The sequence below is a fragment of the Paenibacillus chitinolyticus genome, assembly GCF_045038035.1.
Taxonomy (GTDB): Bacteria; Bacillota; Bacilli; order Paenibacillales; family NBRC-103111; genus Paenibacillus_F; species Paenibacillus_F chitinolyticus_A.
The window spans coordinates 1,609,165-1,666,835 of the sequence record NZ_CP173427.1; the positions used below are offsets into that span (position 1 = coordinate 1,609,165).

At 54.8% G+C, this 57,671-nt stretch carries 44 protein-coding genes (2 of these 44 only partly in view); 41 read left to right on the plus strand and 3 right to left on the minus strand.

What is annotated here, in order from left to right; all coding sequences use genetic code 11:
* From ACI48J_RS07375 to ACI48J_RS07480, 22 genes are all read left to right on the plus strand, one after another.
* Nucleotides 1–1,357, plus strand: partial view of a dynamin family protein gene (locus ACI48J_RS07375; RefSeq protein ID WP_405082310.1) — the 3' portion only. The gene continues 296 nt to the left of window position 1, outside the view; the window shows 1,357 of its 1,653 coding nt (coding positions 297–1,653); its start codon lies off the left edge, out of view; the stop codon is at nt 1,355–1,357.
* On the plus strand, nt 1,335–2,453 hold the full coding sequence (locus ACI48J_RS07380; protein ID WP_379276745.1) for a hypothetical protein: 1,119 nt from the start codon (nt 1,335–1,337) through the stop codon (nt 2,451–2,453). Before ACI48J_RS07375 ends, ACI48J_RS07380 begins: the two co-directional genes overlap by 23 nt.
* Complete coding sequence (locus ACI48J_RS07385; RefSeq protein ID WP_379276747.1) at nt 2,437–4,572, plus strand: dynamin family protein; 2,136 nt, start codon at nt 2,437–2,439, stop codon at nt 4,570–4,572. The genes ACI48J_RS07380 and ACI48J_RS07385 overlap by 17 nt, the downstream gene beginning before the upstream one ends.
* On the plus strand, nt 4,562–5,458 hold the full coding sequence (locus ACI48J_RS07390) for a hypothetical protein (RefSeq protein ID WP_379276750.1): 897 nt from the start codon (nt 4,562–4,564) through the stop codon (nt 5,456–5,458). Before ACI48J_RS07385 ends, ACI48J_RS07390 begins: the two co-directional genes overlap by 11 nt.
* 9 nt (nt 5,459–5,467) lie before the next feature.
* Complete coding sequence (locus ACI48J_RS07395; RefSeq protein WP_405082311.1) at nt 5,468–8,608, plus strand: ATP-binding protein; 3,141 nt, start codon at nt 5,468–5,470, stop codon at nt 8,606–8,608.
* Nucleotides 8,609–8,612: 4 nt separating this feature from the next.
* Nucleotides 8,613–9,206: an HNH/ENDO VII family nuclease gene (locus ACI48J_RS07400; RefSeq protein WP_405082312.1), complete on the plus strand. Its 594-nt coding sequence runs from the start codon at nt 8,613–8,615 to the stop codon at nt 9,204–9,206.
* Nucleotides 9,207–9,659, plus strand: coding sequence for an SMI1/KNR4 family protein (locus ACI48J_RS07405; RefSeq protein ID WP_379276757.1), 453 nt, complete (start codon nt 9,207–9,209; stop codon nt 9,657–9,659).
* 95 nt (nt 9,660–9,754) lie between these two features.
* On the plus strand, nt 9,755–10,453 hold the full coding sequence (locus ACI48J_RS07410) for a hypothetical protein (protein ID WP_405082313.1): 699 nt from the start codon (nt 9,755–9,757) through the stop codon (nt 10,451–10,453).
* A gap of 12 nt (nt 10,454–10,465) precedes the next feature.
* Nucleotides 10,466–12,508, plus strand: a complete 2,043-nt coding sequence (locus ACI48J_RS07415) for a dynamin family protein (protein WP_405082314.1) — start codon at nt 10,466–10,468, stop codon at nt 12,506–12,508.
* Nucleotides 12,505–14,223: a dynamin family protein gene (locus ACI48J_RS07420; protein WP_405082315.1), complete on the plus strand. Its 1,719-nt coding sequence runs from the start codon at nt 12,505–12,507 to the stop codon at nt 14,221–14,223. Before ACI48J_RS07415 ends, ACI48J_RS07420 begins: the two co-directional genes overlap by 4 nt.
* A gap of 30 nt (nt 14,224–14,253) precedes the next feature.
* Nucleotides 14,254–14,706, plus strand: coding sequence for a hypothetical protein (locus ACI48J_RS07425; RefSeq protein WP_379276767.1), 453 nt, complete (start codon nt 14,254–14,256; stop codon nt 14,704–14,706).
* 210 nt (nt 14,707–14,916) lie between these two features.
* The gene (locus tag ACI48J_RS07430) at nt 14,917–15,456 is read left to right on the plus strand and encodes a hypothetical protein (protein WP_379276769.1); all 540 of its coding nucleotides are present in this window, start codon (nt 14,917–14,919) and stop codon (nt 15,454–15,456) included.
* 72 nt (nt 15,457–15,528) lie between these two features.
* Complete coding sequence (locus tag ACI48J_RS07435) at nt 15,529–15,801, plus strand: hypothetical protein (protein WP_379276772.1); 273 nt, start codon at nt 15,529–15,531, stop codon at nt 15,799–15,801.
* 460 nt (nt 15,802–16,261) lie between these two features.
* On the plus strand, nt 16,262–17,278 hold the full coding sequence (locus ACI48J_RS07440; RefSeq protein ID WP_379276774.1) for a hypothetical protein: 1,017 nt from the start codon (nt 16,262–16,264) through the stop codon (nt 17,276–17,278).
* Nucleotides 17,279–17,476: 198 nt separating this feature from the next.
* A complete protein-coding gene (locus ACI48J_RS07445; RefSeq protein ID WP_405082316.1) occupies nt 17,477–18,286 on the plus strand; it encodes a hypothetical protein in 810 nt (269 codons plus the stop codon).
* A complete protein-coding gene (locus ACI48J_RS07450) occupies nt 18,286–19,068 on the plus strand; it encodes a M20/M25/M40 family metallo-hydrolase (protein ID WP_405082317.1) in 783 nt (260 codons plus the stop codon). Before ACI48J_RS07445 ends, ACI48J_RS07450 begins: the two co-directional genes overlap by 1 nt.
* A 123-nt stretch (nt 19,069–19,191) precedes the next feature.
* A complete protein-coding gene (locus ACI48J_RS07455) occupies nt 19,192–21,372 on the plus strand; it encodes a HelD family protein (protein WP_405082318.1) in 2,181 nt (726 codons plus the stop codon).
* A 14-nt stretch (nt 21,373–21,386) separates the two neighbouring features.
* Entirely contained in the window at nt 21,387–22,199 is an 813-nt protein-coding gene (locus tag ACI48J_RS07460) for a hypothetical protein (protein ID WP_141334514.1), read from the plus strand.
* 26 nt (nt 22,200–22,225) lie between these two features.
* Complete coding sequence (locus ACI48J_RS07465) at nt 22,226–23,389, plus strand: BREX system ATP-binding domain-containing protein (protein ID WP_181410088.1); 1,164 nt, start codon at nt 22,226–22,228, stop codon at nt 23,387–23,389.
* Nucleotides 23,386–24,606: a BREX system ATP-binding domain-containing protein gene (locus ACI48J_RS07470; RefSeq protein WP_379276784.1), complete on the plus strand. Its 1,221-nt coding sequence runs from the start codon at nt 23,386–23,388 to the stop codon at nt 24,604–24,606. The genes ACI48J_RS07465 and ACI48J_RS07470 overlap by 4 nt, the downstream gene beginning before the upstream one ends.
* Before the next feature lie 462 nt (nt 24,607–25,068).
* The gene (locus ACI48J_RS07475) at nt 25,069–26,214 is read left to right on the plus strand and encodes a BREX system ATP-binding domain-containing protein (RefSeq protein ID WP_405082319.1); all 1,146 of its coding nucleotides are present in this window, start codon (nt 25,069–25,071) and stop codon (nt 26,212–26,214) included.
* A 1-nt stretch (nt 26,215) separates the two neighbouring features.
* Nucleotides 26,216–28,300 carry a DEAD/DEAH box helicase gene (locus ACI48J_RS07480; RefSeq protein WP_405082320.1) on the plus strand — a complete coding sequence of 695 codons (2,085 nt, stop codon included), beginning with the start codon at nt 26,216–26,218 and terminating at the stop codon, nt 28,298–28,300.
* A 438-nt stretch (nt 28,301–28,738) separates the two neighbouring features.
* On the opposite strand, the gene ACI48J_RS07485 is transcribed toward ACI48J_RS07480, so the two are convergent.
* From ACI48J_RS07485 to ACI48J_RS07495, 3 genes are read right to left on the minus strand one after another with little or no spacing between them, the layout of a single operon-like run.
* Complete coding sequence (locus ACI48J_RS07485; RefSeq protein ID WP_379270127.1) at nt 28,739–29,680, minus strand: tyrosine-type recombinase/integrase; 942 nt, start codon at nt 29,678–29,680, stop codon at nt 28,739–28,741.
* Nucleotides 29,677–30,804, minus strand: coding sequence for a site-specific integrase (locus ACI48J_RS07490; protein ID WP_174350202.1), 1,128 nt, complete (start codon nt 30,802–30,804; stop codon nt 29,677–29,679). Before ACI48J_RS07490 ends, ACI48J_RS07485 begins: the two co-directional genes overlap by 4 nt.
* A gap of 14 nt (nt 30,805–30,818) precedes the next feature.
* Complete coding sequence (locus ACI48J_RS07495; RefSeq protein WP_405082321.1) at nt 30,819–32,327, minus strand: tyrosine-type recombinase/integrase; 1,509 nt, start codon at nt 32,325–32,327, stop codon at nt 30,819–30,821.
* 275 nt (nt 32,328–32,602) lie between these two features.
* Here ACI48J_RS07495 and ACI48J_RS07500 point away from each other — a divergent pair, with 275 nt between their 5' ends.
* From ACI48J_RS07500 to ACI48J_RS07590, 19 genes are all read left to right on the plus strand, one after another.
* Nucleotides 32,603–33,364, plus strand: a complete 762-nt coding sequence (locus ACI48J_RS07500) for a hypothetical protein (protein ID WP_405082322.1) — start codon at nt 32,603–32,605, stop codon at nt 33,362–33,364.
* A gap of 270 nt (nt 33,365–33,634) precedes the next feature.
* Nucleotides 33,635–35,275, plus strand: a complete 1,641-nt coding sequence (locus ACI48J_RS07505) for a recombinase family protein (RefSeq protein WP_405082323.1) — start codon at nt 33,635–33,637, stop codon at nt 35,273–35,275.
* Complete coding sequence (gene sigK / locus ACI48J_RS07510) at nt 35,232–35,768, plus strand: RNA polymerase sporulation sigma factor SigK (protein WP_405082324.1); 537 nt, start codon at nt 35,232–35,234, stop codon at nt 35,766–35,768. Before ACI48J_RS07505 ends, sigK begins: the two co-directional genes overlap by 44 nt.
* Before the next feature lie 118 nt (nt 35,769–35,886).
* Nucleotides 35,887–36,306 carry a helix-turn-helix domain-containing protein gene (locus ACI48J_RS07515; RefSeq protein ID WP_405082325.1) on the plus strand — a complete coding sequence of 140 codons (420 nt, stop codon included), beginning with the start codon at nt 35,887–35,889 and terminating at the stop codon, nt 36,304–36,306.
* A gap of 275 nt (nt 36,307–36,581) precedes the next feature.
* Complete coding sequence (locus ACI48J_RS07520; RefSeq protein ID WP_405082326.1) at nt 36,582–36,998, plus strand: DUF2569 family protein; 417 nt, start codon at nt 36,582–36,584, stop codon at nt 36,996–36,998.
* 243 nt (nt 36,999–37,241) lie between these two features.
* Nucleotides 37,242–38,678: a hypothetical protein gene (locus ACI48J_RS07525; RefSeq protein WP_405082327.1), complete on the plus strand. Its 1,437-nt coding sequence runs from the start codon at nt 37,242–37,244 to the stop codon at nt 38,676–38,678.
* Nucleotides 38,679–38,750: 72 nt separating this feature from the next.
* Nucleotides 38,751–43,625, plus strand: coding sequence for a DUF6603 domain-containing protein (locus tag ACI48J_RS07530; RefSeq protein WP_405082328.1), 4,875 nt, complete (start codon nt 38,751–38,753; stop codon nt 43,623–43,625).
* A 14-nt stretch (nt 43,626–43,639) separates the two neighbouring features.
* Nucleotides 43,640–45,988, plus strand: coding sequence for a hypothetical protein (locus ACI48J_RS07535; RefSeq protein WP_405082329.1), 2,349 nt, complete (start codon nt 43,640–43,642; stop codon nt 45,986–45,988).
* Between the two features lie 14 nt (nt 45,989–46,002).
* Complete coding sequence (locus ACI48J_RS07540; RefSeq protein WP_405082330.1) at nt 46,003–49,935, plus strand: hypothetical protein; 3,933 nt, start codon at nt 46,003–46,005, stop codon at nt 49,933–49,935.
* Between the two features lie 62 nt (nt 49,936–49,997).
* Complete coding sequence (locus ACI48J_RS07545; protein WP_405082331.1) at nt 49,998–51,629, plus strand: hypothetical protein; 1,632 nt, start codon at nt 49,998–50,000, stop codon at nt 51,627–51,629.
* A gap of 269 nt (nt 51,630–51,898) precedes the next feature.
* A complete protein-coding gene (locus ACI48J_RS07550) occupies nt 51,899–53,992 on the plus strand; it encodes a methyl-accepting chemotaxis protein (RefSeq protein WP_405082332.1) in 2,094 nt (697 codons plus the stop codon).
* A 64-nt stretch (nt 53,993–54,056) separates the two neighbouring features.
* A complete protein-coding gene (locus tag ACI48J_RS07555) occupies nt 54,057–54,239 on the plus strand; it encodes a hypothetical protein (RefSeq protein WP_405082333.1) in 183 nt (60 codons plus the stop codon).
* Between the two features lie 99 nt (nt 54,240–54,338).
* A complete protein-coding gene (locus ACI48J_RS07560; protein ID WP_405082334.1) occupies nt 54,339–54,689 on the plus strand; it encodes a YhcH/YjgK/YiaL family protein in 351 nt (116 codons plus the stop codon).
* Nucleotides 54,650–54,823 carry a YhcH/YjgK/YiaL family protein gene (locus ACI48J_RS07565; protein WP_405082335.1) on the plus strand — a complete coding sequence of 58 codons (174 nt, stop codon included), beginning with the start codon at nt 54,650–54,652 and terminating at the stop codon, nt 54,821–54,823. Before ACI48J_RS07560 ends, ACI48J_RS07565 begins: the two co-directional genes overlap by 40 nt.
* 171 nt (nt 54,824–54,994) lie before the next feature.
* Entirely contained in the window at nt 54,995–55,726 is a 732-nt protein-coding gene (locus tag ACI48J_RS07570; RefSeq protein ID WP_405082336.1) for a metallophosphoesterase family protein, read from the plus strand.
* Between the two features lie 23 nt (nt 55,727–55,749).
* Entirely contained in the window at nt 55,750–56,274 is a 525-nt protein-coding gene (locus ACI48J_RS07575; RefSeq protein ID WP_231392014.1) for an HXXEE domain-containing protein, read from the plus strand.
* Between the two features lie 110 nt (nt 56,275–56,384).
* Nucleotides 56,385–57,125: a YdcF family protein gene (locus ACI48J_RS07580; protein WP_405082337.1), complete on the plus strand. Its 741-nt coding sequence runs from the start codon at nt 56,385–56,387 to the stop codon at nt 57,123–57,125.
* A 25-nt stretch (nt 57,126–57,150) separates the two neighbouring features.
* The gene (locus tag ACI48J_RS07585; protein WP_405082338.1) at nt 57,151–57,507 is read left to right on the plus strand and encodes a glyoxalase superfamily protein; all 357 of its coding nucleotides are present in this window, start codon (nt 57,151–57,153) and stop codon (nt 57,505–57,507) included.
* Nucleotides 57,508–57,619: 112 nt separating this feature from the next.
* On the plus strand, nt 57,620–57,671 hold the 5' end (the start) of the coding sequence (locus tag ACI48J_RS07590) for a DUF418 domain-containing protein (RefSeq protein WP_405082339.1). It continues 1,025 nt past the right edge of the window; only the first 52 of its 1,077 coding nucleotides appear in the window; it begins with the start codon at nt 57,620–57,622; its stop codon lies off the right edge, out of view.

The following is a 57,671-nucleotide window of genomic DNA, read 5'->3' on the forward strand; positions in this document are numbered from 1 at the left end:
TATATTTGTCTCTCACGGGGAGGAAGGACGTCTCACTCCTATGAAGGCTTTGTTCTCGCCGTATGTGAAGCATTCAGGACTGTTCGCCCGCATTCTGGAGATGCTTGCGGAGAGGCTGCCGCAGGGGACAAGCAGCGTGAAGCTGCTCAAAGTATGGTCCAATCGAAGCTGGGACGAAGCGCTGTCACGATTTAAGGCGGAGGTGACAAGCTTTAAGGCTCTGACGGCGGAGCGTCTGAACCGCTTGAAGGGAAAACTGCCGGAGGAGCGCCTCGATACGCTCTTTCGCCGGCATGATTTATTTGCTCAAGAGTCGGCGGAGCGTCTGAGCGCTCGGCTGCCGGAGGGGCACCCGCTGGCATCTTTGGTTTATGAAACGATTCGAGCTTATGACACGTTATCGTTCGAGCAGAGGGAGTTTCTTATCATAGGGCTGCAGCAAGCCGTCGCGAATGCCGCTGAAATCGACGAAAGCTATCGGCAAGGCTTGATGAAGATTTTTTTGCAGAAAAAGGGTGGGAAGCTGAAGGTAGGGGTGGTTAGTCCATTCTCCTACGGCAAGTCCACGCTATTAAATGCTTTCTTGGGATTTTCGCTGCTGAAGGACGATATTCGGGCTGAGACCGCCAATATTACTCACATCACACGGGGTCATCGCTACACCTTAATGCTGGAGCAAAACCAGTCATCTGTCGCGCGGGTATTCGATTCATTGGAACCGATGAGGCAGTTTTTGCATGAGCATACCAGCGTTCGCGAGCATGGCGACGGTATCGACCGGGTTCATGCCGCTCTCCCGATGAGCGAGCTGAATGAGCATATCGAGTGGGTGGATACACCGGGCCTGTTCGGGAGACACGCACATCATGACAAAATCACGGATCAGGTGATCCCTGAGCTCGACCTGATTCTGTTCCTGATCGATCCGAAAAAAGTTGGACACTCCCATTACGGCGAGAAGATCTATAAGTACAGCCAAGGCAGGGAGAGTCGGTGCCTCTTTGTGATCGGAAAGATGGATTTGTACCCGGATGATGCGGAGAAGCTGACCGAAGATTTGCGAGCATCACTTCCCGACAGGCTGCAGAGTGTGCCGATATTTACCGTATCCGGTTATTTGGCGCTGATGGCGAGACTGGCTCAGAAGGGCGTTGTCCCGCTGGAGCAGCTGCAAAAGGATCAATACATATATGCACAAATAGGAGAGCAGATCTACTCCGGCCGTACGTTAACGAAGGAGCATCTGCCCGCAATGCTGGATTTCAGCGGTCTGACCAGGCTGGAACGATACATACGCAGCAAGACAAAACATATGCTGGAACGGAGAAGGCAGGATGAACTTAATCATATTCTATGATACCGTACGTTATCGGGATGAAATACAGCACGTAATCAATGCGCATATGCAGCTGTGGGGGCAATTCTCCTCGGTTCGTATATGCGGGCTGGAGGACGAAGTCAATCACTCCGAGGAGTTCGCCTCCATATATCTCCTGAACGCCTCACGAACGCCTAGCGCTCATCTGCTGCGTCACGTTAAGAGGCAGCATGAGGCCGGGGCCAATCCGGAAAGCATGCTCTTTGTGCTGAACGATTCCGATCGGCTATCGCCCGATGATGCGGAGTCGGTGCAAAGAGAGCTCTCCGCGGAGCTGGGCAAGCTGTACAACCAGCCGCAATGGATGTGGGCGTCCCTACGGGCGTTTGCGGTATATCGGGACGCACTTCAAGCTGGGACCCAGCTCGCGGATACCGGCTTTGCTTTATGGGACGAAGCGCAGCAGGCATTTCTCTCGGCTAGTCAGCTCGTGGAAAGCGGCCAAAAGGAACGGCTTCTCGGCTATTCCCAGGTTGTCAAGCTGCTCGAGCGGGTGACGCAGCAGTTCCTGCAGGCTCCGGAGGTTACCGCTCGAAGAGCCCCCGGCAAGCACCATGTGTACGTATGCCGGACGGATACGGGGTGGATTGAACGCATGAACCGCCACTCATCGGACATCGTGTTTCACGAGGTGCGAGAGCCAGACAAGCTTAGCCGGTACGTCACCAAGGAAGATCATATTCTTATCTACACGAGATATGATGAATGGGATTCCGCCCTGGATGGGTTCACGACGGACTGCCCAAGTCCGGTCTTATTAATAGACGGAGGAAACGAGCGCAATGTATGGGAAATGGCGGAGCTCGTACAGGATGCGGCCAAGCGTTTTCCCCAAATTCGAGTGTTTCCGGTAAGCAGCAGCTATTTGGAATGGATGGACTCGCTGGCGGCGGGGGCCAAAACGGCGGCCGAACTTGCCCGAGACCCCTTTATTGTGATCACGGACAGCTACGGGTTTCCGCGAAATAAAGCTTACGTCGCCGATTGGAACAAAGCGCTCTTCAGGGAAAGCGGTATCGACGAACTCATTTCTTATATTACGAACGGGAGGCTTGCTCATGCTGCAGCAATTTAAAATCAGAAAAGAACAATCGCTTAAATTGGCGCGGGAGACCATGGAAGACGTTAAGCTGGGACGAGAGGCGCTTGAGGAGTCCGGACTTCTCGAAAGCATGTCCAAGCTGGAGGAGGAAACGTTCCGGATAGCTCTCGTGGCGCCCTTCTCCGCAGGCAAATCGACCTTTATTAACGGATTGATCGGTACGGACCTATTGTCCATGGACGTTCGCGCCGAAACGGCTACTATCACGACGCTGAAGTATGCCGAGAATCCCCGTATTGAAATTCATTATATGGATGGGCACGTAGAGGTACTGCCTTCCGAGGGGGAGACTCTCGCCCCCGAAGAGCTGCGTATGCTGCTGAAGAGGAAGACGGCCGTAAACCGTGGGGAGGACGGGGAAGAAATTATCGAACGGGTGGAGGATACGATTCAAAACGTCGATGTATATTGGAATCTTCCTTTATGCAAAGGCGGGGTCGAGATCGTGGACACTCCGGGATTGTTCGCGCGTCACGAGGAGCATGAAGCGATCACGCAGAGAATTTTGCCTACGGTGAATGCCGTATTGTTTCTGATTGAGCCGGACAGTGTGGGGGAGAAGCACTTTCAGGAGGTCATCAACCAGCGGGTGGAGGATGCAAAGAACAGCAATCTGGAGAAAGATGGCCGGCATATCTTTTTTATTCTCAATAAGATCGACCAGTTTAGTCCAAAGCAACTGGAGGATGCGAAGTCGGACCTGCTCGAGGTGCTCCAGCCTCTGCTGCCCCATCCGCAAATTTATGAGGTCTCCTCGTATTTTGCACTGGTGTCCCGAATGTACTTCCAAAATGAAATTGAGCTTTCTACGTTGCAGCGCGATCAAAATATCCGGTACCGCGACGAGGAAGGCTTCCTGATATCCGGGCGTCAGCTCGGGGCGGAGCAAATCCAAACGATCTTTGAATTGAGCCGCTTTTCGGAGGTGGAGGCGGCGCTGGCGGAATATTTGGAGCAGAAGAACAATTTTTTAATCGAGGACGTCATTCAGTGCATTCAGGGTATATACGAAAGACAAATTTCCGACCGGATGGAAGAAATCCAGCTCGTCGAAAATGTGCTTAAGCAGGACCGGGAGATTTATATCCAAAGGCTGGAGGAGCTTAAAAAGTTTATCGGGGATCTGAACGCGGAGCTGTCGAAAAATGTGGAGCGGACCATACGCGAGGAGCTGATCGGCGGCACCGCCGGCGGCGGCGGTTTGGAGGCGGTCACGCGAGAGGTGCGCGACACGTTCGTGCCGAGGCTGATCGACGAGCTCAGCTACGATATCGGCAGGTTCTGGGACGGCCGCAAAGGATATTTGACGGAACATAACGCCAAAACCATCGTCGGGGAAGTCGCGGACCGCATGAACGATCGAATCGCTGTCGCCAAAAAGCAGCTGATCAAAAGCTCGTTCGATGCCATCAGCGGAAAAATCGCCCAGACCGGAATGAAGCTAGGCAATTACTTCGAATATTTCGAAAACGCCGTTCAGCAGGGCTATCAGCAGAAGCTGGACCTGAAGGACAATCAGCTGGACACGAATTCGTTTTTTAACGTCGAGCTCCTCATCAAGCAGCTTGAGAAAAACCTAGAAAACGAGTTTTCCCGAACCTTGGTGAGTTTGTCGGACAAGCTTAAGAAGGACATCGATAAGACGGCGTCAAGGCACGTGGACTACGTAGACAAGCCCGGGCTGTGGAACTGGATCAAGTCTTGGGTCGGAGCCCAGGAGCAGGAGCGCGTTTTCGACGATTCGGCGTTCCGCAGGGACATTACGGAAATGGTGAGAAAGCTCACTAATGAAGCGGCGGAGGAGTTCCGCAAGGAAGCGAATCTGATCGCGAAAACCGTATCCGATAATTTGCGGAAGGTAATCAATGCATTCCAGCAGAAGGTTCAGGAGCGTATTCAATCTTATCAGGCTTGGCGCACCCGGATGATCGAGTCTATGAACCATGAGCTTTTGGGCAAGGAAACCTCGTTGGAGCAGGTGATGGAAGGCAATCGCCGACGCATTAAAGAGTGCGAGGATAAGCTTGCGGCAATCGCGAGCCAGATGGAGAGTCTGGAAGCCGAAGAGGAGGTACTGGAGCATGCAGTTTGACGCGTATAAAAGCAATATCCGTGCCTACCTGGCGGACTTTTACCGTTATTTCGAAGGACAGTTCAAAGATCGGCCGGTCTCGTCTTATTCGGTCATTTTCGAGGATGAGGCGGCGGATGTGAACCGATACATTCAGGGTGTGGTCGACGAGATCAGCTATGAGGTCAGAGAGCAGCTGGAGCAGCAATTTGGCCGCGAAGAGGGCGGCGCGTTGTACGAACGCTTCCGGAGAATGCTGCCGAAGCAGGAAGTGAACACCTGCGTATGTCAGCCGCCGCGTGCGGCGGAGCCTGAGCGCGCAACGGAGCCGCCGCGGAGCGGTCCCGTTTATACCGGCGCCTCGGCACAGAGGGGGCATTTTGAATATAAAAATGCGCCGCAATATCGCCCCAGGGTGAGCGGAGGGCCGGGCCGAATGGCGGCCCAAAGAATTCGCATTGTCTCGGCAGGGACGGGTGTTCTGCTGGGTGGTCTTACGGGCTACTCCATCGGCAAAGCCGCGTTTGCGACCGCCGCCGGCTTCGCCATCGGCAAAACCGCATTAGCGGCCGCTGCCGGCATGGTGATTGGTGGCGTTGCATTATTGACCGCCGCCGAGCTGATGATGGGCCAGAAGCCGAAGCAGCGAACTTATGTGACTTTATCGGGAGCCCCTAACGCAAGGCCGCAGCAGGCGCCGCCAAGGACATCTGCTGCGGCGAGGCCGGCGGGTACTCCAACTCCGTCCGCTTCGTCAGGCGCCGCCGCTTCCGCGTCTTCCGGCGTTACCGGGGCAGATATAAAGCAAGTGCTGGCGCAGCGGCATCAGGAGGTCGCCCGCTTTATTATCGCGTTGGTGGACCAGATGGAGAGCAACTACCGCCATATCAGCAAAACTGCAATTTAGGAGCTGGCCATGATACTTTCTACTAACGAGAAACTTACGCTGCAAGAGCAAGCCAACTATTATGCGTTACCGAACCGGCAGCCTGCGATTCGCACCGGCCATTCCAAACTGCAGCGTCCGCCGCTTCGCTGGGTCACGCTGCGCGAGATCCGACTCAGCGAGCTGGACCGCGAGAAGCAGGCGAAGGAGATCAGAGAGGCATCACTCCAGTTGATCCGATCATTTGCCGGTATTCGGGAATTTACATTTTATCGTATAAAAGGGGATGTTTCCGGGAGTATCTCGGTGTCTATCGGTCTTGGGGGAGCATCCCGTTCCAATGATGACACGGGCCGCATGGTCCGCTCTGTATTTCCCTCGGCCGAGCTTCAGTCTGAGGCTCACACGGAAGGGGAACCGGGCAAATACTGCGCTTACGCTGTCGGTATTCCCCGGGCGCTGGATACGGATCGGGCGTCTTGGATGAACGCCCTGCTGCGCGGCTGCCAAGGCGAGGCCTACACGGTGATCATTGCCGCCGCTCCGTTATCTCCTGAGGAGATCCAGGGACGCCGGGTCAAGCTGTACGAGGAGAGAGACCGGGTATACCCTTATAAGTCCGGTTCGATCTCGGAGAGCATGGCTGAAAATACGCAGCTATCCGATAACACCAACGTTAACAGCTCCAGCAGCATGCTTGAAAACGTGTTTAGGGGCGGGGGCACGAGCAGCGGCAAGACGAGCTCCGAGGGGCATACCGTGACAAAAGATCAATCGCGGGAAGTCGAGCATGCCGATGCGGCGGCCCTCGTACGGATTCTTGATTATCAAATAGAACGATACGACCGAGGGTTAGCGGAAGGCATGTGGCAGACGGCCGTTTATTTCAGCGCAGGCTCAGCCAAAACGCTTGAGGTGATGAAGGCGGTGTATTCCGGGGGTGTCGCCGGCGAGGAAAACCAGACCTGCCCGGTTTCCTTTGGAGACGATACGGCTGTCGTCGGCACGCTTATGAAGAAGCTGTATTTACCGGAGGATGAAGCGAGCGAGGATGTGCTGAACGGCAGGCTCAGCAGGGCGACCTCGGTGCACACCAGCTCGGAGCTGGCGTGCATCGCCTCGCTGCCGGAATTCGAATGGAGCGGCTACAGCGTAACGGCGGCACCGGATTACGGAGTCAATCCGGGAAGCGGCTCAGGGACGATTGCGCTCGGCCATATTCTGCACCGTGGCGCTGCAATTGGGCAGGAACTGTCCCTGGAGCCGGAGCAGCTGACCAAGCATGCTTTAGTCACCGGCTTAACGGGCAGCGGCAAAACGAACACGATCTTCCGCTTGCTTGAGGGGCTGCGGCTGCCCTTTCTGGTCATCGAGCCCGTCAAGAGCGAGTACAGGCATTTGACGAGTACGGTTCCTGAGCTTCGAGTGTATACGCTCGGCAGCGAGCAACTGTCGCCCTTTCGGCTGAATCCGTTTCATTTCCCGGAAGGCTGCTCCTTGCAGCAGCACATCGATTCGTTAAAAGCAATATTTATGGCGTCGTTCTCGATGTATGCGTCGATGCCCAATATACTGGAGCAGTGCTTGCAGACCATTTACTTAAAGCGGGGATGGAGCCTTCACCATTCCACCAACATATATGTGGACACTTCACACGACCGAAGCCGCTATTTTCCGACGCTGAGGGATTTGTACCATGAGGTGGACGATTATTTGAGCGGCTCCGGCTATGCGGAAGAGCAGAAGTCCAACATTAGAGCGGCTCTTTTGACCCGTTTGAAAAGCTTGATGGTAGGGAGTAAGGGGCTTTTGCTGAATACCAGGGAATGCTTCGATTTCGGCGAGCTGCTGCGTTATCCGACGGTACTGGAGCTCGAAGGCGTCGCGGACGAGGACGACAAAGCACTGGTTATGGGGATATTGTTCGTTAGGCTGGCAGAGCAGCTTAAAGTGGAAAAGCCGGCGGGCAGGATTGACATTCAGCTGCGCCACGTGACGGTGGTTGAGGAAGCTCATCGCGTGTTCAGCAACCATACCTCTCACGGGAATCCGGAGATTGCCAACATTAAAGGGAAATCCGTCGAATATTTCAGCAATCTGCTTAGCGAAATCCGCTCGATGGGCGAAGGGATGCTGATCGTCGATCAGATTCCGAACAAACTCGCGCCGGATGCCGTCAAGAATACGAACCTGAAAATCGTGCATCGTCTCGTGGCCCGGGATGACGGAGAAAGCATGTGTAATGCGCTTGGCCTGGAGCAGACTCATGCGATGCATATTTCGGTGCTGAAAAAGGGCGAGGCCCTCGTCTTTCAGGAGGGAATGAACCGCCCTGTGCATCTGCAGGTTTATCCGGCCAAAGAGAATATAAAGTACTTAGAGGAACGGCAGCTCGCCGAGGCGGCGCGAACATACAACCCGTTTATGGAGAGCCGCGGGTACGTGCACCCTTTTGCAGAGGTCATGATTCAGGACGAATACGCCGCCAAAAAGATTATGCAGATCGGGCAAAAGCTTTATAACAGCTTATTGTTTGGCGAGCTGGACGAGTCCGCTGCGGCGGTCAAGGAGGCTCAGGGCCTTCTGTTAAATCTGGCGTACCGATTAGGACTGGACGTATTGCCCGGCAGCGCCCCGCAGTTTCTGCAGACGCTGACTGAGCTGATGCTCGAGAAGGTGCTGGACGAGAGTCCTTACTTCGCAAAAATTACAAGAATCCGCGATCTTGTCGCCCACTATATCGGACTGCTTGTCCAAGGGGTCGCGGCGCCTTGGTCCGATAGGGAACGACGGCTGCTGGAGCTTCGCCGCCGGGAGATAATTTATCCGCTGCTCATGGAGTCGTACGACCGTGTGCTGGGCGATGTTCAAACCGCGGCATGTCTGTTCGAAGAGCCCTCCGCCGCAGATGGAGCCGCATATTTGGCGGCTAATGAGCTGCTTCAGGCCGGCATACTGCAGCAAGTGGCCTGGACCGACGATAAGATTGCAAACGTAAGGCGGTTTGTAGCCGTGGTAAGAGACAAGCTGAGCATGCAAAGGATGTCGGAAACCAGGACGGAAACCGAGGCAACCCTTGAATGGTTATATAAAACGATTCTGCTCCTGACTCAAAAGGTGGGCAGTCAAGTTACAAAACAATTCGTCAAGCAGCTGGTAATGGAGGGATGACAAGATGGCAGTTCAAGCGTTAGGAGCCGCCGCCCTGGAGGGCGGCAAGCAGGCCACCATCGAAATAAGCCGGCGCAGTGTGGAGTTCGTTCACTACAGCATGGAGCAAATTTTTTCCTCGCCGGATGCGCAGCCTGCCCTTGAGGCACTGAATATCACGGGGCAGCCGGAAGGCATGCAGCCTCAGGTCGGTCTGTTCAATGAGCAAGGAGTGAAGGTAGCTGAGGTCCCTCTCGAGGAAAAGCAGCTTTACGATCAAGCCGGTCTGGAAATGAAAGAGGTGAACGGGCGAGATGTTCTGGTCCGCAGCGACATCGACCCTAATTTGACCGATGCGCGGGGCCGTACGAATATGGAGCGGATGGAGCAGGGGCTTGCGCCGATTGACGAATCCGGCCAGGGCATCGAGCTGCACCATATCCGGCAAAACCCGGACGGCCCCTTGGCTGAGCTGACCAGCGCGGAGCATGAGGGCAACTTTAAGCTGCTTCATCCGGATCTGGAGAACCCGAGCGAGATCGACCGCGGCGAGTTTGCCAAGGTGAGATCTGAGCATTGGAAGGAAAGAGCGCAAATGATGAAGGCAGGTGCCGCATAGATGAGCTTGCAGAAAGTGCGCGACATTATTGGAGAGCTGCCGGATGCGGCGGATTTTGTCGGCGGTGTGTCCGAAGGTGAGATCGCTGCTGCCGAGCAAGCGCTGGGACTGACTTTTCCGGGGGAGTACCGTGAGTTTTTACGGGAATATGGCTGCGGCAACTTCGGTTATATCGAGATATTCGGATTGGGCGTAGCTAGGACCGGGCTTCCCAACGTGGAATGGGTAACCGGAAAGCTGCGCGCTAACGCGCAGTTCCCTTCCCATCTGCTGCCGGTAGAGCAACTCGGAGACGGTGCGTATGCCTGTGTAACAACGGTCCAATCGGAAGCCAAAGGGTATCAGACCGGCATCGTGGTGGAGTGGTCCCACAGCGTGCAGGTGGCGAAAATCGCAGCGGACTTCGCTTCGTATTTATCGGAACGCTTCGAAGCGGTTCGCGCCGCAAGGTGAACTGTACGAGGTTTACCGCATAGTGAAATTCATATGAAGGGGCCGTCCGCCGGCTGGCGGACGCCTCTTCTTGTTTCGGGGAGGGGTGTTCGGCTATGAGCGACGACAAGCTGTACGAGGATTTCAAGCAATTGGTGGCGGAGACGTCCAAAGAGGTATTGGAGCTTTCGGTTTTTGAACGGATGCACGAGCTGCAGGAGCGGATGGAGGAAGCGACGGTCCGCTTGACCGGGCAGGTCGGTGCGTTGTCCGCATCCCTCGCGGATGTTGAAAAGCTTCCGGAGAATGTGTTTAATCAAACCGCGGACACCGTACGGGGAGAGCTGCGGCAGGAGATGGAAGCTCTGCGGATGGAGGCGGTGAGGCTGGAGAAGCTGTTGTCAGAAATGGGCACCGTCTCGCAGGCGTTGGAGAAGCGAATCTCCCAGCTGGCGACGCGGGACACGGTAGAGCGGGAGGTGCTCCGCTTAAACGAGAAGCTGAATGTATTCCAGGAAGCGCAGGCTCAGCTCATCGTGTCGCAGCAGGAGACGGCGGCCTTGCGGGAAGCCGAGTTGGACAAGCGGCTTTTGCAAAAGCAGCAGAGCGACGAGAAGCGTTGGAGCGAACTGGATCGAAGGCAGGAGCAGTTTGGCCGGCTGATGGAGCAATCGAAAACGGAGTTTAAAAACGGCTGGTCTGAACACGGCATGGTGATGTCCGAACGGTTTGCATCCGTTTCCTCCATGCAGGTTGCCATGCTTATTTTGTTAATTATCAATCTGGTTGTCGTCGTAGTGAATCTGTTTGTTTAGGAGAGGGAGACTATGAAATCTGCGGAGCTCGCTTCCCGGCTGCTGCCTAAGCTCAGGTCGCAGCAAGCGAAGCTGGCTAAGGCCAAATGCAAAGAGCAGCTGCTGCAGAAAGCCACCGAGCTGGAGCAATGGGTGCGGGGTGCCAGAATTCGCGTAAAGGATTGCCCGGCTGTGCTGCTGGACGATTTCTGCCGTTACGCGGAAGAGCAGGCGAACGGAATCCGGCTGCAGGCGGAAGGGCTGGATAAGCCGTTTTTATTGTTTATAGTCGGCATGGGCAAGTACGGGAAATCGACGCTCATCAATGCGCTCATCGGCCAAGCGGCTGCCGATACCGACGCTTTGCCCAAGACCTGGAAGGTGGACGTTTACGAAGGCGGGGATGAGCAGGCTCCCGTCACTGTGATCTATAAAGACGGCCGTACCGAGCGGCTCGGCAGAGAACAGGCCCGGGCATTCTTGTTCGAGGAAGAGCGAAAGCAGGAGGAATCCGAGCTAAAGGCCTATGAGGAGTTTACCCAGGCCGCGGGACAGCTGGAAACCATCGAAGAGAAGGAGGAGCTGCGCGCCTTATTGATTCGCAGGTTCATCTATCACTCACCGCTTGCTGAGGTGCACTGGCCGATAAACGGCTCTCCGTTTCTAAAAAAGTTCCGGGTGGTCGATACGCCGGGGCTGTTTCAGAAGCTGGTCGGGGAGCTCAAGATGAGCGCGGTAGATTATTATCATAAGGCCGACGGCATCCTTTGGCTGCTCGACGCCACGCAAATATCCGCCCAGGGCTCAAAGAGCATGCTGGAGGAAATCGAGAGGCTTCGTACGGAAATCGGTGTATCCCCGGACAACACGATTGCGGTGCTGAACCAAATGGATAAGGTTCGCAGTGTCGGGGGAGAAGAGGCGGTTCAAGCGGTGGAAGAGGAAGCCCGCCGTCTGTTCGGCGCTTATTTCTCCAGATTCGTGTCCTTATCCGCGAAGCAATCGTGGGAAGGTGTACGGGATCAGGACGAGCAGAAGCTGCATCAGGGCCAATTAAGCCGGCTTCTTCGGATGATTGACGAGCTGTTCTGGCGAAACCAAACGGACATTCGGCTTCAGAGCAAGCTGCAGGGCTATAATTATACGATGCACGAGCTCGAGCACAGACGTAACGAATATGTGAGACAGTTTGCGCTCGACGCTAAACGTTACGCCGAAGTCAGGGCGGAGCTAAGCGAAGGGACGGCGAAGCTGTCGGGCATTTTGCAGGGACATGCGGACGAATATATTGTCAAATACCGAAAAGAGCTGCAGCAAAATATTGATCTCTACGGACAAACCGCTTATGACATGGACAAGAGCCAAAGTTATATCGATCAGCATATTTTTGGCTCGCCGTCCCTAAAGCCGTTGTCCGACGAGTATGAGAGGAAGAGCAACGAAAGCATCGCTCAGTACCGGTTATACTTCACGGAAAAATCATTGTTCACCGAAATCTCCAAGTTGAAAATAGCGAACTTGCCCGAAACGTTAAAAAATTTGCTGCTGCAAAGCGACGCCTTCCTTAATCTGGATCGTTTCTTTAAAATGAATGGTCTTTCGATGGGGGCATTAGCCGCCTGGGCGATGGTGGATATGATCAGTGTGATGGGACCGGGGATTTTTATCCTGGGGCCGCTCGTATTAATCGGAGGGTTAATCGCCTTGTTGTGGGAGGGGCTCGCCGCGGCCTGGAACGGCTTTATCGGCCTCTTCGAAAGCTATGAAACCAAAGTCAATAAATTCAAGGCGGATTTACGGAGGCAAGCCGATGAAATGGCGAAGAAGCTTAAGGAAACCTTGATGAAACAGAACAAGGAGGCTGTAACGAAAGCGAGCGACGAAATCGAGAAGCTGCGGGACCTGTCGTTTGCGGCCCTGCATTGTCCGGTTGGCGAGATGCGCGGCCTGCTGAACCATTTGCAGTCGCTCCGTACAGACAAGCTTAGCTCCTTTCCCGTACCCGCCGCCAAGGAAATCATTTTATCGGCCGCGCCGGACCGAATATCCTCCGCCGAACGGGAGAATGCCGTATGAAAAAGCTCGAAGCTGTATTGGAAGAATGCCATAGCATACTAAGCGGATCGCCGTTGCGCCGGTGCGATGCCGATAGCCGAATGGGGCTGTCGCTGCAGCAGGATACCTTGGAGGCGCCGCTGAACCATATACATATCCTGAGGGAGAAGGTACAGGGGCCGCTTAAGCTGGTACTGATGGGTGAAGTGAAAGCGGGGAAGTCCTCCCTGCTGAATGCGCTGGCCGGGGGGCGGGTCGCTCCCTCCCATATCATGGAGATGACCGCGCTCGTGATGGAGGTCAGCTATGATGAAGCTCCCCGGGCCGAAATCGTCCGCAAGGACGGGTCGGCGCAGCGTGGAAGTGTGGACGAAATATACGATACTCTCGCCGCGGAGCGGGGGAATGCGGACTTTTTTGCAGAGTGCTCGCATGTGTGTGTCCGTTATCCGCTCACCGGCTTGAAGACGCTTGCGATGGTGGACACGCCCGGACTTAACAGCGTAACCTCCGAAAATCATCGGCGTACCGTGTCCTACGTGCAGGAAGCGGACGTAGTGATCTGGGTATTTAATGCAAACCATCTGGGGCAGTCGGATGTAGACGAGAGTCTGGCGGCAACCGCAAAAACGGGGAAAAAAATGATCGGCGTGATCAACCGCATCGATGAGGCGGATACGACGCCGGCCCGTCTGATTCACTACGTTCGGATGCGCTCCGGCTTATATTTATCCGAGCTGTTTGCGATATCGGCCAGGCAGGCGTTGGAGGGGATCGAGCAGAACAGCAGGGAGCTGCACGAACAATCGCAAATTCAAGCCTTGACCGATTACCTGGATCGGCAAGTGGAGGGGCGGCTTGATGCCGTGCAGCGGCAGAGTATTATCGAATCCGCGCTGGCCGTCTTGAGGGAGGAGCGAGGCATCCACCTTCAGGCAGGCGGCTTCCTCGATTTTATGTCCGAGCAGTGCGCCAAGCAGAAGCGGGAGTTAGGTTACCGTAAGAGCCAGATCATGGATGAGCTGAAGTCGCACATGTACCGATGGCTGACGGAGGAGTTTCTCGTTCAAGAGACCAGGGAAATTGCCGGCTGTATTGAGAGCTTTGGTCTCATCGATCTCGTGAAAGGAACCGGCCCCCTGGAGGACCGAATCCATGAGATCATAAGAAAAGCCCATATTGAACGGCAAATCAGCCTCAAGGTCGAAGAATGGGGCGTGTGGCTGAAGGAGCAGTGGATGGCGATAAGCGAGGACATATCCTGCAGTGTGGATAAGGAGTTTAACCTGTTTATCGGCAGGCTTCCGGTGGATGTGCCGTCGAGAAGCCCGATCGGAGCACTGACTGAGGTCACGGCGGGTGCCGGTGCCGGCTTCCTGTTTGGGGGAGTCACCTCGACTGTGCTGTCTTTAACCGCAACCACGCCGATTGTGGTGATTTCGCCCTTCGTCATCGCCGGGGCTTTCGTCGGGGGCCTGATCAGTGTGAAACGGAGGAAGCACCAAGCGGTTGAGGATACGAAAGCGCTGGTGTATGAGATAAAACAGGGAGTGGAGGAGAACGTGATCACCGAGCTGCTGGCGCAGTTCGGCAAAGTGAATGACGATTACGAACGTCAAATTGCGGAGCAAATGGATCGGCAGCTTCTTACGAGAGAGCGGGAGCGGCTCGGCGAGGAGCTGGTGGCTTATATGGAAAGTCTCGGGCAAATGTCTAACGAACTGCAACAATTATAACCTGCGATTACAAGGCGAGGAGAGTTCAGTATGAGCGGTATATTCGGAAAGATCATCCGGACAGCGGCGCAGACAATCAAGGAGCAGGGGGGATCCATCCCCATCACGGCCGCGATGCTTCAACTTTTGCTTGAGATGAAACCCATAGAGGGAGTGGAGCAGTTAAAGGTCGAGCTTGCGGACGAAAGGCTGACCATAACGGGAAAGGTGAAGAGGCTGATTGTACCGATCCCGTTTACGATCGCCCTTAAGCCGACGCGGACACAAGGTAGGCTGCTCCATTTCGAGGTCGTGCAATTTTCCCCGGCGGATTTCGAAACGGTCAAGAAGAAGGTGTTGACTCAGCCTCCCCTCGTATCCTACGAGCAGGGGGAAGCTTGCTTTGACCTTAATGGGCTGGATATAGTGAAGAAGGTACCGGTGGGATCCATCAGCTCTGTGGAGATCAAGTCTGACAAGCTTTGGGTGCGATTGGGATTGTAAATCTGCGATAACCAACATTGGAAGACTGGTGATATGAAATGGATAATTTCGGTGAACTCAAAAAAAGAAGAGAAGTTTAAGCCGGAAGAAAACCACCCGTGTTTGATAGTCCGTAGATGCACAAACCACCGTAAACCCAGTCAGGACAAGTGAAGCGGCGGCTGTTGATAACTACGTGTGGTACAACTTCTTAACGTAGTGGAACGAAGATTGAACGAGACGCGCCGGGTCTTGCAGCTGTGGAACAGCTATGTCCGGGTGCATAAGCTGGATGATCCTTTTCTGGAGTTGTCTGATTCGGATGCGGAGTTTATGCGGGAGATCGTCTATCGTCTGGAGGCCGGCAGTCAGGATGTGATCAGGCGCTTGGAACAGCAGCGGGAAGCCATCGGGAAGGAGCGGGACAAAGTTACCGCCAGCCGCCAGCGATTCCGGGAATTTTGTCAGCGGCAGGTTCAGGATGTAAAGCTGCGGGAGATGGCCGAGCGAGGCGTGGAAGCAAAGGATGCTTATGCCGAGTTTCAGGAGTTCGAAGCGATGATGAGGGCCAGCATTCTGAAGGCCAATCAGATCGCAGAGCTGCGGATGCAGACGGAGGATCAGAAGCTTCAGCAGTTTATTACACACATACAAGCCCACCTAAGGCAGATTGCGCAAGAGCTTCGTGAGTTACCCAAGAGGACCCGGGTTCGCACCGAAAGCGGCAATAAGGAAATTTATGTCTTCCATGTTCCGGATTGGGACGAGTAGGAGGGCAAGGAGCGAATTCGCAGTCATATCGTATGGATCATCGCGCAGCTGGAGTACGCCAAGTACCGGGATGTGGATGGGACCGAGCAGCCGGCGGCAATTCGCAAAGATATTGAGAAGTGGCTGGATGCCAAGCAGCTGCTGCAGAAAGTATTCCAGCAGGGCGCGGTTATTCGCATCAGCTGCCGTAAAGTTAATAACGATCAACAGGTAACAGGGGCTACTTATTCCTGGGAGGAATCCAATCGCTGGTCAGGTGGAGAGAAGTGGAGCAAGAACATGACCTTGTTCCTTGGAGTTCTTAATTATGTGGCAGAGAAGCGCCAGCAATTCATAGTCACATGAAGCGTCATCATTCGGTTATTCTGGACAACCCGTTCGGCAAGGCTTCGAGTGACCATGTTCTCAGCCCTGTATTCTATATCGCAGAGCAGCTGGGCTTCTAGATGATCGCTTTAACTGCGCATGTAGAGGGTAAGTTCCTTCAGGACTATTTTCCAGTCGTATGGACCGGATCGGAGGAGAGGGGAAACAGATGGAGTTGTTTTAGGGAAATGTAACTAAGCAAGATATGCTGTCACCTAGCACAATTTATTCGTTCATATTTTATCAGGCTGAAGTTACATACACTGCTCACCTCAGGCGGGGAAAATGAAAATCATTTGGATCCATATTATGGACAACTGGGGGCGGAAAGGATCCATCATAACCTGGTTTGAACGGATTGTCATTATTGAAATCTTGACGAAATCATCCGTTCGTAATGGGAGTATATAGAAAAGACATGCTACGGAGGGTGTCCAACATGAGCAGTCAGGAACAAGAGCTGAAAATGCTGCTGTTCGAAGAGGAACGGTGGGAGCTGGGCGAGGGCGACCATCTAGAGAATCAGTATTGGGAGCAGGGCTTGTCGCTGTATAACCGGCTGTCGGAGCTGTGCCCGGGGGAGGAGCGATACCGGAACAATCTGCTCCGGTGTTTGCTCGAGCTGGGGCGCGACCTGAAGATGAGCAGGACGAACCTAATGCGGGCCCAGAAGCTGTTCCGCCAGGCTGTGCGTATGGAGCCTGAGCATTCTCTGGCGTGCTATCGGCTTGGATTTCTGTACTATTACGATCAACGTTGGGAAGAGTCCGCATTGTACTTTGGCAAAGCGCTGCAGAGATCGGCGAGGTACCGCCAGCACCGGATTACCGATGAGCAGGCTGTGAAGGCACTCTGCTACCAAACCCGAGCGTACCAGCACCTGAGTCGCCGGTCAATGGAAACGGTCATGACCCTGTGGGGCGGCATGAAGGGACAGCTGCGCGACCGACTGAAGGAGCTCGTGGGCGAAACAGAGTCGCTGCTGCTCGAGGACGGCGGGTTCAAGTCACTCCGTCTGTCGGAGAAGCATAAGGAGCGGGATATTTCGGAGGAGGAATACGAGCAGCTGGTTGCCAGCGGGAGGACGGTGCTCAGCTTCACGGAGGCGCCCCGCCAAGTATGGCTGCATCTGCAGGGAACGAAGCGGATCCGGCTAAGAGAGCGTCCGGCGGAATTTTTGTGGCTGCTCATGGAGTCGGAGCGTCCGCTCAAGGGGGCGGACCTGTATGAAGCCAGGTTCGGTAAACCGATGCCGCTTCGCAGCACGGTGGTCAAATCGAACATCAACCGGATCCGCGAGGAGCTGGCACGCCATCAGGATGACCACGAGAAGCCGTACCTGCTCACGCTTCAGGAGGGATATCAGTGGAATCATCAGGCTTGGCCCGACCCGGTGATTGTGTATCGGGATGGCAGCGTATACCGGAGCAAGGAGGATATGGAGCTGGGAGAATAAGCCCCAGCTTCTTTTTTTATGCTCGATTCATGGGTCGCGGAGCTAGGTACAGTCGAACCGTGTGACACAGTCAAGCATGGAGGAAAAAATAAAACCTCTCTCTTAATCAATCCGCGTGGTCACAGGCATGTGACCAGGACGTGGTTTACTGTACATAGACAACACAAACCACATTCCACGAAGAGAGGCTGATGCTCCATGAACCAAATCAACCGTCCATCCAACGGAAACAACTTCCCGACCCTTGCGACTCCAGCGGAAAAGCTGCACGAAGCACTGAAGCGAAGAGGCTTCCTCACCCGAGTAGACGGCGATGCCGTAGTCTTGTCGGCGGGCAACGGGGAGCGGGACGTTCGTGATGTACGAAGCTTTCTGGAAGGGAGCGGCGTTCCGATATGCTATACCGAACAGGGTTGCAGGCTTCAGGTACTGTGCCCTGGTATAACGGGCAAGATCTGCGCGGAACTAAACCGGCTTCAGGTACGATACGGCCGCAGTCATATCCCGCACGGCTTTTATTCTTGGCGCGCGTTCACCAAGCGCAATCACGGGCTTCGCTGGAATACGCTATCGCTCGACAGAGGGATCGCTTACCTCGTCAAGGCACTCAGTGAGGCGGGCTTCCTCGTGACGGGCGGCTGCGACGGCCACGGGCGCCACGAGCCGCAGGTATATTTCGCCAGCAGCTATGCCGCTGCTTGGTTCAAGATCGCCGTGCAGGATCGGCTGGCCAGCCTGCCCCTGCACTATAAGTGGGAGGTCGTTGAACCGGGTGACTCCCAGGGAAGTGCAAAACTGCGGGCATCCCTTTCCGCAGCGGCGGACCGCTGGAGCCTGAAGCTCATCCAGCAGGACGTCCTCGCCATCGGCGACAAGCTGCGCCGTCAGGCGGAGAGCCTTCGCGCCGAACGCCGCAACCGGTTCAAGCACCGCAGCATGCTGGCCGGGGCAGAACGGCTCCAGCACGATTTTGCCGCGCTCTGCGAGTGGATGGGAGGTTTGCTCTAATGAGACATGCCTTCGAGAAGGAATTCTTGCAACTGCTTGCTATCACAGCACCCAGCGGATATGAGAAGCCGGTTGCCGAATATCTTATCAACCGCCTTACGACCTCAGGCTTGAAAGCAACTACGGATACCTATTTCAACGTGCTCGGCGAAGCGGTCTATGGTTCCGGGGAAGGACCGGTCGTACTGCTCTCTGCCCATATGGATACGGTACCGGTTCATCCCAGCCGCAGCGTTATAAGAAACGGCAGCGTGTGGAGCAGCAGCAGCGGTCCGCTCGGAGCGGATGACAGGGCAGGAATTGCAATCATTTTGTCCGTGCTGGACCAACTGCAACATACCGGCTTCGATGGCACGATTCGGCTCGCTTTTACCCGGGAGGAGGAGGTCGGCTGCGTGGGCTCGTGTGAGATCGATCCGGCTTGGCTGAGGAAAGCTGAGCTCGCCATCGTAGTCGACCGCCGCGGGTCGAGGGATATTGTCGTCCGCAACGGCTATATTGACTTCTGCGACGACCTAACCGCAGCTCGCTTCGAGCGGGCAGCGGTCCTGTGCGGGATGCCGGACTGGCGTGCGGTCACCGGCGGCACGAGCGATGCCGTTACCTATGCCTCACTGGGCATCCCGAGTGTGAATTTGTCCACGGGGTACCAGTTGGAGCATACGGCAAGAGAAACGGTAAATATTGATGATTGTTTGGATACGATCCGTTTGATCGTCGGGACGCTGGTTTCGATGAGCACAGAAAAACAGCGGAACATACATTCGCTGACAACTCATTGACACAGGCGATAGTCATAATATAGTTGTGTACCAAAATACCCCAGACAACAACGATTGCAGGAATATTGTGGTCTTTTGTCGAAATAACCCATATACATAATGATTTGCCTATAGGTGAGAGACATGAAGCAGCAGATTATTCTACAAGAGCAGCAGGAAGTAAACCAAACGATTCAATCCATCGAACAGATCGTGACCTATTTGGAGGAAAATAATCGTTACTCCGCAACCGTCGACGGTCAGTACCGGGCGGCCCGGGATAAGAAAAGACGGGAATCTTATCGAAAAGCGATGGAAGTGCCGTACATCGGCAAGCTTGAGGTGGTGGAGGACGGGGTAAGAGTTACATATCGAATCGGCAAGGTGCCCGTGACGACGATCGATGGGCTGGACAGCCTGATCATTGATTGGCAGTCGCCGATCGGGGATGTGTTTTATTCCTTCCAGGGCGGCAACGGATGTATAACCTATCAAACACCTGCCGGAGAGCAGGAGATTACGATTACCCGTAAACGGAATGTTGTCATTCGTCAACGCAAGGTAGAGGACCTAAAGGACATCCTGAGCGATCAGGCAGAGCCGGACGAATTGACCGCGCCATCCCTGAACGACGACCGCCTCATGCAGCTTTGGTTCGAGAGCCGGGAAGACCATAAGATGCGCGATATCGTCGCCTCGATCCAGCGCGAGCAGAACGAAATGATTCGTCTCGGCATCTCCTCTCCGATCTTGATCCAAGGCGTAGCTGGAAGCGGCAAAACGAGTATCGCTCTGCACCGGATCTCGTATCTGCTATACCAATATCCGAAGCAGCTCAGCCCGGAGAAGATCCTTATTCTCGCGCCGAACGGCATGTTTATTCAATATATACAGCAGGTCATTCAGGACCTGGATATCGAGAGCATCGCACAAGATACCGTCTCCGGTCTGTGCATTCAGCTTCTCCCTCAGGTCAAAAGCGTCAGCCATCCGCAAGAGGATCTGGCGCTGTGGCTCCAAACTGCGTCCGACCCGCAAATGGATGCGGTGTATGGTCCGCAGCTGCGCTACAAGACGTCGCTCGAGTACCAAGCCTACGTCGAGGAGCGGCTTCGAGAGCTGGAGGAAGCGTATCTTCCAACGAACTTTCCGCAGCTAAACAGCGCCACCCCGATCGAGAGGCCAATCGGGGATATTTTCCGCGAGATTTACAACGGCTACAAGCATTTGCCGCTCAACCAGCGCCGTATCGAAACGACCAAGTCGATTCGTTCCTGGCTCGAGACAGAGCTGAACCGGCAGCAAGACTATTTGAAAAGCCGATATTTAGCATTCCGGTCGGAATGGATCGGTGCCCTGGAGGACGAGGAGGCCCAGCAAGCGGAAAAGGCGGTGCAGCGGCTTCTTAACCGCAAACAGCAGGCGTTAACTGAGGCGTTGACAAAGCCGGTGGATGCGTATTTATCGGCGTGGAAGCCGATCGTCCCCTACGAGTGGTATAGGAGCCTCTGTGAAAGGGCAGGCCTAGCCGTGCCTCCGGAGGACGGCAAACGTGTCGGCTATGAGGACCTCGGCGCGCTCCTTCACGTCGAATCTCGCCTCGGTGGGTTGGATAAGCGTCTCGACTATCTCGTCATCGACGAGGTACAGGACACGTACCCGTACCTGATCGCCTCGCTGAAGCCGCTTGCCAAGTCGATGACGCTGCTCGGCGACATCTCGCAGAACATTCATCCATGGATCGGAATGCAGGACTGGTCTGGGCTGAACGAGGTGCTCGGTCCCGAATTAACCTACGTTGAGACGGCTATCAGCTATCGTTCGACCCGCCGGATTATGGAGCTGGCGAATCATGTGCTTAGCTGCTTGTCCGAGACGCTGCCGCAGATTCAGGCGGTGCGGCATGCAGGCGATCTGCCTGCGATGACCCGCGTCGACTCCCCTGAGGAGCTGGTATTGCAGCTTCGCAGCTCCATTGAGCGAATGAAGGCTGCAGGCCATCGCCGCATCGCCATCATTCCGAAGGAGCCGGAGCTGGCAGAGGCTTTATTTTTACACCTGAATGAGGAAGGGCTTGAGGGGTTGCAGCATGTATCTGCTTTGGACCAGGAGCTGACAGAGCAGATTGTTTTTATCCCGTCCACGCTTGTGAAGGGTCTGGAATTCGAAGCCGTCATTATCCCGAACGCCAGCGAGCTGTCCTACGATACAGAACTGGATGCGAGACTGCTCTTCATTAGCATTACGCGGGCGCAGGAGGCGCTGGAACTTATTTATTACGACCAGCCAAGTCGCTGGCTCGCTTCCCATACGAATATGCCATAGGAGGACGTTCATACATGGAATTTCAATTAGCCGCTGTACATAAGGAAATTTCGAAGGTGCTGAAGGACCGCTTCAAGGCGGAGCTTGCTTTTATCCAGTTGAAGCCGGGCAATCCGGGGGCGCTCACCGAGGCGCATAAGCTTTTGTCCAAATTTCAGGATAAGGAGCTGAAGGCAGCGTTTCTGCCTCTGATAGAGGAGGAGCTTGACAAGCGCAACAGTCAATGTAAAAAGACGCTGTCGGTGTTCCTCCAGGCCGCCAAGGATGCGGGCTTCGGCCTCCGCGAGATGGCAGGCGGCTGGCGGGTCGGTCCGCTATACCTAGAACTGGATACGACGGATGCTAAGGTGCGATTCAGCTATAACCGGACACCGATCGGCGGTGTGGTACAGGCGGATAGCGAAGCGGTTGTGATGGACGGCTTTCAGGCGGCGTTGACGCAGCTGCAGCAGGAGGCGCTTCCAGAAGAGCAGCTCGGGGAGCTGTTCACGAAGGCGTACCAGATGGCGCTCGCTTATACGGGCAAGGCACCGGGCGAGCGGGTGTACGTCCGGACGGTAGCGAAGCTGTTTGGCTTCCTCGCCGCCGATCTCACCCACAATGGAGCAAAGGGTAAAGGCTCTGCAGAGTATCCGTTGTGGGCGTTCCAATACAATCTGGACACGTACCGCAAAATCGCCTCCAGCCTCCCGAACCACCAGCGGCTCGGACTGCTGACAGGCAGCCAAACGGAGACGTCCAAGGAAGGCTTGACGATCAACGGACTCGACCCGAACGTCGACTATAACATGATCTGCCACGTAGCTGCGGCATTGGCTGCGAATTAGGACGGGACCAAGCTATGAGCGCTATTATGATACAGACATCAGAGGATCGGGAAAAGCTTTTGGATACTCTTGAGCAAGTCGCGCAATCCGGCATCGTTTCTCCAGATTCGGCCCACCTCATTGACGTCGGGAACGGCCCTTATTTGAATTACGCGGAACGGGAGCTGTTTCGCGGCTTGGCGATGCAGGGCGGCGCTACGGTCAAATTGTTCGAGGGCACCTATGGAGCGGGGAAATCGCATCTGCTTCAGCTGCTTAGGCACCGGGCACTCTCCTGCGGCATGGCCGTCGCTTACTTCGACCTGTCGCAGGATATGCGGCTAGAGGACTGGAAGCAGATTACGCAGTTTTTCCTGGAGCAGCTGGAGTGGAGGAACGGGGGCCGAACGGTTCGTTCTTTGCCACACATCCTTGAGGCTCTGGAGGCAGACCAGTCGGAGCGAGCGTTGAGCCTGCGTAAAGCGAAGCTCCCTCACCCCGGGATGCAGCATGCCATGTGGTGGGGTGTTCACCGCGGTCAGCATGGAGACAACTCCCGTAGGCTTCTCCATGAGTATTTGAACGGCGGACGTGTAGCCGCTGCCGACTTCAAGCGATATGGCTTGACCGGGATCAAGGGCTACCTTTCCCAGCGCAATGCCGAGCAATACATGAAAACCGTTCTTGCAGGGCTCCGTCTGTTGGGTGTGCCCGGTGTGCTGCTCTTGTTCGACGAGAACGAGCGGACGCTTCAGCCGAAGGGCAAAATGCCTACGCGTAAACTCAACATTGCAGCGAATCTGATGCGCCGGTTCATCGATGGATGCACAACTGGCGCGCTGCCGGGAACAGTTGCCGTGTTCGCGGTGCTGCCTGGCTTTATCTCCATGTGTACGGAGGAGTATCCGGCCTTGGGGCAGCGCCTGATTCCGCCTCATCTCGATCTCGGGAAGGCCTGGCGTCTCACCGCCTCAAGCGTAGAGAAAGTGAATGCCAATGCGACGCCGGAAGCGTTCCTCGAGGAGGCGGCGGATCATTTTACCGAGCTGGTACGTATTCTTGGCGGCCGTTCGGAGGGTCTTGCCGCGGAACTGCGGGCTAAGGGCATGGAGGTGCTTCAGAAGCAAGCGGACGAAGGGCATAAACGTATGCTAATGAAAACGCTGGCGTATAACAGCTTATTACGACTGGAGCAGGAGGAATATCGATGACTCAAGAACGCGCCAACCATGTGCTCTCGATGATTGAAACGATGGCCCAGAACGGCACGGCCCCGGAGGAGGGCTGCAGTCTGTTTGGCGTCGGCTTTGATGCGGCTTTTGAGAAGCTGAGAAATAAATACATCCGCGACCAGTTTAAACGGGGACGTTCTTCGGAGAAATTCATCGTCGGTCCCTTTGGCTCGGGCAAGTCGCATTTTCTGCATCAGTTGATTGAGGTGGCCCGATCGGAGAGTTGCGTTACAGCTAAGGTCACGTTGAATAAAAATGTGGATTTTACCCGTTACATGCTCGTGTTCCGGGAAATTGCCCATGAGCTGCGCACTCCGCGCTCCCAGCGGCATGGTATCCGCGCCCTTATTCAGGAGGCGGTTGCGTACAAACGAAATCAGGTGCCGGATAACCCGGCTGCTGCCGAGATGCTGCTGAACGGGTGGATCTCCGCTCTGTCGGATGTGGATTACAAGTGGCCCTTCTATGGGCAGCTGCTTCGGCAGGCATGTGCGGCTTGCGCGGAGAACCAGGAGGAACGGCTGGAATCGCTGTGCCGCTGGCTGGGAGGAGAGATGGACAACGCCGAGCACGTCAAGCTGCTTAAGGCGCCGAAGATCACCAGCGCGGAAAGCAACCTGTACGCGATCCGTGCGCTGCACACGCTGGCCCAGTTCGTCCGTCAGGTGGGCTGGAGCGGAACAGTCGTCGGTTTCGACGAGGCCGAGCAGGGCTTCCAGGTGGACACACGCAAGAAGCAGCGCATCCTCTCCATGCTGATGGCGGACATTAACGGGCTTAACGCTTTGCAAAACGGCTCGCTGCTCATGGCTTATGCGCTTACACCGGATATCGTTGCCGATTTCGATACGTTCCCTGCCCTGCAGCAGCGCGTGCTGCATCCCGGAGCCGATTTCTTTGAGGGCAACGTACTGGCGCCTCTGATCGATCTGCAGCGGAGACAAAACCGTGACCAGGAGCTGGTCGAGATTGCGGGCCGGCTGGTGAGTCTTATGTACAGCCATTGGGCGGATAGCATGGCGGTTCCGGAAGCAGAGGCGCTTGGGCGGGCTCAGGCTGCCGCATCACGTCTGGCGGCAGAGGACCTCAGTTCGAGCGTACGCCGGACGCTGGTGAAGGAAGTGTGTACCATGTTGATGAACATCTACGACGACGGCTGGGCCTTCGTTGCGACAGGCCAGGAAACGGAGGTATAGGCTATGTGGACACCTGCGCACGGAGAACGGGTCGCCGTTACCGGTCTCGGCTTAGGCACCGTTGTCAAGGCTACGCCACGAGGAGCCATCGTCGAGCTGGATGCGCCATATTCGACAAGAGCAGAATTTAATACGGCGAATATTTCATTGGTTGAAGGAGCTGCAGGTTCATCTGGGATGCAGGCCGCCAGGACTGGGGCTGCTGCGAGCCACAGTTCACCGCAGGGGAACGGGCCTGCTGTAGCAGCCGGTTCTGCTGGTGCTGGAGCAGCACAGTCACACTCCCCGCCGCTCAGCAAGGCTGCTCCAGCGGCGTCCGGGCATTTGGCACGCATCGGCCAGCTGATCGGTGCGAGGCCGAAGCCGCCCGGTTCAGGAGGGGTGCAAGTACCTTCGCTAGAGCCTGGGCCAGGTGCATCTGCGACTTCTGGGGGGACTCCACCTGCGGCGGCCCCATCGCCTATGCCAGCACCGCCTTTGTCCGACCCGGGCTTCGAGGCTCGCTGCTCGCTGGAGGCGCTGCGGTTCGGACTCGTGCCGCATCGTCACATCGAGCAGTTTACCCTGGGTTATGAGCAGCTAAGCAAGTGGATTAACTCATCCTTCCCTGTTTTGGAGCCACGCGTGCACAAGGTCATTGGTGCATATGGCACAGGCAAAAGCCATACGATGTCCGCCATCCGGACCCTTGCGAAGCGGGAAGGCTACATGGTTGCTCACGTCGAGGTAAACGGCGAAGGTATGACCTTGTCCGACCCGGCTAAGCTAATCCATGCGATCTACAGCACGCTTCACAGCCAGGAGGAGGAGACAGAGTATCCACTGGTAGGCTTGTTGGAGAAGGTGATCCAAAATAGCACATCCTCGTATTTGCCTTTATCCGGGCTGCGGGCGGTTGATGCTCATTTGGGCGTCGTCTCGATGCTGCAGCATGCCGGTACGCTGGATATTTGGACCGAGCAGCTGGAGGCCGTCTTCAGCGGGAGCGACGAAGTATCGGCGACCGATCTGGACCGGGAGTTGCGTAAGCAAACACGAGCGAGTGTGCAGGTTTTCCCTGCGGTCCCGCGCTCTCTTCTCGACCGCCCGAACGGCTTAGTCGAATCGCTGCTAGGAACGGCTTGGCTAGCTAAGGCTGCAGGGTATAAGGGGCTTATCATTACGATCGACGAATTCGAGACGGAGAACAAGCATCTGACCAAGGCACAGAAGCAGAAGCTGATGCTGACCTTGAGGGCGATAGAATGTTATGTCAGTGGACAACGCAATTTGCCAAAGGTGCCGCTAGCACTCTATTTTGGTACCGTGGGAGACTCGATGGACGAGGGAGACGTCTACCTGAACGATCTGGTCGAAGCAAGTGGAGGCTCCGCATTGGAACTGCGTTTTTTCCAAAAGGAGGAGCGGCTCGAACTCGCCAATCGAATTTACCGCTTTTATCAAGAGGCGTATCAGCTTCAGCGCCCTTACGATCCGAATGTAGCCGACCGCGTGCATACGCTGCTGGACGGACGCGGGTATGTAGAGAGCGAGCTGCTGAGGCAGTTTATCAAATGGTATATGGCGTTCCTGGACGTACTGTACGGACCGCCGAAGGAGATGGCTTAGTTTGACAACATCACAGGAGCTCGAGAAGGACCGTCAACTGAGCAGGCGTCTTCCTACGGTATGGCCGGTGTTCTTCCAGCGCTTCGGACGGCTGACTCCGGTCCAGCGGGAAGCGATCGGGCCGATTCTGGACGGTCGGAACATTCTCATCTGTGCAGCAACTGCCAGCGGCAAGACCGAGGCAGCTTATGCTCCGCTAGTAGAGCGGCTGAAGGGGATGTCCGGTCCGTGGACGATCTTGTATCTGTCACCTACCCGGGCGCTCGTCAACGACATCCATGCAAGGCTCGGTCCGGCCGCAGAGCGGCTCGGGCTTCGTCTCGTGCGCCGTACGGGGGAATACAAATGGGAGTCGGAGGCGGTTCCGCATATTCTTGTTACGACGCCAGAGTCACTTGACAGTATGCTGTGCCGTGGTTTGGCCGAGGATGGAAGCGCTCACGTTCTGGCTCACGTCCGCGCCGTCGTACTCGACGAAATTCATCTGCTGCACGGATCTCCGCGCGGCGAGCAGACAAGATGGCTAATCGAGCGGCTGAAACGGCTGGTGGCTCATGCTTATGATTCAGGCTGGACTCGGAGCAAACAATTGCAGATCGTCGGCCTCAGCGCAACGGTCGCCGAGCCTCAGGCCGTCATTGACACCTTTCTTCCCGGCGGCGGACTCGTGTTCGTACCCGGAAAGCGGGAGATTATTGAAGTGGTGCCGCCTGGCATGCGGTTTGCTCCTGTGGAGCGAGCCCTCCCGGCGTATCTCGGTGCAAAGGGACGAAGCTCTGAGAAATGGGTCGTCTTCTGCAATAACCGCAAGCGCGTGGACGAGCTCACCGAACTACTGTGCAAGGAGCTGCGGGTTTTTGGGTATTCTGTCGGTGCGCACCACGGCAGCTTGGGGAAGACACTGCGCGAGATGACCGAGCGGGACGTGCGCCGACTCGACCGCTACGTGCTGGTTGCCACCTCGACCATCGAGATAGGGGTCGACATCGGCGACGTCGACGGCGTCGCCCTGGACGCTCCGCCGCCGGATATGGCAGCTTTCCTGCAGCGCATCGGCCGCGGCAATCGCCGCTCGCAGCATACGCAGGTCATGCTGTGCGCCCGCTCTGAGCAGGACGCGGTGTTGCAGGAGGCGATGCTCGAAGCGGCTCGCGTAGGCTGGTTTGCTAATCAACCAGTAGGCCCGATCAGCTCCGTACTGCGGCAGCAGGTACTGTCTTACATATTTCAGGGTAAGGGGGGAGTGCGCAGTCGGGAGTTTATTTGCCGTCTGTTCGAGAAGGAAGTGGATGGCGCCATTATGCAGGAACTGCTAACGATGATGGCTAACGGCGGTGATATTCATGATACACCGAGGGGGGTTCGCTTAACGACCAAGGCAAGAGATCGGGCCTTGCGGGGCGAGCTTCACTCTGTCATCGAGACGCTGCCAGGCCAAACCGCCGTGGATTCGGTCACTGGGCGGAGGCTGGCTAACCAAGTAAAACACTTGAAAGGCAAAGGACTTAGCATCGGCGGTAACCACTTTCAAGTGGTCGAACGCTCTGCTTACTCTCTCAAGGTCAAGTCCTCAGCCCGGCTGCCCGATGGCGAAAGTCAATGGTCATACGTGAGCGGTCCGGCAAACCGGAGGACCGAGCATCCGATGGTGCTTCGCCACAAGCTGCAGCTGGCGGAGGGGGAGTGGCCTGTCGTGCAGGATAAGGACGGGTATTACTGCGCCTTCCACCTCGGCGGCGTGCGTATGAGCCTCGCCTTGCGGCTGTTGTCCGTCTACGTCGCACCCGAGGAACGACCGTCGAAGATCACGCCGTACTACGTCAGCTTCCGCGAGGAGCTGAAGCCACGCTGGCTAGTTCATCCTGCAGCAGACCTCTTACACGTCGCTGTGAGCATCAGGTTGGATACTGCTGAGAGCCAGTTAGGTCTGCCACTGGCAAACCGGATGCTGCCAGATAAGCTTCGCCTGCGAGATGTGCAAGGCTGGCTGCGGCCGGAGGGGCTTGTGCAAGAGTTGCGGGAGTCGGTTTGGACGCGTGCGGAGGAGGAAACAGTAGAGGTGTTGGGGTTGTTTATTGGAAATTAGGGCTAGTCTAAAATTAACAACTGCTGTTAGGCCTATAGTAGTAATTGTCGACATTAAAGGCATGAAACAGAAATCAATGCTTGGCGGAGAGAGTATCATCATTTCTATCGATCTTTGAAGAAAAGATTCATCTCATTTTACGCGGGTCTATAAGAATGTTGAAATTAATCATTACTAGAATTATAATGTAATCAGTCCTTCTATCGCTTCTGTTCCCAACGGAAGCCTAATGAGCTGCCATCCTCTGGCCCAAATCATGTCCTCGCGGGACAGCTGATTGATACCTATCCACGAGCCGTGAGCTTAACGGTATCCAATTCCCTTTATGGAGATTAATTACACCACAGGACTAGTCTGTCTTTGTGTACTATAATTGTTCAAATAAATGAACCCGAATGAAAGCATGTTTTCTTTGCTTTCTTCGGGTTCTTTTTGTTGTTATTCAATTAGAGTTGAGCACGCGTCGTTCAACAGCTTGGCAGCGTCAACTGGAGGAACATATCGCAAAGTTGTCGACAGCTGCTTATGGCGTAGTTGGCGCTTAATGGCGATGATGTCAATTCCACTTTTTTGCATCAAGTATGCCGTTGTATGCCGGAAACTATGGGCTGTGACTTTCTTTAGTATTCCGGCTTCCCGACAAAACGCCTTAATGATCCGGTTTAACGCTTCCTTGGTTAAGGGACGATTATTCTCGAAGAAAACCTCTGGATGGCCGGATTTCAGCCATTCTTGTATAGAAGGATGATTCAAATAACGTTCCAACTCTTCAACGAGGGAATCGGGCATGTAAACGACTTCGGATATGGTTTTCTGTCCTTTATTCACTATAATAACCCTGCGCTCAAAATCAATCTGTTCAAGCGTTAACTGTATGATCTCCCTGTTTCGAAGAGCGGTCGTAGTCATTAGCAAAAATAGGGTGAAGTACTTCCGGACAAATGGGTCGGCTTTAATAGCCACTTGAAATAATTTCTGACACTCTTCGAGCGAAAGAGAACGATCAATAATTCGTCTTTCGTAATAAGGGTTTGGGAAATTTTTCATGGGGTTTTGCTTAACCATACCAAGGCCATGGAGTAATGTGAAAAAGTGCTTCAGATAAACTATGTTATTGAAAATGGTATTCTTTGAGGCCTGATATCTTTGCTTCAAGAACTCAATATAACCATCGATGCAATTAGCATCAATAGGACGATAGGTCTCGGATTCCGTGTCGTAGTAAAATTTATCGAAATCCAGTTCTCCATCGTAATCCTGACTAAGGTAGTGCTCAAATTTGAGGAATTGACGGCTATAAGTGTATTTTGCCGATTCTTTAAGATGGGTATGTTTCTTCCAATTGGCATAGTATGGAGAGTCCAATAATAAGTGGCTCATTTTTTCTCCAGCCTTTCCTTAATTTGCTTCATGACTTCTTGAGCAAATGGGTGCTTGTTAATGGCGTCTCGAAGCTGATCATCGAATAGCCGCAAGTATTTCATTGTGCTGTCGATCGATTCGTGTCCTAAAAGCTTCGAGAGGGTGTATATATCGATCCCTGCTTCAAGGCCTTGAACGGCAAAAGAATGACGAAAAGAGTGAGGACCTAAACGATCTTTGTCTTCCTCCTTTATCGACTGAGACTCGCGAATAATACGTTTTATAAATTGCTGAATGGCTCTAGATGTGATGGGTTTATCCCCGGCAGTGCTTGAAAAGATATAGAGCCTTTGATAATCGGAATCTGGCATCACCTCGCGAGCGCGACTGTATTTTTTCTCTATAAAATCTGTGAGCATCATTAAGGCGAGCTCGTTGATTTTTCGGACTTTCTTGGTATTCTCAGCCCCTTTGGGTGTTACCTTGATTGTTTGAGTATCAGGAGTGATATCACCGATTCTTAGATGGCAGAGCTCGTTTATGCGAATTCCACTCCCAAGGAAAGTCCAGATAATTGCAGTGTAAAGGCTATCGTGGTTACGAGATTGAGCGATCTGCAAGATTTCCGCGATCTGCACTTTAGTAAAGGCTTTTGGTGCGTCATCGTTTGACCATCGAACGCGTAGTATAGTCTTCAAGTCCCCGAGATCCTGATGGCCATAAAATATTTTGTATGTGGTCTTTATGAAGGTGCGAAGAAAGGAAGACTTCTTGGCTTTTGTATTAGGATCCTCATTAAGCTTAATATAGTCGGACAAGAATTCGCCGTTTGATACCTTTTCAAACTGCGGATCGTTTCCAAACTTTTCCTTCACATGTTGCTGGAAAAGTTTCATCTCTGACCGATACGTTGTTTGCGTGGTCCGGCTAAGACCAGAAAACTTGCTGCTTTGATAGAAAGCATCAACGGCTTCGAGAAATGAAACGTTCCGCACTGCCGGGGGCATATTAGGTTTTGTCTGTGTCTGGACAGGAAAGGTTTCCATAACTTGTCGCATTTTCTCTGGACCATAATGACTTAACAACTGGTTTAATTGTTCCTTGAGTTCAGAGTACTTAGTATCTCGGATTACTTTTGGCATGTGAACAACTCCTATCAGTAGTTGATTTTATTCACGGCATCTGTTAATTGATGTGGACTTCGATGAACATATCGTGCAGTATTTTCTGGCCGGTCATGTCTTGCTAGATACATCAGTAACTGTGGCGGGCAATCCGAACGTTCCGACAGCCTGCTTATGAAAGCATGCCGGAGTAAATGGGGACCTCCCGGATAATTCCAACCAGCGACAAAGGAATAGAGCCTGTAGCGTGCCCGTAATTCGCGAATAATTGCTTGGATATTGTCGCCGAACACATAGTCATTACGAGAACGGCTTGCCATCAGAGATTGAAAATACTTTTGTAATGGTTCAGGTAACGGGAGCAAGACCGATTTCTCGTTTTTGCCGAAGACAGAGATGGTTTTATTCTCTATATTGAGGTCCTCATAACGAATACTTGCTACCTCATGTATCCGCAACCCAAGTAAGAGCATCAACCCAAATGCTGCGAGCTCCAGTATTGGCTGGTCTGAATGACGTAGGATCGTTTGGTAAAAGTTTTGAAGTTCAGCATCGGTCGGTAAATCGCGATAAAGGTACTTCTCATACGGGATTCCGGAGACATCCAAAGTAATGTCTTTAGAGAGCCAGCCTAACTTGAAAAGGTTAGACAATAAGTATCGGATATCGTAGAAACGGTCACTAACCGTGTGTTTGCTATAGACACCTTTCGATGCCAGCCGTAATAAGTACTGCCTGAATTCGATGAGTAGCTCTTCCGTAACCATCGATAAAGGAAGGTCGTTGATCGAGTTACTCTGGAATTGGATGTAATCGGTATGGAGCCAATTCATAAACATGGTGTAACTGAACTTGTACTTGGCAACAGATTTAACTTTCACCCCTGATCGGATTAAATAGATGATGTGCGCATTTATCGCAGGGTGATGGATAACTTGAGTTGCTTCTTCTGGAGACTGACTCTCACAAGGTTTCTTTAGATCGAATTCATACGAGAATAATTTTCTAGATATCGCAAGAATCATGTCTCGTTGAATAAAGTCCGGGTATGATTGTTCCGTGAAATTAATAAGGTCATCTTTATTGGTCAATTCCTTGTCTTGAATGGATCGAGCATCAAGCCCAGTGCGGGTTTTGAAAAAATTAATGAGCTCTAGTGCGTATTGAATCAAAGAAAAATAGCTGGTTGATTTGAGTGACTTTTTCTTTTCCAGGAAATCGAGTACTACAGGTGTAAAAATTCGACCTTGGATTTGGGTTTTAAAAAGCCATTCATTCAAGCCATGCGAGCCTAGAGAACTTATTGACGTATCCTCTTCAGGCCAACGAAATGCATACATGGTATTCAAGAACAACAGCACCTTCTCCCAACTTAAGCTCTTGATATCATGATTGCCAGTTGGGGAGGTTTCTAAACATTCTAGCGAAGTAGAGTTCTCATAAGAAGCAATCTCTGCAATAGTTTTCGCATTTTGCTTCCAATGATCCGAATACATGAATCCCAAAATATCGATATCTTTAATATTCTGATCGTTATCCATCTACATCTCTCCCTCAGATTCTGTTTCTTTGACCGTTCAGACAGCAGCTTTTGCTTAAGAAAGGAGGTGGGGCCCGATGGTCCACATCATTGATGTAAAGGTATCATTTGCTTTCGTTTTCTGTCCTGGTTGCTCCACAAATGGAGCAAAAGCTCGTTGGGTTTTCGGGTTATGCGAGGATTTCGGTCGAAAGAAACAAGAATCTGCTCCATTTGTGGAGAGTTGATGATGAGTGCTTTGATACGGGATTAAGCTGATGGAGTGTAAAGCTTAGGTTGAAGGAAGACATTCTTCAACTAGCCTTAAAATTCATCCATGGTGAAATAGACGAAATCACTTATATCAGCAGGCATGATCGAGACTGGTATGAGGTGAAAGAACTGGCAGCTACTGACCCAATAACTTTTGGTATTCTGCTGCGGAAGCTCTCCTTGCCTAATCGTCGAAGAGCATTGATTCAGGCTTTTGCTTTAAGGACAGTGGAGCTAAGAACACTCTTGCTGGGGGATTTTTCGGATTCTTCTTCAACGATTTCTGACCTATATCATCCAGTGAAATATAGAAGAAGATTTACCAATGAGCTGCTAGCCCAATTTGGCATCATCCACCGCGTACCTTTTGATTGGGTTTATAAGGATGGGTCTGTTGTAGAGCGATGGAACTTCAAAAATTATGATTTTAGCGGGATAGCTTTAACTTGTATGGAAGCCATAATTCCGCTATTGAGAATGGCTGAAGACCGTAATAGAGATGTAAATGGATATGTCGTCCAGACAAGCACGGATCAAGAATGTTATATCCGATTGGAATCACGAGCGGATGTGGTCGTTGTTGATCTTTATCAAGCTGATTTATTGAGTTTGGACCAACTCATGTCCGCTCTAAAATCGACGTCCTTCACATGGTCTGGATTCATTACCCAATCCGTTATACCTGGGTACCGATACTGGACATTCATTGGGGCGGATCATGAATCAGCTATTGCTCGGATCATGGAAACAGAGTTCAAGTATATCCAAAACACCATGCGCTTGTGATAGGACAAACCGCAGATGGAATAAGGTGTATTGAGGTGAAAAGTATGGAGCGAATGCCGACAATCAAAATCGTATATGTGCCTCATACTTTATGTAGCGATACTGCACAAAACTCAAACACCTTATCTGCTGCCGAAGCCAAAAATGCCGTTATAGACTACATCCTAAAGCGTTTGATCTTGAAACCGACTGAATAAGCCGGTTTTTTTGTTTCTTCGTTTGTCCATACTGGAATGTAATTGTGGTAAGAAAGGAGAATGGTGAACCTCCATGTATACGGCTATATATCCACGGGTTTCTACAGGAATGCAAGCATCAGAGGGCACAAGCCTTGATGCACAAATTGAGATTTGTATGCGGAAAGCGAAAGATTTGGGGATCCCCGAATCCATGATCAAGGTTTATCGCGAGGAAGGATTCACGGGTGAAGATATTGATCGGCCCGCCATGAATGAATTCAGGCAGGATGCTGCACAAGGTCTGATCCGTCGTTTGATTGTTACGCATCCTGACCGGTTGACCAGGGACTTGACGGATAAATTAATCCTTTGCCGTGAGCTGGAGCGGAGCAATATCGAGCTGGTGTTCGTGGACACGGAATACCGGAATACGCCGGAAGGGCAGCTTTTTTTCAACCTGATGAGTTCCATAGCACAATACGAGTTGTCTTTAATCAAGAAGCGGACGGTACGCGGAAGACTCAAAGCGGTGGAAAAAGATAAGAAGATCATGCCCATGCGTGTGGCTCCCTATGGATATGATCTTCATGAAAATACCTTGATTATCAATGCGCAGGAAGCCGAATTTGTCCAGAAGATATACCACTGGTATGTTCATGAGAACTATACGCTTCGTGAAATCGGGGATCGACTCTATGCGTTGGGGGCGGTACCCAAACGAGGGGAAAGCAGGAACTGGAGCGCCAGTTCCATTAGAAGGGTTCTTACTTCTGAGGTGTACATCGGCAAGTTCTATTACAATCGTAGAGAAACCCGGAAGATTCGCGGGGAGAAAACCAAGAACGGCACACCGAAAAAAACATATGCCTTTCGCGAGGAAAAGGACTGGATTGAGGTTACCGTGCCAAGTATCATTGACCCGCAACTGTTTGAATTAGCCCAGGTGCAGAAAGAGAAAAACATGAAACGGTCAGGAAATGTAAAGTATGAGTATTTGTTAAAATCCATGATCCGGTGTGGACATTGCGGCAGAATGTGGCAAGCAACTACTTATACAGGCCGGGTAAATAAAGAAACGGGAGAAAAGATCCGTTACACCTGCTACAGATGTCCAAACCTCTTCCCAAAGAAGTATGGTGAAGGAGTTGAGAAGTGCCCAACTCAAACGTTGCGCGCCGATATGTTGGATCATTACGTCTGGCAGCTCATTTTGGAGACATTGTCTAATCCCGATGATTATATGGAGCGGCTGCAAAGCAAATCGAATGAGATTAACCTGGAACTTCAATCCGCCGCGGACCACATCAAACGTCAGCTGGAGCAGAAGGAGAAGGAAAAGGAAAAAATCAAAATCATGTTCAAGCGGGAGGTCATTGATGAGCAGGAGATGCTTACCGAAATGCAAAAGATTAATGCCGGACTAAAGTCGTTGGAGCAAGAGCTTGCCGGGTACGAAAAGCAGTTGTCAGAACAAGCGGAGAAGGAAATATCGGCCAATCGGATTGCCGAGGTCTCCAAGGCTGTCCGAAACTTTATCGAGAGCGCCGGCGACGAGCTTACCCTTGAGGAGAAGCGACATATCCTGGAGACCCTGGTTGATGAAGTTATTATTCGCTACGACGGGAACGAAGTACAGATTACTGCAGTCGGAGCACTAGATGAGTTAAAACGCCAACAATTTATTCAGCATGAGGATGACATCGGTTCGTGTTCACAACCTCAAGAAGTTTGACAACACCGGCGAGGATCTGGAAGATCTCATTTCGATCGGAACGATCGGCCTCATCAAAGCGATCGAGAGCTTTTCCCCGACCAAAGGGACCAAGCTGGCGACTTTCGCGGCAAGATGTATAGAGAATGAAATCCTCATGCATTTACGTTCTCTGAAAAAGACACGAAAAGACGTTTCACTACACGATCCGATAGGAACCGATAAGGAAGGTAATGAAATTACGTTAATCGATATCCTCGGAACGGAAGCGGACGACGTCGTCGACAAGGTGCAGCTGAAGATCGAGAAAAGCAAGATTTACCGCAACCTCGATATTTTGGACGAACGCGAAAAAGAAGTGGTGGTCGGACGTTTCGGATTGGAACACGGAGGTGAAGAGCGGACCCAGCGGGAAATCGCGAAGGAACTGGGAATCTCCCGGAGTTATGTTTCACGCATAGAGAAACGAGCGCTGATGAAGCTGTACCACGAGTTTTACAAAGCGAAGCGGTAAAAGGAACCTTTCTGATACAGGATTACCCCCTCTTGATGAGGGTTTTTTTACTTTCTGCTTGTAATACATGTAGTACATATTGTACTATATAAGAAAAGAGGTTGGGAGGCGTTCCAGATTGACTACTTTAGGAGAAATACTAAAAAATCTGCGCGGTAAAGAAAGCTTGAGAGAGGCTGCGCAGCGTGCCGGTGTCAGTCACAGTTATTTGCGCTATGTCGAGAAAGGGATAGATCCCAGAACCGGCGCCGCATTGAAGCCTTCTCCGGAAACGTTAAAACGTCTGGCCAAAGCGTATAATTATCCCTATCAGCAGCTGATGAATATGGCGGGGTACTCGGGTACGGAAACCGGTGAGGCGGTAACGAACTACCTCTACCTTTTTGATCAAGAAACGCTGGAGCGTTTGGATGAACTGAGCGAAGGAGATAAGCTGTTTATCGTCTCGCAGTTCGAAAGCTCCGTAAAATACTTTTACAACCGCGATCTTGCTTCAAAAGAAACGGCTTCCGGTGACACTTCGGTAGAGCGTTCCTAAATCATCTGTCTACATAAGATCATCACCGAGCCCGCGCTCCATACCATACCTTGAAAGACCTCGCCTGAGGTCTTTTTTTCTTTAGCAATTTCGACAAAATAACCCCATATTCAATGATTTGAAAATGTGCTTGAATGAACGAGGAAGTAAATTTAAGGAAAAGAGCGGATCGGAATATGGAGCCTTTTGTCAGAGAGTTGAATCAAAACGGAAAAGAGGTTTATGAGGGCGATCATTCACGAGCGGGAATATCGGGATTTGGCGGTTGGTTAATTGTGTTTTCGATCGGGTTGATCCTTACGTTTATCTACGCCGTCTATAGCCTGGTCGATTATGTATGGCCCATGTATGAGTCGGGGGAAGCTGTCGCTTATTTCAGCGACTATCCGGCTTTGGGTGCGGCCGTTTTAGTGGAGACGGTTTCGCATCTGTTCTATGCGGTATGTCCATTGGTTCTCGGCTACCTGTGCTTCAAACAAAAACGGCTTTTTAAAACGGTGTCCATCGCTTACCTGCTGCTAAGCTTATTGCTTTCTGCGGTTGCTTATTACGCTTACTTGTCCGTTTCCGAATTGGCACCCGATTTTGTAGACGGGGCCCTTCGAGATTTGATAAAGACCGGGATCACCTGTCTGATTTGGACTTTGTATTTTGTGAAATCGGAGCGGGTGAGAAATACGTATATCGCTTGAGGTTTAACGAGTTTACCCAGGATTTGTTCTACTTAACTACGACCCTTGACAGTTGGTGTCAGGGGTTTTGCTTCGTTCTTGAACCTCGTAATTTTTTGTATAAGATAAGTAATCTTACATCCCACGAATATAAAAATTCAGCTCCTTTACAGGAGGAAAATGGAACATCTAGTAGAAAAAGATAAATGATCGTATTCCCTGCTTTGTTAATCGAAGCGGGATTCAAGACGGGAGGCATGAGCAGTGCCAGGCTCACTTAAGCTTTTATCGTGGAACATTCAAAAATTCGGGGAGGACAAGATGAACGACGTGTCGTTTATCGAGTACGTCGCCCGGGTCATTCAATTGACCGAATCGGATGTCGTCGGAATCATGGAGCTGGTCGGCTGGCTCGGCAACGAAATCAAGGACACGCTCGTCACCTGCCTCAACAACCTGGAGAAGAAAAAGAACAACGGCAAAGGCAGCGGCATCACCTGGACCGGAGAAGCGAGTGAAATGACGCCGGCGCGCCCCAATGAGCAGTATGTGTTTCTATGGAAAAGCGGCTTGTTCAGCAGGCAGGCAAGCCTTCTGTGGAACGTTGTCGGCGAGACCATGTTCGATACGTATTTCAAAACCTATAAAGTGAGCGCAAGCGATCAAGAATTGTTTTGGAAAAGCCTGTTCAAGAACGGATGGCTCGATGCGGCCTTTATGATTCCTTACAAAAAGTTCGAGCTGATGCTAAAAAATTACAAACTGCTGGATTTGACGAAGAAAGCCCCCACGATTGCCTTGACCGACGCCCAGAAAAAGGACATCGTCGATCTGCTCCTGGCCGAATCGCCGGAAGCGTTCCCGCTTCGCGGTTCCCGCCCGCCTTTCGTGCTGCGCGCCCTGACAAGCGGAACGAATGTCGACCTCACCCTCGTCCTTTACCACGCACCCGGACCCGGAGACAGCCTGCCGATTATCGCCAGCAACCAATTGAATCCGACTGTCGAGAATGCGGCTGTCGGCGTCATTATGGGCGATTTTAACGTAAGCGCGGTGGACGCGGCTAAACAATGGGCGCTCAATTATTTTGACATGAGCCTCGGCAGACTCCAATATGTGCGCGACGCCCAGAGCGCCTATATCTACGCGCATCCTTTTCAGCGTATTACCGGCCCCGATTTCCCCAAACCCGCCAGCAATCCGGCCTTGTCCACCGTACTCAATTACGGAAAAAGGCTGTGGAGCAGCAAAACGAGTCTCACTTCAACGCTTGTGAATCCCTCCAACACGGTAGCAAGTTCCGCGAATATCGAAAGTGTGCTGTCCAGCGAGTACGATAAGTTTTTCGTAAAAGCCCCCAAAGCCGATCCTTCTGCGGCCTATGTGGTCCATCTGATGGATGTCATGATCCCCAAAAGCGTACAAATCGGCGTTCAGCCCGGCGGCGCTCCCATTATGGAGACGCGGTCGACAACGACTGCTTCCTACTCCCCCGAACTGGGAAGTCTGGCTCAAACGATTTACAACAACTGGTGGGACCGCCAAAATGCGAAGAAACGCAAATCGAAAGCGGTTACCGACATGCTCAACGCCGCGCCCAAACTGGCCGGACCGCCGTCTTCCATGTTTGAAGCCCACTATGTGTACCATCATGCCATTAGCGATCATTTGCCGATCCGGATGGAGCTTCAATATGTATAAGGCTCAAGGGAAGCGAAGCTTGGGCTCCAGGATGTTTTGGAACTTGTTTAAAAAAGGAAAGGAGGAGTGCGCGTGAGCTTTCTGTCCGATCTTCAAACTATGTACGAAGCGGGAAGCGGGACCCTGACGCTGGATACGGCGAAGCTGGGCCCGACGGGCGAGACGCTCCGGCAGTTGACGGGAAGCAGGACGCTGACCGTGACCGGGGTACAGGCGGCTCCTGCGGAATCGGGGGGGATCGTTACGTTTGAAGGCGCCGGCCTTCAACTGGCCGGCAGCCCGCCGAGGATGTTTTTTCCGGCGAAGAAAACGGTTTCGGTTCGCGGCGCCGTATACGGGGCCGATTCGGAACCGGTGCTCGTGCTCTCGGTTTCGGTAACGCCGGACTGGCGCTTCGGGGATACGCTGCCCTGGCTGACGAACACGTTCTGGCAGGAGCTGGCACTGAAGCAGGGTACGGACGCCAAGACGCCGAGATGGCTGATTGCCGCCGGAAAAGCCGCTGAACCCGAGCTGGGCCTCGACATGGACGGCGCCGTTTATTTCTATGGCACGCTGGACGGAACAAAAGGGCTGCTGCTGGAAGCGGACTGGGTGGTCGGCGAAGGTCCGCCCGCGTTCGGTCCCGTCGTTTTGCGGGACGCAGGTGCACCGGGCTTGTCGCTCGTTCTGAAGGTGCCGGATGACGGCGGCGGGTTATCCGGGCTTTTTCAGGCGATGAAAGTGCCCGTCGACGCCAGGCTCGTCCATGACCCTGCGGCAGCGGGTGCGCCGTCCGGGCTGGAAATCACGGCGACGATCCAGTGGAACGGGCAGCCGGTACGGATTACCTCGCTTATTCCGCCCGCGGGGGGAGGGATTGCCGAGCTTTTCCTGGAAGGCCCGGTGGATCTTCCTTCCCCTGACGACATCGCCCATTGGTTCGGCGGCGTCAGCATCACGGAGTATCTTCCTCCGTCGTTTGAAAGCATGCTCGCGTCCGTCAAGATCGGACGTTTGGCGCTTGGTATAGGTCTTGGCTCCAGAAGCGTGGAGTACGTGAAGGCGACGCTTACCGCACTTGAGGACAAGCCGCTGACTATCGTTCCCAAGTGGGTCGAAATCGGCGATATTGAGGCGGCCGTGGCGGTCCGGCGCCCGTTCGATCACCCGAGCGCTTCCTACAAAATGTCCGGTATTCTGGACATCGGGGGCGTCGATCTGCTCGTTTCGGCGAATCTGGTGCCCTCTCCGCGGATTCCCAATCTGTCGGTCGTCGTGCGGATGGAGCCGTGGAGCGAAATCGACCTCACGATGATCGCCGCCAAATTCGGGTTGCCGACGGGCGCGTACAAAATAGCGGTGGAGGAGTTCCAGATGGGCGGCTCCACCGCCGGAACATACTTTATCCGGGCTGGCTTGGCCCAGCATCCGCTCGGAACGGGCCCGAACACGTTTGTAATGAACAATCTCGTGTTCGAACTGGATTACGACGGCCAGCCCAGCTTCAGTCTGGAGGGGACGATGACCATCGCCGGAGTGGACGCCCGTTTGTCGCTGGAGGCCGGCTCCGATGGTACTTCCGGCGGCACGTCTCCGGGGGGCTGGACCATCGTGGTACAAGCGGGGAAAGAGAGCCCGATACCGATGGGGGAATTGCTGGACGATCTCGCGGCCAAATTCGATGTGGGCATTCCTGCTCCCCTACGCGGGATGACGCTCAAAAATCTGGAGCTGAAGTACGCTTCCTCCGCTTCCGCGAACAGCTTCTTTTTTACGGTCGAGAGCGATTTTAAAGTTAATTCCGTACCCGTTGCCGTAACCTTGAGCATCCGCGTCGTTTCGAACCAGACCGGAACGGGCGATCCCGCCGAAGCGCGGTATGAGGCTTTTTTCGGCGGTCAAATCGTCATCGGAGGGCTGGAGTTCGACCTGCTGTTCGACCGGCAGGATCTGACGTCGCAGACCTTTATAGCGACGTACAGCCGGAAAAGCGGCTCCCCGCCCGCCGTTTCCATCCGCGATCTGGTTGCGTCCCTGTCGCCGGAGCTGGCGGCGGAAATCTCGCAGAGCCTGGCGATCGATCTCCGGGATGTGAAATTCGTTTTTTACAAGGATACAAAAGAGAGCAAGTTTGCCCTCGGGCTTGACCTTGACGCGCATGTAAGCTTGACCGATCTGCCTCTTATCGGCAAAGAGCTTCCCGCCGACGATACGATTGCCGTTCAGCAGCTGCAGATTTTGTACGCATCCGCCCCGTTCACGCCGGTCCAGGCGGCGCAGATCAACAAGCTGCTGCCTGGATCGGTTCATCCGCTGCCGTCGGGTGTGGAGGCGGGGCTGACCGCGGGCGCGGATCTTCGTTTCGGCGGGACGCCGCAAACGTTGTCTTTCGCGCTTATACCGGGGGGAGGGCAGAAACCGCCCGCTCTCCGGGAGCCCTTGGCCGCGGAAGCGTCCGGGCGGCAGGACCCGGCCAATCCGGATACCCTGGCATCGCCCGCGGCATACGAGGCGGTGTCCGCACCGTCCGGCGGCCCGCTTGTCCCGGCTGTCTCGACATCTTCCGCTTCCTCGGGATCCTCGGCCAAGTGGTTCCTTGTGCAGAAAACGTTCGGCCCGGTTTCGATAAACCGCCTGGGCATCGGTTACAGGGACGGGACCCTCTGGTTTATGCTGGACGGCTCTTTAGGCTTATCCGGCTTGACGATCAGTCTGGCCGGCATGGGTTTCGGTTCCCCGCTCGATCGTTTCGAACTTAAATTCCAGCTGCTCGGAATCGGCGTGGACTACACTCAGACGCCTCTGGAAATCGGCGGCAGCTTTATGGAAGTCGTGCCCCCGCCGGCGGGCGCCCGGTTTATGTATGACGGGGCCGCAACGATCCGGACCGCCGATTTTGCCCTGGAAGCGCTCGGCTCGTACGCGCAAATGCTGGACGGCCAGCCGTCGCTCTTCGTGTTCGCAAATGTGGATACGCCGCTCGGCGGTCCTCCCGCACTGTTTGTGACCGGTTTGTCCGCCGGTTTCGGCTACAACAGGGACGTGATTATGCCCGCGCCGGAGGAAGTATTTGAATTTCCGCTGCTCGCCCTGACTCGGGATTCGGGCCCTAAACTGTCGATGAACGAAGTGATGGCGCAGCTGGAAGGAACGCAGGAATACGCGCCCGGCAAGAAAAGGGCATGGATCCGTCCTCAAACCGGCGAGTACTGGCTGGCCGTGGGCGTCGATTTCTGGTCGTACGAGCTGCTGCATACCCGCGCCCTGCTTATCGCCAAATTCGGCAGGGAGCTGGAGCTGGCCCTGCTCGGGCTTTCCTCCATTCGTCTGCCCCAGGCGGGCAGCGCCATGTACGCTTACGCGGAGCTTCAGCTGGAAGCGGACTGGAAGCCGTCCGCCGGTTTCTTCGGGTTGACGGCTCTTTTAACTCCGAATTCGTTCCTGATCGATCCGAACTGTCATTTGACGGGAGGCTTCGCTTTCTATCTTTGGTACGAAGGGGAGAAGGAAGGCCAGTTTGTCGTCACCTTCGGCGGCTATCATCCGAGCTTCAAGCCTCCGTCCTTTTACCCGGCCGTGCCGCGGATCGGCTTCAATTGGGCGGTCAGCGACTATGTAAATATACACGGCGAAGCTTATTTCGCCCTGACTCCGGCTGCCGTTATGGCCGGCGGGGGGTTGGAAGTTCTTTTTCACGACGGCGATTTAAAAGCCTGGTTCACCGCCCGCGCGGATCTGCTGATCACCTTCCATCCGTTCCATTTCCAGGCGGGTATCAGCGTGAACATCGGGGCCTCGTATCGTCTGGACCTGCTTTTCGTAACCAAAACGATCAGCGTCGAGCTGGGGGCATCCGTAGAGCTGTGGGGACCGCCGACGGGCGGAAAGGCGCATGTACACTGGTGGGTCATCTCGTTCACGGTCGGATTCGGAGCCGACCGCTCGGAAGGGGACGAAACGCCGATTCAGTGGGACCAGTTCAAATCGCTGCTCCCTTCTCTGGACAACGTTTGCAAAATTACGGCCGTGACCGGTTTGACAGGCTCACTTTCTCCCGGCGGCTCGGGCACGGCTTTGAAATCAGGCAGCGAAGGTGCTGCGGGGAGGGGCGAGGAGAGCACGGCGGTGCCGCCGCTTCAGACGTATCATCCCTCTCAACCGTCTCAACCATCTGAAGCGTCTCAACCATCTGAAGCGTCTCAGCCATCTCAACTGTGTGAACCGTCCCGGTCATCCGGACCGTCTTCCCTGGCCGAACCGCCGGGGCCTTCCCCGTCTCAACCGGGGCCGGATATTTGGCTGGTTCGTGCGGGCTCCTTCAGCTTTACGACACAGACGGCGATCCCGGCCAGTCATTTCACGGCGGGCCAAGCAATGAGCCCGGTGGCAGACCCGGAATATCCGGAAGCCTACCCCGTACAAATCCGGACAATGGACAAAACGAACGTCTCGTCCGAGCATCACCTGACGGTCGAAAAAGACGGTTCGGATCACGACATTTCCGGATGGCGGCTCGTTCCGTATTATCGCAACATGCCGACGGCGCTTTGGGGAGAGCCGCTTAAGGATGCGGACGGCCGGTTTATGCGCAATCCGCAGGTGCCGGGCAGCGACACGACGCGGAATACACCCGCGGGCTTAACGGTTACCCCTCCCGCGTCGAAGCTGGGCTATTCGGCGGCAGGCCTGCAGGCGGACCTGCTCGCTTACGATGACGTGGTGCCGCAGGGGCGGCTCCCGTTCGAACGCGGAGGGGCCGTGAATACCGATTATGCGCCCGTTCCGGCAGATACGACACCGGGGGATATCGCGGGAGTTATGGGGCCGTCCGCGGCAAACCGGGCCGCCATATTTGCGGCGTTGCAGGACATGCAGGCCTACAGCGGCACGAACGGACCTTTGCCCCGTCTTGCCGAAGAAGCGGGAGATCTCTTTACCGATTCTCCCATGCAGGTGAAGCCGTGAAAGGAGCGGAGAACATGAGTGACGAACCCCAGCAGGGTCAAATCCGGTTTTATGATCATGATTTACCCGGCTTACCCGCCGGAAATTACAAGGTAACCGTGAAGCAGTCCGTGCAGGATATCGGGATGACCGCTCAGGAACAGGCCCTTCTGACGGCCGAACAGCCTTTTATCGTGCACGCCCCGCAGTTTGCGATCGATCCTTCAGAGATACACAGCTTGGTGCCGCCCGCGGGCAGCACCGGCAAATTTGCCGACGAGCTTCCGCACCTGGTGCTGAATACACGGGTTTTGCCGTGGGAGCGTGAGATGAGCGGGCCGAACATCCCCTGGCTTGCTCTGCTTCTCTTCCAGGAAGGGGAGCTTCTGTCCGGACCTGCGGACAGGACAGATGCCGAAACGCTGGCCATCCGCTCGACGGCCGGCGAATTTATGGGGCTGAAAAACAGCCCCGACGTGTATGTTCCCCCGGATTTGGTCCGGGAGGCGGACGTAACCGACGGCCAGACCTGTTTTTACATTCAAATGGATGCCGGTGTGTTCCGGTCGATCATTCCTCAACTGAATGAGCTGCCTTATTTGACGCACGTCAGGGAGTTAAATACGCAGGATAAAGCAGCCGGACATGAGGAAGACGGGTGGTACAGCGTCGTGACGGGCAACCGTTTTCCTTATGCGCAGGAGACCGATGAAGGCGGCTCCAAAAACATTGTTCATCTCGTATCGCTGGAAAAATTCGACGATCTTCTGCAGCCCGGCGCAAAGCCGCCTAAAGAGAAAATCGCCCTGTTGTCCCTGGCGAGGTGGACGTTCCGCTGCCGCCCCGACAGCAAGGAAGATTTCGCGGGCCTCATGCATCGCCTGGTAGCCGAGGAAATGTCCGGCTCCGCGTACGATCCCGGCGCTTTGCTGCTCCGGCTGCCGCAGGGGGCGGACGGAGGGGAGGAGCGGACAGCGCCGCAGGACGACGCGGCCGGCGCCGAAGCGAGGAAGCGGCTGCGCTGCGGTTATGTGCCCCTTCCGTTCCATATCCGGAGCGGGGAGGATACCTTCGCCTGGTACCGGGGGCCGCTCGCTCCGGTCCGGCCGGCTCCCTTTCTGCCTGCGGAACCGCTGCTCACGGCGGACGCGGCCTTGATTTACGACAAGGCGAACGGCTTGTTTGACGCCTCTTTGGCGGCCGCCTGGCAGATCGGGCGCAGTCTCGCATTGTCCGACACCACGTTCGGCTCGCTGCTCCTGGATTACCGCCGCCGCTGCCACCGGCTGACAGACCTGCTGTATCACCGGTTGGAGGCTTTGGGACTGACGGACACGGCCGATTTGAAGGAGCTCGCGCAATCCGGCTTGATGCGGGAAGCGCTGCTCGACGCGATGAAGGGGGATTTGCTGGAGCAAATCCCAAAGCCGCCACTTTACGGTTTGCCGCAGGACGACCCGCCGCGGAATCTTTCCGCGCGCCGGCAGTTGTCCCAGGCAGGCACCGGCGGGAGCCCCGTCGCCGCGCTGCAGCAATTTTTGGCCGGAGATGAGGTCAAAGAGGCGGTAGCGGAGCTGACGCGGGACGATCTGGAGCCGATTGCGCTGTGGCTTGCCCACAAGCTTCTGCTGTACGACGTACCGTTCTATTACCTGGTACCGGAAGAGCGAATGCTGCCGTCCGAATCCATCCGGTTTTTCTACCTGGATTCGAACTGGCTGGACGCCATGCTGGACGGGATGCTGGCGGTCGCGGTGCATTCCAGCCGCGATTCGTTTACGTACGGGATGACCAAAGGAACGATCCGGGCGGCGGCCGAAGCGGCCGCGCAAACCGTCCGCACCCGTCAAGGAGATGAGCGGAGCGCGGCGCCAGGCGGGGAAGCCCTGCCCTTGGCGGGCTTCCTGCTCCGGTCCGCTGCGGTTGCCGGATGGCCGGGGCTTGCTGTGCGCGCCTTCGACGCCGGGGGCCTTCCGCTCGGGATCGCCCGTCTGGAGCGGCTTTCGTCCAGCGTGCTGCTCGCCTTATTCCGCGGCATCCCGGACCGGATCGAGCTAAGCGAGCCCCAGGAAGGATTCCAGTTCGGCCTGAACGAGGAAGGGGAAATCAATTTGCGCAGCGTGCTTCCGGACCGTTCCGGATCTCCCTTCGGTTCGGAATTGAATATCCATTTGCCGGTTCGCGACCGTCATTTGAGACCGGGACGAATTCTGGACTTGCGGCCCGACCAGGCGGACGGGCTTGTGCAGCAGTCGGCCGATGCGATCAAGCAAGCGCTGGAATTGGAACAATTGACGCTGAACCCTTCCGATTTCGCCCTGCAGATGGTTAAATCTCCGGAGCGCATCGTGTTTCAACCGGGCATGGCAGTTAAGCCGCAGTAGAGTGGAGGAAAATCATGGATAATTCAACCTTATTGGTTCCCATCGACGTCAGTGCTCTTGCGGTTAACGCGTATGTCTGGGCCAACCAGCCTTTCCGGCGCTGGGAGCACAATTATACTCAGGTCAAAAGCTTCGGAAGCTCCGAACCCGATCCGACGGACCGGGGCGGGGGCTTCGCGGGAAATCCGGACGATCATACCGGCGTTTACGTACACTGGACGCTTCCCGACGCGTTAAAACACGGTGTCCAGGACCCGGTCACAAGGCGCGTGGAATTCCCCCTGGTCCCGAACCGCTGGCTCATCGTGCGCTTCGGCGGAACTTCCGCCGGTCGCGTATCCAAGGCTTATCTTGTGGAAAGCGACGCACCCGGCGGAGCCGGTTCGGCGCCTTATGTTTTTGATCCGGCCGTTATAGAAGCGTGGAAAGGAAGCAAGGACCCCTTGCGCCAGCAGGCTGGCGGTCGGCTGGGCGGCAGCGGCCGGCAAATCGCGGATGTGCTCGGACAAGTATTCGACCTGAGCGGCTGGTCGGAAAAAGGCATCGAGCAGCTGTTCGTTAAAGCCGTCGCTCCGGGCAATCCGCTTTTCAGCGCGTTTCAAAGCCACTGCAGCCAGGTGTTTTCCTTCCGGGATCCATTGGATGATGCCGAGCCGGAGTGCGCGGTGAGTTATCTGGTGGCCGGCTGGTATTCCAATCATGCGGAAGATCCCCTGCAAAAATGCCAAAGCGCGAAGCCTTCCGGAAGCTCTCCGGCCGACGCTTACAAACGGCAGCTTGCGGAGTTTTCGTGGACGGTTCGGAAAACCGCTCCTACAGGATCCGCGGACGGCTCAGCCGTGCCGGACGGCGAGGTCCCGCAGGCCAGCTTGTATCATGGCATGGTGCTTGGCGTGAAGTGGAGCCGCGCGGGCGTGCTGCCGACGGTCAAGGACAAATACAAAGATCCCGCGGGCAAAGGGATACATGTGGCGGTCGGAAATACGTCGGCCGATGCCTTTAAAGCGATGATCGGGCGCCAGCTGAACGACCGTGCCAAGAACGGCGACGTCAAGGCGCAGCAGCTGCTTGCGAAGATGCCCGACGCGGCCGGCCTGCTCGAAGCGTTTCAGTACGATATGCTTCATATACTCGACCAGCCGAGCGGCTGGGATCTTCTTGATCTCCGTATCCGCCAGGAATGGTTCGGCTCAAAGCCGGGCGGATACCGGTGGACGGTCGTGGATGCGGAGTCCGACCGGCCGGACAGCCTCGAAGAACGTCCACCGGAAGAGTGGCTCACGGCGCTGAACGTTACGCAAGCGGCGCTGGACGAAAAGCTGAATGAATTGAAAGCCGCCCGGAGGCGGCTCTACGATACGTGGTGGAAACGGGGGAAATTCGAATCTTATCCGGCATTCGCACGGCCGGACGGTTTGACGGAAGATCAATTCGCAAAGGCTCTCTCCGCCGAAAACGATCCGTCCTACGATTCGTCCAAGCCTGAGGGACCGGACAATATCGCCAGCCTGCCGAGGAAGATCATGGATCTCTTCGGCGAGGCAGGCTCCTTGGCCGGCCAAGGTGTGCCCCAACCGGCGGAAGGGGACGGCCGGACCCCGGAAGAGGCGCTGGCGGCCGGGATCGAAGCTTTCGAGCGGGCGAAACGTGCCCAAGGCGAACTGGACGCGGACCGGAACCTTAAGCCGGTGGCAGGCCCCCGCTACTGGCGGGCCAATGATCCCGTCGTCTTCATCAGCGGGGCGGGCAGTACGGGCCGGATAAGCGGACCGGACAGTTCTTTGTCCTGCCGCTTGCCGGCGCAAATCGTCGGCGGGATCGTCAGCGGCGCCGACAGCGTGACGGCGGTTGAGCTGGCATCTGCGCTGCCCAAGCTTCCGCTGAGTCTGTCGGAACTGGCCTCCGCTCTTCAGGGCGATTATATCCCGCCGGAGACTGCCTTGCGGCTCGCCGGAGCTGTCGGTTTGCTGCTGGCCGAGTTTTTCCTGCTCGATCCGGACAACGCTCCGGTCATTTCCGCGGGTCATCCCGCGCTCACCCGGGAAATAATTGCGGAGCACGATCCCGCCCATTTTCAGGGCATACTTCCCGCCTTCCTTCCGAAAGGCTGGCAGCAGCCATGGAATCCGCTCCTGCTGAAATGGGTGGCGGACTGGTATCCGATCGGGCATGCCAACTGGACGTTCGACGGAACGGATTACCGGTACGACGGCAAAGCCTACGGTTCGAACGACCGGCAGATCGGGGGAGACATTTTGCTGACGCCGCAGACAAGCTTTCTTTTCCGCGACCGGTTGAAAAAGCTTGTCCGTACCCGTCCAAGCGAAGCGGAAGATACGGACGAAGGGCTGCTGGACCAGCTCGACGACCTAATCGACGATATCGACGACTGGGACTTTATCTCGCAGTCGCTTGGCGGTTTCGGGAGCCAGCTCGCTTTGCGCGATACGCGTGTAAACCGGGCGCCGGATCCCGGATTGACCTTTACGTTCAAGGACGGCGGGCAAAAAACGCTGGCGGATCTCGTCGGCGACGAATATCACGATCTCCCTTACATCCGCTCGACCGGCGATACGCTGGAATTCCAGGGAGTCCGGCAGGGTCAGTTCGCCTTCGCCTATTTAGCCGTGTACGACGCGTTCGGGCAAGTGCTGGAGGTGATCGGCGATTCGGGGCTCAGCCGTTCCGACGTGTTTGAGCCGATTTTGTCGGAAGGCCTTGTGCCGGACGCGCCGATCGAGGCGCGGAATGCCCAGCGGTTCATCCAGCTTCCGCCGAGGCCGAACCAGCACATCCGCCTCGAATTCCGCCTTGTTGATGCGCGGGATCCGGGGAGATTTGCCGACCTGGACAGCGCGGCGAACCCCGTTGCGGGCTGGCTGCTCCCGAATCATCTCAACGGCTCGGTATCCGTGTACGATGCGCAGGGCGGTGCTGTCGGTGACGTCGGCCTGATCGCAGGCAAGGATGGCGTCAAGCGGGTTCATCTGTTCTATGCGCCGATGGGAGCTTACGCCAATTTTGCGGATATCGAGAAGCGGGCGCCCGAGCTGGCCAAAATGCTGCAAAGCTTGACGGCCGCGGACAAAGATGCCTTCAGCCGTTTTCTTGAGGCGATCGATGCCTCCTTGTGGACGATTGATCCCCTATCCGCAAGCAGCGACCGGAACGTGTCGGTCCTCGCGGGTAGGCCGCTTGCGCTCGTGCGCGCCAATCTGAAGCTGACGCTGGACGGCCCGGCCGCGAGGGATACCGGCTGGGCGGCCACCTTCAACCCGCCGCCGTCCGATTTTACCGGGAACGATTACGAGGTGAGGCTGGGCGACACGGAAATCCGGAAGGACGGCTTGATCGGCTACTTCCTTAACGGCGCTTACGACCGGTTTAACAGCGTCCACCCGCTTGAGGCGGGAGAGGAAGCGGCCGGTTATGTCCGGCCGATCGGACCCGGCAATTTCTTCTCGCTGCGGTTCGACGGCGTCCGGCAGGCCGAAGTGATGCTGCTGCTGGATCCGCGCGCTGCGGTTCACGCGGTCACGGGCATCGTTCCGGTGCAGGCTCTGGAGCTGCCTGCCCGCTTTACCGATCCCGTGCTGAGCGCGTTAAACCTTCAATTCCGGACGGGGCCGATCCTGACCGTGCTTCAGCCCGCTCCGGATAAGACGGCCGGGGGAGAGAACGAGCCGGCCGGCGTTATAACGCTCCCCGTTCCCTCGGATAACGGAGGACAGTGGGAGTGGCTGGAGCGGCAATCCCCGGCAGGCGGACCGCCCGTTTTTCTGACGTATACTTTGACCGAAATCGACCAGCAGGCCCGGCTGAACTCCCGGTCCTTGTCGCTGCGCGAAGGCACGCTGCGATTCCGGAGCAAGTCCGCTCAAGGGGCCGGAACCGAACCTTCGGAACCCGGCAAGAGGAACACATCGGAATCCGAATCTGAAAGCTAAACCGTAAGCCAACCAAAAGCCAAACCATAAAAGGGCATTTTAACCCATGGAGGTTTCAAACGATGAGCAAAGCTGATCTTCCCGCACTTTTGAATTACAGTGTGTTGACGTCACCGAGTCCCCTGCAGGCAAGTACGCGGAACTCTTCCGCTTTCGGCACCGTAACATTGGTCGTGACCCCTCCCCCCGGGGAGGAGGTTTATTGTCCCGAAATCGATCTGTATATTCCTTCGGGGGCGCTTAGTCAGAAGGATATCTTTGACCCGGGGGTCAATACGGATAAGTGGCAGTACGCGGTCGGAAAGGTCGTCGAAGGCAGCGAGGTGGGACTGGCCGTCGGCATATCCTACATTCCGCTTAAATTCACGGCCAAGTCGTCGCAGGATTACCTGATCAACTATCCGCTGATCTTGACGGTCGGCGTGGGCTCCGTCTCCGCCGCTCTCGGCGACATCCGCAACCTGCACATCCTGGAGACGTCCTCCTCGTTCTCCGGAGATTATCAGCCGCGCGATCTGCCGTTCGGCTTGACGATCGGGCTGCCGGAGTTTTTCGTACGCAATTTTGTGGCGGGCGCCTACGACAGCTCCAAACCAGACATCGTGCCGGGCGGCAGCTTCGCAAACGGCCAGGCATTCAAGCTGAGCTGGGAAGGCAACGCCAGCCAGTATCAGATTGTCACGACGGCTGGCTCCGCTCCGCTGTACAGCGGAACCGATAATTCTTTCGTCGTGACGAAGGGCCTCAGCCAGACGACCACCTTCATTCTCATCGCAAGCCGGACCGACGGGATTCGCGGCGAAACGTCGTATCTGTACGAAGCGGTGACCGTACACATCACGAACCCGGACGAGACGCCGAATACGTTGTCCGCGGCGGGAGACGTCACGACGGCCGCCGGATTGAACGGCAAGACGCTCCAGGTGTCGGGCTCCGCGTCTTTGAAAGGCGGCGCGGACGTAACCGGCCCTCTGAACGCGAACGGCACGCTGAACGTAACCGGCACCGCAACGATGTCAGGCGGGACGGTTACGGGCCCTTTTACGGTGCAGGGCGCCGCTTCGCTGGGGAGTTCGTCCGTGCAGGGCGCACTGTCCGTCGGCGGTGCATCAACCTTGTCCGACACTACGGTTAAAGGAGCTTTAAGCGCTGCGGGCAGCGTAGGGATGCTCGGTTACAATCAGCGGATCAGTACCGGTACGCATTTGGCGGGAACGGACGGCTTTGTGATCGGTTATGTCTACCTCCCGTGGCAACAGGTTTTATCGGTGGGCTGGATTTACGGAGGGACCGACGGATATATGGTGCAGACCACCGGCGGGAATACGGGAGGTTTCACCGGCAACTGGACGAAGTACAATTATTCGAACCCGAACACGTTTATGTTCCCCGTACGGAGGGGAGCAAGCTACTGGGTCGGCGAAAGCTTTTTCAAAGACAATCAGGTGAATCCGAGTACGTACTATTATTTTGTTCCTCTGGGAAACGGATCTAGCGGGGAAGAGGCGACGGTAAAAATCTCCGACGAAATTCCCGATGATATCGTTCTACCGCATGGAGGCCTGGAGAAAACGAACGGAGCGGATCGTGCAGAACGAGCGGAGCTCCTGACCCGGCTGCTGGAGGAAATTTTGGAGAGACCTATCGGGGAAGATAAGAAGAAAGCTCTGCTCGACGTGCTGGGAGCTCTTTAGCCGGACACATCGCGGTTACCTTTTGTTGTTAAAAAGATAGTCCGAGTTTGAATGTTTTGCGAAATATCGGATCTATCCATATGACCCGTCAAACAAAAACAGCCTCTTCTTGAAGGGGCTGTTTCTTTTGGCCTATATACAATAGGTCTATAGAAATAAAATCTTTTATATAATTGTCGAATTCAATAAAATTACTATCAACATTTTGTCTGTTTTTGTCGATAAAGTAGATATCTATTTTTGGCGTACGCCGCTATAAGAGGGGGAGCATGATGTTAAATAGCAAGGCAAAACGGGCACGCGGTGTCCTCGGCAAAATCAACTTGAACGGGTTGTTCGCCAAAATCATGCTGATATCGGTTGCTTGTATGACCATTCCGATGTTAATCGCGCTGTGGTTTGCAAGCGGCTCATCGGCCGATTCGCTCCAAGCTGAAGCAAGACAGTCCATGACGAACATCGTTTCGGAGAAGGTGAACCAGATGGATCTGGCTTTCACGAACTTATCGTTAAGTTCTTCGACGATCGCGAACAATCCTTTTCTGATCAACACATTCAAGGAAATTAAAAAAACCGGCAATCCGAAAACGGAAAACGCGGCCGCCGCATCCGCTTATCTCGGCAAGCTCATCACGGATGCGAACGGCCTGTATGAAAATATTTATGCCGCGTATAACAGCGCGATCGTGTCCGACGGCATCGGCGGGCAATCCGTGGGCATCGACATCGGGGTTGCTGAACTGGACAAGTCTCTGCTCGAAGGAATGAAGAAAGGTCCCGTCCTGTTCGGACCGGTCCAGTCTCCCGTAACCGGCGGCCCGATTATGGCGCTGCTGGCGCATATTCCCGACGGAAGTACGGATGCGATGCCCTCCATCGTAGGGACGGCGGTTGACTTGACGAAGCTGTCGGCGAATATCGTCCGGTCCACGGAGGAAGGCAACGTCAAGACGTTTATGATCAATGCGGCGGGAGTTCTCGTCGCTGCGGAAAACAGCAAAGAAGTGCTGAAATACGATATGACCAAAGCCGAAGGAGACGTTCCCGCCTTTTTCAAGGAAGTAAGCACGAATAAGAAGGGGATCGGGTACTTCACGCTGAACGGCCAACAGCAAATCGCTTCTTACGCCAAATCGGGCCTGCAGGATATGTACATTATTTCCTTCAAGCCGGTCGAAGAGTATATGCAGAATGTTTCGGCCCTGCAAAAAGGTCTGGTCATCGTCATTATCGGCAGTATTCTCGTATTTGCGGCTATTCTCGTGCTGCTTTCGTACCGGATTACGACGCCGATTAAAGTGGCGACGGGTCATTTGAAAGTCATCGCGAGCGGCGACTTCTCCCACCCGGTTCCGCAGAAATTTATGAAATCCAAAGACGAGACGGGCGTATTGCTGCAATCGATGCACACGATGCAGTCTTCGATCAGCGACACGATCCGTACGGTTGTGGAAGAGTCGGACAAGCTTGGCGGCTCCGTAACGGCGGTAAGCAGTCATCTGACGGATCTCAACAGCCAAATCCAGAACGTGTCCGGCACGACGCAGCAAATGGCCGCCGCCATGGAAGAAACGGCCGCTTCGACGGAAGAGATGAACCATTCGTCCGCAAGCATCCGCCAGTCCGTCGACCGGATTGCGGATCAGGCGAAGCAGGGCGAAGAGGCTTCGAAGGAAGTCAGCAAGCGGGCGGAAGATCTGCGCGAGACCGCTGTCGCCTCGTCCGAACGGGCCGTTGAAATCGGCCGGCAGATGCGGGAGAAGCTGGAGAGCGCCATCGAGCAGTCCAGAGCCGTGGAGCAGATTCAGGTACTCGCGAGCTCCATTCTGGAGATTACGGCCCAGACCAATCTGCTTGCCCTGAACGCCAATATCGAGGCGGCGAGAGCAGGGGAAGCGGGCCGGGGGTTTGCCGTCGTAGCCGGCGAAATCCGCAAACTGGCCGAGGTATCGGGGAACTCCGCGAACAAAATCCGCGAAGTCGTCCAAATCGTCACCTCTTCGGTGCAGAACTTGAAGGCAAACTCCGAAAGCATGCTTGCCTTCATCGATACGACCGTTATCAACGACTACAACGCGATGGTGGAAACGGGCCGGCAGTACTACCGGGACGCGGAGTTTTACGAAAATCTGCTGGGCAGCTTCAACGCGACCGCGCATGAGCTGAGCCGGGCGATTCAGGACATGGCGCTCATGATCAACGAAATTTCGATCGCGAACAACGAATCGGCCGCCGGAACCGGGAATATCTCGGATCAAGCGAGCGTTGCGCTGGACAGCTCGGACAAAGTGCTGGATATTGTGGAAGGCACGAGAGAAAGCGCCGAACAGCTCAAGCAAACGATCGCCAATTTCAAAATATGACGGGAGGGCCGGAACAGCCCCCCGCATCACACGCCAAAAAAGCCTGCCGATCCGGCAGGCTTTTTTGGCGCAGGCCGCCCGAGGACGGGGGGACTACCTGGTCCTACTCCAAGGTGTGACGCCGGGCAGCTATGCGTACTCGTCCATGACGGTTTTGCCGGACAAGAGCATCGGCCTTCTCTACGAAGGGGAATCCGGCCAGATTTTGTTCACCCGCTTTAATCTGGACTGGATTAAAAATCCGTAAGCCTGTAGGCCGCGGCAGGCGGTGTACTCCCGTCATGCGGCGCTAAACCGAGCGCAGGGAGCTGCGTTCGGAATTTGATAAGCGAAGGTGCGGAACGAAATGATATTGGGAAGCCTGAACAACTGGAAGCGGGACCGTAAGTTTGCGCATCCCGCGCTGGCGGCTGTCGTGGACCGGCTGCAAAAAGTTCAGTTTCGGGAGCTGGAAAACGGCAAGCATCCGGTCAAGGGAGAGGAGATTTTCTTTACGATCATGAAGCTGGAAGCCAAAGATCCCGCCGAAGCAAAGGCGGAAAAGCACGAGCGCTACATCGACGTTCATTTCCTTCTGGAAGGGACGGAGACTATCGGATGGCCGGCGGATAAAGGAAAGAGCGCGGCAGCGGAGCGCAACCGGAGCAGGATTATATCTTGTTCGAACCCGCCGCGGAAGAAGAACGCCTCCGGCTGACTCCGGGAATGTATGCCGTATTCTTCCCGGAGGACATCCACCGGCCCGGTTTGAGGAGCGGAGACGGGGAACCCGCTTCCCCGATTCGCAAAGCGGTGTTCAAAATCAGTACGGCCTTGTTTGATCAAGCTTAAACGAAGAGACTGCGATGAGCCATCATTGCAGTCTTTTTTTCGTCTATTTCGTCTAAGGAATGAAAGATTGTTTGGGAGGGAAAAGCAGGAAGCCGCCTCGGGCGGATCGAAAGTAGATACAACCCAATACAGAGAGCAGGTTAACCTGCCGGACTTACGGAGGACAAACGTGTGGACAAAATAGCGATCCTGTCAGACATTCACGGAAACATACCGGCGCTGGAAGCCGTGCTGGAAGATATCCGGCGCAAAGACATCGCGAGAATCTTTTGCCTGGGCGACCTGATAGGCAAAGGACCGCATGGCGATAAGGCGGTCGATCTGATCCGCCGGCACTGCGAGGAGGTTGTGAGCGGGAACTGGGACGATTTCATCGCCCGGGACACGGAGATCGAGGATCTGAAGTGGCATCAGAACGTGCTCGGGGAAGAGCGGCTGGAATACTTGGCGGGGCTGCCTTTTTCGCTCGAATTTTATATGAGCGGCAAATACGTGCGGCTGTTCCACGCTTCGCCCCGGAGCCTGTACGAGCGCGTGCAGCCGTGGGACGAGCCGGAGAAGCGGCTTTCCCTGTTCGAATCGTCGGATAAATGCCGGGAGCGGATTCCCGCCGATATCGTCGGTTACGGCGATATCCATAACGCGTATCTCCAGCATTTGTACGGCAAAGTGCTGTTCAATGTAGGAAGCGTCGGAAATCCGCTCGATCTGCCCCAGGCTTCCTACGTCGTTCTGGAGGGAAGTTTCGATTGCCGGACGGCGGCCCCTCTTGAAATCCGGTTCGTAAGAGTTCCTTACGATATCGAGCGCTCGGTCAGCCAGGCCGTGGAGTCGGGCATGCCCGCGCTGGATGCCTATATCAAAGAGCTTCGTACCGCGAGATACCGGGGCATCAAAGACTAGAGCAGACGGGGGAACTTACGCTCATGGACGATTATCTTTCACTGAACGCGGTCGTCTGGCTGTTCCTTGCGGCGTTTATGATTCACGATTTCGAAGAAATCATTTTTGTGGAGTCGTGGATGAACAGAAACTACGCGAGGCTTCGGCCGAGAGTCCCGGGACCGGGACAAAAATTGTTCAAGGACATGTCGAACGTGAAATCCTCGCAGTTTGCCGTGGCCGTGTTTGTTGAATTTATTCTGTTTATCCCGGTCACGTATTTGGCGGCCGAGAGGGGAATTTGGGCCTTGTTTATCGGGTTCAATGCGCTCCTGTTCGTGCATGTATTTACCCATCTGGGACAGTCGGTCCTGCTGAGATCCTACACACCGGGTGTAGTGACCGCCGTCGCGGTAAGCCTGCCCTACTCGGTTTATTTGTTTTACAGGCTGCTCCGGGACGGAGCGGCAACTTGGCAGGACCTGCTGACCTGTGCGCCGCTGGGGCTGCTTTTGCTGCCTGTCGTGCTGGCGGGGCATAAGCTCGGGAAGAAGGTCGTGCCCGATTGAAAGCGTGTATGCGGCCGCAATAGCAGACAGCGCCATTAAGATTTACCGGAACCGATTTCGTTCGGCAAATACGCCGGTTATAGGCGGGGAAGATTAAGGAGAACCGTGACATGAAGAGATGGTCTGGAATCAGGAAAGCGAAAGTGGCGGACGTGTTGTTGGTGCTGACATTTTTGAGCTCTCCTTTTTTGTTTAGAGGACGGTTCGGGATGATGCTTTTTTGCGCCGCAGTCGTCCTTCTCCTGATCATCAGGAGGATTGATTTTAGCAAGCGCGTGAGGCTGCGAAAGACGCTGTGGGCGGGCTCTCTTCTGGTCGTCCTTTCTTTTGCGGTCGTGGAATCGTTCGTGGTCTCGCAAATGGGCGCCGACGAAGCCGAAACATCGGGAGCGGACACCGTCGTTATTTTGGGATCGGGCCTGAAAGGATTCGAGGTGTCGCTCACGCTTCAGCAGAGACTGGATGCGGGGTTCGCTTACGTTTCCGGGAAGAAGGACATCACCGTAGTCGTATCGGGCGGTCAAGGCCCGGGCGAAAATGTGCCGGAAGCGGTGGCTATGAGGGACTACCTGGTGAAGAAAGGAATCGCGGAGAACCGGATTCTTCTCGAAAGCAGATCGACAAGCACCCGCGAAAATTTGAGGTTTACCAAAGCCGTTTTGAACGAAAAGGGCATCCACGATCCGAAAATCCTCATTGTCACAAGCGACTATCACATGTACCGGGCCAAGCTGCTGGCGAAACGGGAGGGCTATGAAGCGTACGGCCTTTCGAGCCCGTCACCGGTGCATCTCAAACCGATTAATATGATCCGGGAATACTTCGCCATGATCAAGACATGGGTAAGTTGATTCGGGGAAAGGAGGCGCCAACGAAATGACCTTAACGGGAATAACCCCTATTTTGCGCATATTCGATGAAACGAAAGCCAAACAATTTTATGTGGAGTTTCTCGAGTTCACGCTGGATTGGGAACATCGCTTCGAGCCCGGCATGCCTTTGTACATGCAGATTTCCCGGGATGAAATCGTTCTTCAACTCAGCGAGCATTACGGAGATTGCAGCCCCGGAGCGGCGCTCCGGATTGCGGTTTCCGGCGTAGAAGATCTGCAGAAGGCGCTGATCGGCAAAAATTATCCCTACGCCAAGCCCGGGATCGAGCTTACGCCATGGAAAGCCAAAGAATGTACGGTAACCGACCCCTTCGGGAATAAACTGATTTTCTTCGAATAAGTAAAAGTAAACAGGCTGCGCATTTAAAAACGTCCGGTTGCAGACCGGTCTTTTTTCGGTTATTATTTTACTTACCGGTAGGTAAAATAATATCCTGGAGGTTTTTATTAGGATGGTCGTTAAAAAAGAAGCGCGAGTTTCCGGGCTGGATTTGGCCAGGGCTT

What these genes read in the sequence shown, in the direction of transcription:
- ACI48J_RS07380 (WP_379276745.1), top strand. Translation starts at nt 1,335, where the DNA reads ATGAACTTAATCATATTCTATGATACCGTACGTTATCGGGATGAAATA.
- ACI48J_RS07385 (WP_379276747.1), top strand. Translation starts at nt 2,437, where the DNA reads ATGCTGCAGCAATTTAAAATCAGAAAAGAACAATCGCTTAAATTGGCG.
- ACI48J_RS07390 (WP_379276750.1), top strand. Translation starts at nt 4,562, where the DNA reads ATGCAGTTTGACGCGTATAAAAGCAATATCCGTGCCTACCTGGCGGAC.
- ACI48J_RS07395 (WP_405082311.1), top strand. Translation starts at nt 5,468, where the DNA reads ATGATACTTTCTACTAACGAGAAACTTACGCTGCAAGAGCAAGCCAAC.
- ACI48J_RS07400 (WP_405082312.1), top strand. Translation starts at nt 8,613, where the DNA reads ATGGCAGTTCAAGCGTTAGGAGCCGCCGCCCTGGAGGGCGGCAAGCAG.
- ACI48J_RS07405 (WP_379276757.1), top strand. Translation starts at nt 9,207, where the DNA reads ATGAGCTTGCAGAAAGTGCGCGACATTATTGGAGAGCTGCCGGATGCG.
- ACI48J_RS07410 (WP_405082313.1), top strand. Translation starts at nt 9,755, where the DNA reads ATGAGCGACGACAAGCTGTACGAGGATTTCAAGCAATTGGTGGCGGAG.
- ACI48J_RS07415 (WP_405082314.1), top strand. Translation starts at nt 10,466, where the DNA reads ATGAAATCTGCGGAGCTCGCTTCCCGGCTGCTGCCTAAGCTCAGGTCG.
- ACI48J_RS07420 (WP_405082315.1), top strand. Translation starts at nt 12,505, where the DNA reads ATGAAAAAGCTCGAAGCTGTATTGGAAGAATGCCATAGCATACTAAGC.
- ACI48J_RS07425 (WP_379276767.1), top strand. Translation starts at nt 14,254, where the DNA reads ATGAGCGGTATATTCGGAAAGATCATCCGGACAGCGGCGCAGACAATC.
- ACI48J_RS07440 (WP_379276774.1), top strand. Translation starts at nt 16,262, where the DNA reads ATGAGCAGTCAGGAACAAGAGCTGAAAATGCTGCTGTTCGAAGAGGAA.
- ACI48J_RS07445 (WP_405082316.1), top strand. Translation starts at nt 17,477, where the DNA reads ATGAACCAAATCAACCGTCCATCCAACGGAAACAACTTCCCGACCCTT.
- ACI48J_RS07450 (WP_405082317.1), top strand. Translation starts at nt 18,286, where the DNA reads ATGAGACATGCCTTCGAGAAGGAATTCTTGCAACTGCTTGCTATCACA.
- ACI48J_RS07455 (WP_405082318.1), top strand. Translation starts at nt 19,192, where the DNA reads ATGAAGCAGCAGATTATTCTACAAGAGCAGCAGGAAGTAAACCAAACG.
- ACI48J_RS07460 (WP_141334514.1), top strand. Translation starts at nt 21,387, where the DNA reads ATGGAATTTCAATTAGCCGCTGTACATAAGGAAATTTCGAAGGTGCTG.
- ACI48J_RS07465 (WP_181410088.1), top strand. Translation starts at nt 22,226, where the DNA reads ATGATACAGACATCAGAGGATCGGGAAAAGCTTTTGGATACTCTTGAG.
- ACI48J_RS07470 (WP_379276784.1), top strand. Translation starts at nt 23,386, where the DNA reads ATGACTCAAGAACGCGCCAACCATGTGCTCTCGATGATTGAAACGATG.
- ACI48J_RS07475 (WP_405082319.1), top strand. Translation starts at nt 25,069, where the DNA reads ATGCCAGCACCGCCTTTGTCCGACCCGGGCTTCGAGGCTCGCTGCTCG.
- ACI48J_RS07485 (WP_379270127.1), bottom strand. Translation starts at nt 29,680, where the DNA reads ATGAGCCACTTATTATTGGACTCTCCATACTATGCCAATTGGAAGAAA.
- ACI48J_RS07490 (WP_174350202.1), bottom strand. Translation starts at nt 30,804, where the DNA reads ATGCCAAAAGTAATCCGAGATACTAAGTACTCTGAACTCAAGGAACAA.
- ACI48J_RS07495 (WP_405082321.1), bottom strand. Translation starts at nt 32,327, where the DNA reads ATGGATAACGATCAGAATATTAAAGATATCGATATTTTGGGATTCATG.
- ACI48J_RS07505 (WP_405082323.1), top strand. Translation starts at nt 33,635, where the DNA reads ATGTATACGGCTATATATCCACGGGTTTCTACAGGAATGCAAGCATCA.
- sigK (WP_405082324.1), top strand. Translation starts at nt 35,232, where the DNA reads ATGAGGATGACATCGGTTCGTGTTCACAACCTCAAGAAGTTTGACAAC.
- ACI48J_RS07535 (WP_405082329.1), top strand. Translation starts at nt 43,640, where the DNA reads ATGAGTGACGAACCCCAGCAGGGTCAAATCCGGTTTTATGATCATGAT.
- ACI48J_RS07540 (WP_405082330.1), top strand. Translation starts at nt 46,003, where the DNA reads ATGGATAATTCAACCTTATTGGTTCCCATCGACGTCAGTGCTCTTGCG.
- ACI48J_RS07545 (WP_405082331.1), top strand. Translation starts at nt 49,998, where the DNA reads ATGAGCAAAGCTGATCTTCCCGCACTTTTGAATTACAGTGTGTTGACG.
- ACI48J_RS07550 (WP_405082332.1), top strand. Translation starts at nt 51,899, where the DNA reads ATGATGTTAAATAGCAAGGCAAAACGGGCACGCGGTGTCCTCGGCAAA.
- ACI48J_RS07560 (WP_405082334.1), top strand. Translation starts at nt 54,339, where the DNA reads ATGATATTGGGAAGCCTGAACAACTGGAAGCGGGACCGTAAGTTTGCG.
- ACI48J_RS07575 (WP_231392014.1), top strand. Translation starts at nt 55,750, where the DNA reads ATGGACGATTATCTTTCACTGAACGCGGTCGTCTGGCTGTTCCTTGCG.
- ACI48J_RS07580 (WP_405082337.1), top strand. Translation starts at nt 56,385, where the DNA reads ATGAAGAGATGGTCTGGAATCAGGAAAGCGAAAGTGGCGGACGTGTTG.
- ACI48J_RS07585 (WP_405082338.1), top strand. Translation starts at nt 57,151, where the DNA reads ATGACCTTAACGGGAATAACCCCTATTTTGCGCATATTCGATGAAACG.